The organism is Brevibacterium sp. GP-SGM9 (assembly GCF_047300845.1).
In the GTDB taxonomy this organism is placed as follows: Bacteria; Actinomycetota; Actinomycetes; order Actinomycetales; family Brevibacteriaceae; genus Brevibacterium.
In genome coordinates this window covers 801,469-855,789 of record NZ_CP178563.1, presented here as the reverse complement: position 1 = coordinate 855,789, position 54,321 = coordinate 801,469, and the positions used below count along the sequence as shown (strand labels likewise).

Below are 54,321 nucleotides of genomic sequence, written 5' to 3'. Positions count from 1 at the left end.
GATATGAGCGGTGACGTCTTCGGCAACGGAATGCTGCGCAGCGAGCACATCCGCCTCGTCGCGGCCTTCGACCACCGCGACATCTTCATCGATCCGAACCCGGACGCCGCCCGCAGCTTCATCGAACGCAAACGGCTCTTCGACCTGCCGCGCTCGAGCTGGCAGGACTACGACCGGGAACTCATCTCCGCCGGCGGCGGAGTCTTCCCCCGTTCATCGAAGTCGATCGAGCTGAGCGCCGAAGCCGCCGCGGCCCTGGGCGTCGAGCCGGGTCGCCGCAGCCCTGCGGATCTCATGACCGAGATCCTCAGCGCACCGGTCGACCTCCTCTACAACGGCGGAATCGGCACCTACATCAAGTCCTCGGCCGAGAGCCACGCGGATGTCGGAGACAAGGCCAATGACGCCATTCGCGTCGACGGCAACGATATCCGCTGCCGAGTCATCGGTGAGGGCGGCAACCTCGGCGTGACACAGCTCGGCCGAGTCGAGGCCGCGCTCGGCGGCGTCGCGATCAACACCGATGCCGTCGACAACTCGGCAGGCGTGGACAGCTCGGACCACGAGGTCAACATCAAGCTGCTGCTGCGCACCCTGCTCAACCAGGGGGCCTTCGCCGCCGAGGATCGGGAGAGTGTGCTGCTCTCGTTCACCGATGACGTCGCGGACAGGGTGCTGAGCAACAACTACGCCCAGAACGTCGTCCTCGGCGAAGCTCGCGAGCAGACCGAGTCGATGTCGGGAACCTACTCGCGGATGCTCACCTACCTTGAGAGGAACGCCGATCTCGACCGGAAGGTCGAGTTCCTGCCCGACGCGTTCGAACTGACAAAGCGCGAGTTCAGCGCCTATGTGTCCCCGGAGCTGGCGGTGCTCCTGGCCTATGCCAAGATGCACGCTGCGGACGAGATCCTTGCCAGCGTCGTGCCCGATGAGGAGTGGATGAAGCGGGAGCTCGTGTTCTACTTCCCCGACGCCCTGCAGGAGAAGTACGGCGAGCTCATCCCCGAACATCCCCTGCACAGGGAGATCGCCACGGCGAAGCTCGTCAACCGGATGATCGATCGAGGCGGACTCACGTACGTCTACCGGATGCTCGAGGAGACGCCGGCCTCGGTGCCGCAGATCGCCCGCGTCTTCGTCGTGGTCTCCGAGATCTTCGGTCTCGACGACTACTTCGATGCGGTGTGCGCCCTCGACAACGTGGTGCCCACCCAGGTGCAGGTCAGGCTTCAGCACGACTATGTGCGCCTGCTCGATCGCTCGTCCCGGTGGCTGGTGCAGCAGGCTCCGGACACCCTCGACGTCGACTCCGGAATCGAGATGTACGGGAAGGTCGTCGAGGCGCTCCGGTCTCGGGTGCCCGATCTCGTCGACGGCTTCGATGCGCAGAGCATGCGGGAGAAGGCAGAGGGCTATATCGCCGAGGGCGTACCCAGCGAACTCGCCTGGCGGGCCGCGGCCCTGCTCGACGAGTTCGTGCTCCTCGACATCGCTCAGTTGGCGGCCCGTGCCAACGAATCCGCCGAGGACGTCGCCGAGGTCTACTACGCGGTCAACGAGCAGTTCTCCGGTTCGCAGGTGCTCGAGCTCATCGGCGCCCTCGACCGCAGCGACCGGTGGTCGGCATTGGCCCGCGGTTCCCTGCGCGATGACTTCTACTCGTCGATCCTCTCGGTCGCAGGTTCTGTCCTCTCGGCCACCGATTCGCCGATCTCCGGGACTCCGGACGAGCGGGCCGGCCAGCGCATGCGCGAATGGCTCGAACGCAATGAGACGGCGGCCGGGCGGGTTCTCGAGACCACGGAGACGATCCTCGGTCTCGAGACGGTGACCCAGGCTCCGCTGTCGGTGCTGCTGCGCATGATGCGCGGAGTTGTGAGGTCTTCGGCCTGGGAGAGCGAGCACGGCGTGTGATGTCCGACCCGCCGTGATCGGTGATAGCGTCTGATCATCACCGCATCAGCAGACCTGAGCTTGCCTCGGGTCTGCTGATTTCACCTCTGAGGAAGTGTGCACAGTGCTCAACGAACTTCTGGCCGCCGAAGGCATCACCGACGAGACCGACGTCGAATACCTCCACCTGCTCGTCGGTGACTGGCAGCTCATCGCGGACCTGTCCTTCGCCGATGTGGTGCTGTGGGTTCCCTCCTCCTCGGGCGGCTACACGGTCGTCGCGCATGCTAGACCGACCACCGGTGCGACACTGTTCAATCGGGATCTGCTCGGAGCACGGGCAACCGGCTTCGAACGGGACCTGGTCGACCGCGCGGTGAGAGTCAAGGATCTCGTCGGTCAGGTGGCCGAAGCGAAGTCCCTGGGGGTGAGTGCGGGCACCGATGACACGGAGATCTCCGCCGAGGCGGTCCCTGTGGTTCGCCACGGCGATGCGATCGCGATCATGGTCCGGTACTCCGAGGAGGTGCGTCGCCGCGGATCCTCACGGCTGGAGCGGAACTACCGGCACTCGGCCATGGCGCTGCTGCGGATGGTCGTGCAGGGAACCTTCCCGGACCGCGACGCCCCCAGCGGGGCCCGCCACGGTGAGCCTCGCGTCGGCGACGGGATCTTCATCCTCGATCACGATTCCCGGGTCGACTATGCCTCGCCGAACGCCGTGTCACTGATGCATCGCTTGGGGCATGCGGGAGAGATCGAGAGCTCCTACCTCGCCGAGGTGGTCTCGAGTCTGAGCACCGAGCTCAGACAGGTCGACGAAACCCTTCCGCTCGTGCTCACCGGGCGTGCCCCGTGGCGGACCGAGCTCGAGGTCGGACGCACGAGCGTGTCCCTGCGCGCGATTCCGCTCACCGATGCGGGTTCGCGTGTCGGCGCCATCGTCCTGGCCAGGGACGTCTCCGAGATCCGACGCCGCAAACGTGAGCTGCTCTCCCGGGATGCGATGATCAAGGAGATGCACCACCGGGTGAAGAACAACCTGCAGACCGTCTCGGCTCTGCTGCGCCTGCAGACGCGGCGCATCGACAGCCCCGAGGCCAAGAGCGCGCTGACGGAGGCGATGCGACGGGTCTCGATCATCGCCGTCGTCCACGATGTGCTCAGCCAGGGAGTGGAATCGGAGGTCGACTTCGATGAGGTTGTCGACAAAGGCCTGCGCCTGACTCCCGAGCTGACGAGCCCTCTCGTGCAGGTGAGCCTGCAGCGCAACGGCAGCTTCGGAGCGATCTCCTCGGCCGATGCGACCTCTCTGGCGCTGGCGATCACAGAGCTGATCACCAACGCCATCGAGCACGGCTTCCCGGTCGAAAAGCAGGAGGGCCTGGCCCCGGGGGAGACGCTCAACGGACACGTGTGGGTGACTCCCGAACGCGACGGCGACCACCTGCGGGTGACGATCGCCGATGACGGCGTCGGCTTGGGTGATACGCAGAGTCCCGGCAACGGTCTGGGCACGCAGATCGTGAGGACCCTGGTCTCTGCCGATCTGGCAGGCTCGATCGAGTGGCAGGCACGTGAGGGCGGAGGCACCGTGGCGATCCTCGACGTGCCGCTGCGTCCCGATTCCTACGACTGAGCCGGAGAAGCTGAAGACGACCGGACAGACTTGAGTCCCGTGGTCGGGAGACGAATGCTCATCTCCCGACCACGGGACTCAACTGGTGGTGCTTCGCTGTCGGCTCTGTGCCGTGCCGGTGTTGTCAGCCGGCGCGACGGGCGCGAGCGGCACGGCGCTTGAGTGCGCGGCGCTCATCTTCGCTCAGACCGCCCCAGACTCCGGCATCCTGACCGGACTCGAGTGCCCACTGGAGGCAGGTCTCGGCTACTTCACAGCGGCGACATACGGTCTTCGCTTCCTCAATCTGGAGCAGAGCCGGTCCGGTGTTTCCGATCGGGAAGAACAGTTCCGGATCCTCATTGAGGCATGCTGCACGGTGTCGCCAATCCATGGTGACCTTTCGACGAATTCAGTGAACGCGGTTGACCGCGCCGGAATTCCAGGCGCGCAACTCTCTCAGTCAAGGTTCACATAACCCATTTGGGCACACAAGGGTCCGGCAGTGTGAAATTTCTGACAAATATTTTCCCCATTGTCCTGGTATGGGGCGCGTGACGCAAATTCGTCCACCATGCGACTCTGAGCCCTGCCGAAGACTGCCGGGCTCTAGACTGACAGCCGAAAGGAAAGATCTCGTGAACCAATGGAGGACTCATGACGAACGACAGCCTGAATCACGCCCGCATCATCTCCGTGAATGGGCACACCCCGCAGATCGACCCGGGTGCCTTCATCGCCGCCGGAGCCACACTCGTCGGCGATGTCCATGTGAAGAAGGGCGCCAGCGTCTTCTACGGCTGCGTGCTGCGCGCCGAGGCCGCACCGATCACCATCGGTGAGGACTCCAACGTGCAGGACAACACCGTCATGCACACCGATGCCGGCAAACCCGTGGTCATCGGAGCTCGCGTCTCAATCGGTCACCAGGCACTCGTCCATGGTGCGAGCGTCGATGACGATGTCCTCATCGGGATGCACTCCACCGTGCTCAACGATGCTCACATCGGAACTGAATCCCTCGTCGCCGCGGGCGCAATCGTCCTCGAAGGCACCGAGATCCCACCGCGGTCGCTGGTCGCAGGAGTTCCGGCGAAGGTCCGCCGGGAGATGACGGAGGAAGGGGTCGAGAAGGTGCGTCAGAACGCGCAGTCGTATCTGCAGCTCTCGGCGCTGCATCGGGACACCGCCGAGATCGTGGAGAACTCGGTGGAGAACCCCTGAGTGCAGCGTTCGGCTCATTCGCTCTGCCCCGCTGGATTTGAGAGAATCACTTTGTGAACACTGAATTTGAATCCACTGCAGATCGAGTCGTCATCATCGGAGGCGGCCCCGGCGGCTACGAGGCCGCCCTGGTCGCGGCACAGCTGGGCGCCGACGTCATGCTCATCGAGCGCTACCGCTGCGGCGGATCCGCGGTCGTGACGGATGTGGTGCCGTCGAAGTCGCTCATCGCCACAGCCGAGATGATGGATGAGATCAACCGGTCGGGCGGTCTGGGCATCCGCATCACCGATCACGAAGACGATGTCGCCGACAACATCACGGCCGACCTCAAGGCCGTGAACGAGCGCATCCTCTCACTGGCCGATGCCCAGGCCAACGACATCTACGAAGGCCTCGTTCGTTCCGGGGTCAAGGTGATCCAGGGAACGGGAACTCTGGTCGACCGAGATCACGTCAAGGTCGTCGAGACCGGTGGGACCGAATACACGCTGGAGGCCTCGACGATCCTCCTGTCCGTCGGCGCACACCCGCGCGAGCTGCCTTCGGCGAAGCCGGATGGGGAGAGGATCCTCTCCTGGACCCAGCTCTACCACCTCGACGAGCTTCCCGAACACCTCATCGTGGTCGGCTCCGGTGTCACCGGCGCCGAGTTCGCCTCCGCCTACCGGGCCCTCGGCACCGAGGTCACCCTCGTGTCCTCGCGAGAGAAGGTCCTGCCGGGACAGGATGAGGACGCCGCGGACGTGCTCGAGTTCGTCTTCCGCAACAAGGGGATGAATGTCCTCTCCCGCTCCCGCGCCGACTCGGTCACCCGCACCGAGAACGGAGTGGAGGTGACCCTGGCCGATGGCCGTCGGGTCGAAGGGTCGCACTGCCTCATGGCGGTCGGTTCGATTCCGAATACGGAGGACCTCGGTCTCAAATCGGCCGGCGTCAAGGTCAACGAGGCCGGGCACATCGTCGTCGACGGCGTCTCCCGCACCTCCCGCTCCGGTGTCTATGCCGCCGGTGACTGCACCGGGGTGCTGCCCTTGGCCTCGGTCGCTGCGATGCAGGGACGGATCGCGATGTTCCACGCCCTCGGCGACGCTGTGCAGCCGCTCAAGCTGCGCCATGTGGCTTCGAACGTCTTCACCGCCCCGGAGATCGCCACGGTCGGCTTCACTCAGCAGAACTACCGGGAGAATCCGACCGACATCGACACGGTGATGCTGCCCCTGGACACGAACCCGCGGGCCAAGATGCTCGGCATCAAGGACGGGTTCGTCAAGCTCTTCGCCCGCCGAGGCTCGGGTTCGATCCTCGGGGGAGTCGTCGTCGGTCCCCGTGCCAGTGAGCTGATCCTGCCGATCACCATGGCTGTGGAGAACCGTCTCACCGTCGACCAGCTCTCCGCGTCGTTCGTCGTCTATCCCTCTGTGAGCGGATCCCTGACCGAGGCCTCGCGGAAGCTTCACCGGCACCTGTAGGTCGCGGCTTCCGCCGGGTAATTCCTCCCCGGCGGAAGTTTTTTCTCCCGCAGCTGTCGATATCGGCATGCTCTCTGCGTCATCCTTGTGTCAAGCCACCCGGCCTGACGACACTGAAGGTGAGGAGAGAGAAATGAAGTACGCACTGCTGCTCATGGGAAACGCCGCCGATGCCGACTGCGGCGATGACGGGGGACCGGATCCGAGCGATTTCATGGCCTTCGACCAAGAGATCAATGAGGCCGGAGTCGTCGTCGGCGGATTCGCTCTCGAAGGCCCCGAGCACGGGGTCCGAGTCAGCGAGACCGGTGGAGAGTCGATCGTCACCTCGGGACCTTTCGCCGAGTCCGGCGAGTTCGTGGGCGGAAGCTACGTCATCGAGGTGCCGAGCATCGACGAGGCGATCGCCTGGGCGAAGAAGAGCCCCGGCTCCCGGCTCGGCCATATCGAGATCCGGCCCGTCGCCGACTACTGATGGATTCGGAATCCGCGGCGACCGCCCGTGCTCTCACCGTCTTCGGTGAAGAGGACCACGGGCGGCTGCTCGCGGCCCTGGCGGCGAGGTTCCACGACCTCGATCTCGCAGAAGAGGCCCTGCAGGAAGCTCTGCTGCGGGCGGTCGAGACCTGGCCGGACTCGGGAGTCCCGCGCCACCCCGCCGCCTGGCTGATGAGCGCGGCGAAGAATCGAGCGATCGACCTCATCCGCCTCGATGCCACGCGAACGCGCAATCTGGCCCGACTGCGGATCGAGGACGAACTCCGACCGGGGGACCACCAGGATCATGCGACGCAGCTCGATGAGGACATCGGCACCGCGGAGATCCCTGATGAGCGTCTCGGTCTCTTCTTCACCTGCTCGCATCCGACGCTGAAGGAGGAGGAGCAGACCGCTCTCATCCTGCGTTTCCTCGCCGGGCTGAGCACGGTCGAGGTCGCGGCGGCCTTTCTCACAGAGACCACGACCATGCAGCAGCGGATCGTGCGAGCGAAGAAGCGGATCGCGGTCACGGGTATCCCCTTCGGCAGGCCCGGCAATGAGCAGGTGCGCGAGAGGATGCCGGGCGTCCTCCGGGCCGTCTACCTGATCTTCGCCCAGGGTTTCACGCCGGCGGCCGGAGCATCCCGGCACCGCGTGGACCTTCAGGACGAAGCCGTCCGACTTGCGCGTCTGCTCGTGACCTTGGCACCGCGGGACACCGAGGCGCGCGGCCTGCTGGCGCTGCTTCTGCTGACGCGATCGCGTGCGGAGGCCCGCACCAGCGCGGCGGGTAAGCCGGTCCCTCTCGCCGAGCAGGACAGGCGCGTCTGGGACTCGAGGGACATCGCCGAGGGATTGGCGCTGACGCGGGCCGCGGCAGGGGAGGACGGTGCCGGCATCTACACGGTGCAGGCGACGATCGCCGCCCTGCACGCGGAGGCCTCGGCCTTCGCCGACACCGATTGGGCGCAGATCCTCGTCCTCTACCGGATGCTCTACGATCTCGACCCCACCCCCGTCGTGGCTCTCAACCAGGCGGTGGTCATCGGGAAGGTGAGCGGCCCGGAGGCCGGACTCGCCGCTCTCGAGGCCTTGGCCGAGGACAGGTGGCTGCTGCGCCACCGGCCGTTCCACATCGCCCGTGCCATCACCCTGGAGGAGTGCGGACGGCCCGGTGAGGCAGAGGAGGCGTATCGTGCGGCGCTGGCGTGTCCCGGCAATGACGCCGAATCGGAGTACCTCGAATCCCAGCTGAACGATCTGGGCTCGTAAGCTCGGCCGGTGCCGGTGCCGGTGCCGGTGCCGGTGCCGGTGCCGGCACCGATGCCGATGCCGACGCACGGCGAAGCCCCTGCCATCCACAGGATGACAGGGGCTTGACCGAGCGCGAGGCGCCGGCGGTCGATCAGGCGGCGAAGCGGATGATCGCCTCGCCCGACTTGACCGCACTGCCGGTGTCGACGAGCACCTCGGAGACGGTGCCGGAATGGCCGGCCTTGAGCGGCTGCTCCATCTTCATCGCCTCGATCACGGCCAGGGTGTCTCCGGCCTCGACCGTGTCTCCGGCGGAGACGGCCACGGAGACGATCGTGCCCTGCATCGGGGCGTTGAGCGCATTCGAATCATCGGCCAGCTGTGCACCCTTGCGGCTGAGGCTGCGTTTGCGCCGGGGCACGCTCGGGCTGGGGACATGTCCGAGGTCGGAGATGACGTCCTTGGGCACCGAAACGGTCATCCGGCGACCGTCGACCTCGACCACAACGCTGAAGCTGTCGGTTGCTGTGCTCATGTGATCTCCTGTTTGCGGATTGGCGAGCGGGTTGACGAAGGCAGTTTCGAGCCAGTTGGTCCAGACCCCGAAATCGGCGGCGAAGGCAGGCTCGTCCACCAGCACGCGGTGGAGCGGCAGCAGTGTCGAGACGCCGTCGATCCGGTATTCGGCGAGGGCGCGACGGGCACGCGCCAGAGCCTGCTCTCGGGTAGCCCCGGTGATGACGAGTTTGGCGAGCATCGGGTCGAAGTCCGTCCCGACGACGCTGCCCTCACCGATTCCCGAATCGAGGCGGACACCCGGCCCGGAGGGTGCGCGATAGTTCTTGACCGCCCCGGTGGCCGGGAAGTAGGTGGTCGGGTCTTCGGCATTGATGCGGAACTGGACGGAGTGCCCGCGAACGGCAGGGAACTCGGCGGGCAGCTCCTCGCCCGAGGCGATGCGCAGCTGCCACCCGACGAGATCGACACCGGTGACCTCCTCGGTCACGGTGTGCTCGACCTGGATGCGGGCATTGGCCTCCATGAAGATGATGGTGCCGTCGGTGCCGAGCAGGAATTCGCACGTCGCAGCGCCGACATAGCCGACATGGGCGAGCACCCGGGCCGAGGCCTCGGAGACGATGCGCTCCTGTTCCTCGGACAGGAACGGCGCCGGAGCCTCTTCCACGATCTTCTGGTTCCGTCGCTGCAGGGTGCAGTCGCGGGTGGAGATCACGCGGACGTTGCCATGAGCATCGGCCAGACACTGCGTCTCGATGTGGCGCGGGCGCACGATCTGCTTCTCGATGAGGCATTCCCCGCGACCGAAGGCGCTGAGGGCCTCACGCGTCGCAGCCGTGTAGGCGCCTTCGAGGTCATCGGCGGCGGCACAGGCACGGAATCCGCGCCCGCCGCCGCCGTGGACGGCCTTGATGACGACGGGATAGCCGATGCGTTCGGCCACCTCGGCGGCTTCGGCAAGATCGGCCACCGCACCATCCGATCCGGGAGCGACCGGGGCGGACACGTCCTCGGCGACCTCCCGGGCTCCGGATTTGTCGCCGAGCAGCTCGATGGCTGCCGGGGGAGGGCCGATCCAGGTCAGACCGGCATCGATGACGGCCTGGGCGAAGAGTGCATTCTCCGCGAGGTAGCCGTATCCGGGGTGGATGGCGTCGGCGCCCGAACGCTTGGCCAGGGCCAGGATCTTGTCGATGTCGAGGTAGGTCTCCCCGGGACCGGAGCCGTCGAGCAGCCAGGCATCATCGGCGAGCTGGACGAAGTCTGCGTCCGAATCCGCACGGGTGTAGACGGCGACGGCCTTGACACCCAGGTCATGGGCGGCGCGGATGACGCGCAGGGCGATCTCACCGCGATTGGCGATGAGCACTCGATGCACGGCCGCGGTCGGCACATGAGTGTGCAACGGTGCGGTCGAGGCTTCGGGGAGGACTGTGGTCATTGCGCTCCTTTGTATGATCTCAGATCAATTTAGAGGGCAAAACCAAACGTTTGTAGATCAGCGATAAAAACTGAGAGTGAAAACTTCAAAGCTCTCGGGCGTGTCAGCGCGACAGAGTCGATTCTAGCTCGGGCCCGACCAGAAATCCGGCCAGAACAGGCCCATGTCGCCGGCAAGGCCCCTGACCACGGGCAAACTGAGCCCGAGCACCGTGAGATGGTCGCCGTCGAGCCGTTCGACGAAGGCTCCGCCGTAGCCGTCGATGGTCAGGGCTCCCGCCACGTGGAAGGGCTCCTCGGTGGCGATATAGGCGTCGAGCTCCTCCGGGGTGGGCGTGCCGATGAGCACCGAGGTGGCCGATCGCTGCGAGCGGATGTCGACGAGTTCGAGGGGAGATTCCTCTGCGTCCGGTCCACCGGTCTCGCGGCGGGAGAGGACACCGAGGGTGTGGCCGGTGTGGAGCACGGTCCACGTCCCGGCGATGTCCGCCCAGATCTCGCGTGTGCGTTTCGCGGTGCCCGGTTTGCCGATGGCCCGTCCTGCGGACTCGAGAATGGAGTCACCGGCGATGACGACGACCGTGTCGGCGTCAGAGATCTGCGGGGTGTTCGCAGTGGTGATCCGTTCGATGACGGCGCGGGCCTTCGCCTCGGAGAGCGCTGTGGTGAGATCCCCGACGGAGCCGGTGAAGGAGTCTTCGATGGCTCGTTCGTCGACCTCGGAGACGATGATGATCGGGTCGATGCCGGAGGAGGTGAGGATCTGGCGGCGGGCGGGTGACTGTGAGGCCAGTACGACGCGGATCACCGGGCGGTCTCCGCCACGTCGGCGTCAGCTCTGCGTTCGTCGTCGGACGAGGAGGTCTCGGACGAGGAGCTCTCTGACGAGAAGCTCTCGGATGACGAGTCAGACAAGCCATCTGCGGGGACCGCGGTGTCGTCGGACGGGATGTCCGGATTGTCGAGGAGGTTCTCGGCGCTCTCGGGCGAAGCCTCGGTGGCCTCGGACGGAGCCTGCGTGACCTCGGAAGGATCGACGGTGTCCTCGGACGGATCGGCGGTGTCCTCGGGAACGTCCTGACTGCGATCGACGAGGATGGGGGCGTCGATGCGTTCGGCGATCGCGGCCAGCACCGTCGAGGACAGCTGGGCATAGCCGAGCTCGCTGGGAAATCTCCCCGATTCGTTGAGCAGAGATTTCCGAGTTGTGCCGCTCAGAGAGCCTGTGGCCCGCAAGGGGACCGCGCGAGCGGAGAGTGCGGCAAGCCACTGGGAGCCGGCGAGGACCCGCGAGGTCCTGCGCAGTGACATCTTGAGCGGATCCCGCAGCCCCGGCAGGCCGCCTAGGTTGGGGCAGACGAGAACGAAGACCGTGTACCGTCCCTCGCGCTGCAGTCGATTGATCGCCTGGTTGAGCACGGGTATGCCGATGGTGCCGTGAATGGGATGGATGATGTCGCCGCTGCCGATGGAGATGATCGCGAAGCGTCGGTTCGCGGTCCATGATTCCGAGAGCTGGCGAGAGAGCCAAGCCGAGCGCAGAATCTCGTCGACCTGGCGCGGCAGATCCTCGGACAGGGCGGAGGGGCGTGCGGTGGTCTGCACGCGCACGCTGGTGCCCAGAATTCTGGCGAGACCGCGTCCGATGAGGCTCGGCGGTGCCTGTGCGTCATCGACGTCGATTCCGCACAGCCAGGAATCGCCGATGATCGCCAGGGCCGCAGAATCGTCATCATCGTGATTGTGCGGGGGAGGCACCGCCTCGGCGAAGACAGAGTACTGACGCGAGGCGTCTTCGTCGAATGCCCGGCGCAGCGCTCCGGCCTGATGGCGGAGGAGACCAACGGCCGATGCACCGACGCCCACGGCCGTGCCGGTCATGGTGGCCAGGGCATAGAACATGCGACTTCCCATTAAATTCCCTCCTCCCGCGACATCATTGCACTGAAGAGAGCTCTACAACAACTATTCTTGAGTCATGTCTGAAAACGAGAACAAGCAGTCTGCGAACCGTTTTCGCGGTGCCTGGGAGGCATTCCGCCAAGGTCGCGATGATGCCCGCTCCCAGCAGACCGAGAGCGCTGTCTCTCCGGACGATGTGAGTCCTGAGGAGATCGCGCACAGTCGCATCGAGGCCGAGGCGGTGCCCTATGTGTCCCCGGGGCTCAAGCTGGCCGCCGCCTGGTCGTGGCGTTCGATCGTGGTGCTGGTGGCGATCGGTGTGGCCTTCTGGCTGCTCGCGCAGATCTCGAGCGTGGTGCTGCCGGTGCTCATCGCGCTCCTGCTCACCGCGCTCCTGGCCCCGTTCACCAACTGGATGGTGAAGAAGGGGCTGCCGCGGGTCGCTGCGGCGATCATTGCCTTCCTCGGCTTCATCATCGTCGTCTCGGGGCTCTTCACACTGGTCGGACAGCAGATCTATTCCGGCATGCCGGACCTCGTCGATCAGGTGATCAAGGGAATCTCCGGAATCAGCGACTGGCTGGCGACCAGGCCCTTCGGGTTGGATTCCACGACGATCTCCGGATACATCGATGACTCCATCGATGCGGCAACGAACTTCTTCCAGAGCAACAGCTCCCAACTCCTCGGCGGCGCCTGGCAGGCGACCTCCTCGGTGGGCACATTCCTCACCGGAGCCGCCGTCTGCCTGTTCACGACCTTCTTCTTCCTCTACGACGGGGAGAAGATCTTCCGCTGGGTGATGCGCCTGCTGCCCCTGCCCGCTCAGCCCATCGCCATCGGCGCCTCGCTGCGCGGCTGGACCTCCCTGGTCCAGTACGTGCGAGTGCAGGTGCTCGTGGCCGCTGTCGATGCGATCGGCATCGGCATCGGCGCGGCCATCCTCGGCATCCCGCTGGTGATTCCGATGACCGTGCTGGTGTTCCTGGCCTCCTTCGTTCCGGTCGTGGGTGCGATCGCCTCGGGCGTCATCGCCGTGCTCGTCGCCCTCGTCTCGAACGGCTTGGTCAGCGCCATCATCATGCTCGCAGTGGTCCTCGCCGTGCAGCAGATCGAGAGTCAGGTGCTGCAGCCCTTCCTCATGGGCAAGGCCGTGTCCGTCCACCCGCTGGCAGTGATCCTCGCGGTGACCGCGGGCGGCTTCCTGTTCGGCATCGTCGGTGCGCTGTTCGCGGTGCCGGCGGTCGCCGTGGCCAACACGGTCATCAGCTACATCGCGCGAGCGAAGAATCCACCTGATCCGGACGATCCTGCCGACGGAGTCGATGACGAGGCATCGGCCGTGCTCGAGACCGCGAAGGACAAGCTCGACTCCGCCATCCACGACTCCGCGGTCGAACGCTCCGACGGCGAGACCTCGGAGACGAGCCGGAGCGCGGAGGCTGCTGATGACTCTGTCGAAGGCGACGCCTCGACTGCGACCGGCCGTTCTCGTAAGGGCCGGGCCACGGGCTCTCGCAAGAGTCGGTCCGCGGACTCGGAGGAGACTCCAGGCAAGGACGATCAGCTGGACTGACCGTCGTCGTCCTGGTCCGGGCGTGCTCTGGCGCAGTCCCGGGCGAACGTGCCGACCGGGACGGTGAGCCGCCGGGAACGTGGTGAATGAGCTGTGGGCGGGTGATCGATGATCACCCGCCCACAGGTCTTCGGTCTCATCCCCGTCGGGGAAGCGGCATCAGCCGGAGAAGGGCTCGATGCCCGTGACCTCGACCTTGATCTCTTTGCCGTTGGGAGCTTCGTAGGAGGTCTTTCCGCCGACGGAGACTCCGAGCACTGCGGCGCCCAAGGGGGACTTCTCCGAGAAGACGTCGATATCGGAGTCGCCGGCGATCTCACGGCTGCCCAGAAGGAATCGCATATCGGTTCCGGCGACCTTCGCGGTCACGACGGAACCGGGAGACACCGTCTTCCCGTCACTGTCGGTGGAACCGACCTTCGCGGAACGCAGCAGCAGTTCGAGCTGGCGAATGCGAGCCTCCTGCTTGCCCTGCTCCTCACGCGCTGCGTGGTATCCGCCGTTCTCCTTCAAGTCACCCTCGTCGCGGGCGGCTTCGATCTTCTCAGCAATCTCTGCCCGTCCCGGTCCGGAGAGGTGTTCAAGCTCCTGCGACAGGCGGTCGTAGGCTTCCTGGGTCAACCAGGTCTCTTCCTGAGTGACTTCCTCGGTCATGACATCTCCTTCTTCGGTTCGGTGCACTGACGGGCGCGTCAGGCAACGAAAAACCGGGCGTATGGTCACGCCCGGAAGTTGAATGAACCTATAGTGTAACGCATCAGAGAAGGAAAACGATGGCATGTGTCACGCCGGGGACGTCTTCTGTTGTGGAAAGGTCAGGCTGTGGTCTATTCGAACCGGCTGTGGTCTATTCGAACCAGCAGGAATCCACGTGGCCCGAGGCCGCGAGCTGCGTGGTCGCGAGATCGACGTCGAGCTGCCTCGGCGAATTGGGATCCGCCTGCGCGTCGGCCGGAACCCGCACTTCGGTGAAGCCGACGATCGCCTCGTAATCGTTCGTGGCCTGGACGATGCAGTGCACATCGCGGTCCCGATCAGGAAATATTGCCACGGTGACCTGTGTTGAAGAAGAGTCGACAACCGAATAGTCGAGGGTTCGCGGTGTCGTCGGAGTCGTCTGCGGGCGGAAAGCCACGAAGGCGATTGCGAGGATGACGAGAGCGACGACGATGACGGCGATGATTCGGGCACTGCGTCCGAGTCGGCGTTTCGGCTCACGGACGCGTCCGTAGCGGTCATCGTGCAGTGGTTCGGCCACTGTTACCTCAGTCATTGAATTCCTCTTTAAGAACATCGCGCACTACCCTAGAGTAGTCGATCCATCTCCTGCGATCATGTCAGTCGCCATGCAGGACGCGGACCGCCTCCAGGCTGAATCGAAAGGGACACTACCGACATGACTTCGCTTCCGTACCATGGGCTGCGTCTGCTCGCCGTCCACGCCCACCCCGACGACGAATCCTCCAAGGGCGCCGGCACGAGTGCGAAGTATGCGTCATTGGGCGCGCGGGTCCTCATTGCGACGATGACCGGGGGAGAAGCCGGCGACATCCTCAATCCTGCGCTCCTGCAGAGTCCGAAGGCCAGCCGTGACATCGCTGGTCTGCGCCGCGAGGAGATGGCCGCTGCGGCCTCCGCGCTCGGTGCCGAGCACGTGTGGGTCGGCCACGTCGATTCGGGGCTGCCCGACGGGGATTTCGAGAACCAGACTCCGCCCGGCTGCTTCTACCGCGTCCCCGACGAGGTCGCCATGCTGCCTCTCGTGCACATCATCCGCACGTTCCGTCCTCAGGTGGTGACGACCTATGACGAGCTCGGCGGGTACCCGCATCCCGATCACATCAAGAACCACGCCGTGACGATGGCCGCTGTCGCAGCGGCCGCGGATGGTCAGAGCTATCCCGAACTGGGAGAACCCTGGCAGGTCCAGAAGGTCTACTACAACCAGGACCTGTCGGCGAAGAAGTGGATGACCATCCACGAGAAGATGACCGCGGCGGGTCTCGAGTCCCCGTTCGCCGATCACATCGAGGACTTCAAGAAGCGCGATGCCGAACGCACCAACTGGCTGAGCACGCAGATCGCCTGCCACGAGTTCTTCCCCTCTCGCGACCGGGCATTGCTCTCCCACGCCACGCAGATCGATCCCGAGGGCGGATTCTTCTCCGCCTCCCGCAAGGCCGCCCGCACCTACTGGCCGACCGAGGAGTTCGAGTTGGCCGTCGACAACACCGGACGGGCGCCGCTGACTCCCGGAGTCGACTTCCAGGAGAGCGACCTCTTCGCGTCCGTGACCTTGGATGACGGCAGGAAGGTCCCCGCCGAGGGGATGTTGCCGGACTCTCCGCCGATCGAGGACGAGGACGCCGCGGCCGTCGAGGCCGCGAGCGAAGGACAGATGGCCGCCGAGGCGGTCCGGGAGCAGGGTGAGAGCGCATGATCGTGGTCGCGCAGAGCCCCAACCCCAGTCAGGCGCCCGACCCCGACCTTGTGACGCCGGGGACCATCGGCTTCCTCGCCACCCTGGCGATCGTCATCGTCGTCATCTTCCTCATCCGGGATGCGCTGCGCCGGGTGCGTCGCGTGCGAGCCCGTGCAGAGGCCAGCGACGCCTACCCGATCCCGCTGCGCAAGCACGCTGTGCCGAATCAGTCGAAGCTCTCGGGGCCCGAGCCGCGAGAACAGGATGCTGATTCCACCGACATTGACGCCGAACGCGACGGCGACCCGGAATCTGATCTTCCGCGGTCAGACATCGATCCGACCGAGACGAAGTAGCTGAGCAAACAGCCGCGGTCTGTCTCGTTGCGCCTAGTTGTAGGCGGCGACGGCGGCGACGAGCAGTGCCGCGAGATGGCAGCCGTAGCCGCAGATCGTGAGGATGTGGAAGATCTCGTGGAATCCGAGCCACTTCGGTGAGGGATTCGGCCGCTTGATCCCATAGATCACGGCGCCGATGATGTAGCACAGACCACCGGCGACGACGAGGATGCCGACCGTCGGGATCGACATCCACATCTGCGGAATATAACCGACTCCGGCGACTCCGAAGCCCACATAGATGGGAACGAAGAGCCACCTCGGCGCGGTGGTGAAGATCGTGCGGAAGGCGACGCCGAGCGCGGCCGCTCCCCACAGCACGGACAGCAGCAGGATGGCCTGATCGGTTCTGAGCATGAGCACGGCCAGCGGCGTATAGGTGCCGGCGGTGATGAGGAATATGTTCGCATGGTCCAGGCGTCGCAGGATCAGGCGTGCACGTGTGCGCCAGCGTCCGCGGTGATAGATCGCCGAGGTGCCGAACAGGAGCATTCCGGTGATCGCGAACACCGAGGCGGCCAGGCGCGATTCGATCGTGGGGGAGATGATGACGAGGGCGAAGCCGCCGATCATCGCCAGCGGAAACGCCCCGGCATGGAACCATCCGCGCAGTTTCGGCTTCACCTGTCCGGCGAGCTTGGCGAGCTCACGGCGCAGGGCCGAACGACGGCGGGCGATGCGCAGGGGATATGAGGTGCTGGAGCCGGTCTCGGCGGACGTGCCATCGGCTGCTTTGCCCTCAGGGTCTGTTGGTGGGGGCTGTGTCACCGGTGCGTTCATGGGACAAGTTTATCGGCTCGACCTGTGGCTTCATTCAGCGTCCTGGGATAGTACTCTGGATGGTGTTCGAACCCGGCGGCGATGTGATTGGGAAAGAGGTCAGTGTGGCGCGACCAGTGAGCCTGCTCTACCGGCTCTATGAGCGGAGGCTCCTGCGCGAGCTCGACAAGTCCGTTCCCGTCCCGCGCCACGTCGGTGTCATCACCGACGGCAACCGCCGCTGGGCGAAGGAGTTCGGAGCGACCACGGCCGATGGACACCGGGCCGGGGCTGACAAGATCGTGGAGTTCCTCGGGTGGTGCTTCGAAGTCGATGTCGAGATCGTCACCCTCTACGTCCTGTCCAAGGAGAATCTGGCCAGGTCCGCCGAGGAGGTCGCCGTCCTCATCGAGATCATCTCCGACATGGTCGAGAAGATCGCTGCGCTCGACGATGTGCGCGTCCAGCTCGTCGGTGACCTCGACATCCTGCCCGACGATCTGCGGGCCCGCCTCGAAGCCGTCACCTCGGTGGGCGAATGCAGGATGCGGGTCAACGTGGCCGTCGGATACGGCGGACGGCAGGAGATCGTCAATGCGGTGAAGTCGCTGCTGCGGTCTCGCACCGACGAAGGCACCGACCTCGAGTCGATCATCTCCGAACTCTCCCCGCAGCAGATCGGCGAACACCTCTACACCAAGGGACAGCCGGACCCGGATCTCATCATCCGCTCCTCCGGGGAGCAGCGGCTGTCCGGATTCCTCATGTGGCAGAGCGCCTATTCGGAGTTCTATTTCTGCGAAGCCTATTGGCCGGATTTCCGCCGTACTGACTTCCTCCGTGCCGTCCGCGACTACGGTCTGCGGCAGAGGCGATTCGGCAAGTAGGGATTGCGCTTCGGAGCTGCGAGGCTGCGAGGGATCGCGCTTTGACGCTTCGAGGGTTCGTCCGCCTCGGGTCTGCGGGTGCTGAAGTCGGCCTTCAGTCAGCGCCTGCGGGCGATGAAGACCCATTCTCGTCCGGGTCTGTCGGGGGCATCTCTGACCTCGTCGACCTCGAATCCGGCGGTCTCCAGCGCCGAGGTGATCTCCCCGTATGAGTGGAACCGCAGACGAGATCGTGATCCGATCGAATCCCCTGTTTCGTGGAACCGGTAGAGATGGGTGAATGACACGAACGGCAGGTCGACCTGACCGAGCATGAAGGTCTGGGTGACCTTGCCGATGCCGTCGATGTCGAGTGTGCGTGCCGGTGTCTGCGCCCAGGCCTGCCAGGCCCGTGCTGCGGGGTCGCGGGTCTCGAAGATCAGTCGGCCTCCGGTGCGCAGCCCGCGGGCACAGTCGGCGAACACCGACTCGAGTTCGGCGACGCCGAGGAACACTTGGGCGACGTTGCCGGTCATGGTGACCAGATCGGCATCGCTTGCCGGGATCTGCGCCGAGGTGCCGTGGCGCCATTCGACTGTGGGGGAATCGCTGGGAGTGGCCGTGAGTGATTCGCTCGTTTCAGCCGCCTCGGCGATATCGAGTGAGGCGCGAGCTGGGTCGATGCCGATGACCGTGCAACCGGCGGCGGCGAGAGCACGAGCGAGGACGCCGGTTCCGCATCCGAGGTCGATGACCTGTTCCGCTCCGTACTCCTGCGCCAGGGCCAGATAGTGCTCGAGATCCTCCCGAGGAGCCTCGAAGGCATCGTAGATCGCGGCGAGTCGAGGGTTGTCGAAGATCGCATCCGCCATAGCGCGAAACTAGCACACACCCCATTCATTCGAAGTTCATTGCGACGACTTTCCCGAACGCGCGTGCCGGTACCGGCCCGGGAGTCAAACGGGTTTAGGTTGGCAGTAGTTGGTCGACACCAACCCGAGATCGGGGGATGTCAGAACCGGGTCTCGGCGGTACTCACGCCACAGGGGTCCCCATGGCTGAAAATGTCCATACTTACGTTCTCGACACCTCGGTCCTGCTCTCCGATCCGGGAGCACTGCTGCGCTTTGCAGAGCATCACGTCGTCATTCCGCTCGTCGTGGTCTCCGAGCTCGAGGGCAAACGTAACCATCCCGAACTCGGCTTCACCGCCCGCGAGGCACTGCATATCCTCGATGACTTCCGCTCCGACTACGACCGTCTCGATGAACCGATTCCCGTCGGGGAGGCCGGGGGAACCCTGCATGTCGAACTCAACCACATCGACTCCTCGACGATGCCCGTCGGGTTCGACCGCACCGAGAACGACACCCGCATCCTCGCCGTCGCCCGCAATCTCGCGGCAGAAGGCCACGATGTCGTTGTCGTGACGAAGGATGTGCCGATGCGAGTCAAGGCATCGGCGCTGGGCCTGCATGCCGAAGAGTATCTGGCCGAACTCGCCGTGGACTCCGGCTTCACCGGGATGAGTGAACTGTCATTCGACGACGAGCAGATGTCCCAGTTCTACGACGAGGGATCGGTGACGTCCGAGGATGCTGCGGGGGAGGTCGTCAACACCGGGGTGGTCATCACCTCACCGCGCGGTTCGGCGCTCGGCCGGGTCCATCATGGCGGCAAGGTGTCCCTGGTCCGCGGGGATCGGGATGTGTTCGGAGTCCACGGACGCTCGGCGGAACAGCGAGTCGCCATCGACATGCTCCTCGACGATGCCCTCGGAATCGTGTCGTTGGGAGGGCGAGCCGGAACGGGGAAGTCCGCACTCGCCCTGATGGCAGGCCTGCAGAAGGTGCTCGAGGAGAACAAGCACTCGAAGATCATGGTCTTCCGGCCCATCTATGCCGTCGGCGGTCAGAATCTCGGTTTTCTGCCGGGCAGCGAGGGGGAGAAGATGAACCCCTGGGCCGAGGCGGTGTTCGACACTCTCAGTGCGCTGGTCAGCAAGAACGTCATCGACGAGGTGGTCAATCGGGGCCTGCTCGAGGTCCTGCCGCTCACGCACATCCGCGGTCGGTCCCTCCACGATGCCTTCGTCATCGTCGACGAGGCGCAGTCGCTGGAGCGCAACGTCCTGCTGACGGTGCTCTCGCGCATAGGGATGAACTCGAAGGTGGTGCTCACCCACGATGTCGCTCAGCGCGACAATCTGCGCGTCGGTCGCCATGACGGCATCGCGGCGGTGATCGAGAGGCTCAAAGGCCACGACCTGTTCGCCCATGTGACGCTCACCCGGTCCGAACGCTCGGAGATCGCCGCGCTGGTCACCGACGTGCTCGAGGAGTTCGACCCCTTCCGGTCGTGAGCAGCGTGCGCCGCAGCGTCGAGCGCAGACCGCAGCGTCGAGCGCAGACTGTGTGCGGTCTGCGCTCGACGCTCAGGTCTGCGCTCGACGTGCGAGCGGGGGATAGAAGAGGGGCGGCCCACCGGAGTCCGGTGGGCCGCCCCTCGCGTGTCTGGCAATCAGCTCAACGCAGCCGGGCTCACGGCGGCCCGGCCACTGCCTGTGAAGCTGGGCCTACTTGTAGCTGCCGATCATCGTGGTGACGTCGAGGGCCTTGTCCAGGTCCGCCTCGGTGATGGAGCCGTCGGAGACGAAGCCGAGGTCGATCGTGGCTTCCTTGACGGTCATCTTGTTGGCCACGGCGTGCTTGGCGATCTTCGCCGCCGCCTCGTAGCCGATGACCTTGTTCAGCGGGGTCACGATGGAGGGGCTCGCCTCGGCGAGGAAGCGGGCGCGTTCCTCATTGGCGGTGAGCCCGTCGATCATCTTCTCCGCCATGACGGTCGAAGCGTTGGCGAGCAGACGGATGGATTCGAGCAGATTCGAGGCCATGACGGGGATGCCGACATTGAGCTCGAAGGCGCCGTTCGTCGAAGACAGGGACACGGAGGTGTCATTGCCGATGACCTGGGCGGCCACCTGGATGGTGGCCTCGCAGATGACGGGATTGACCTTGCCCGGCATGATCGACGATCCCGGCTGCAGGTCGGGGATGGCGATCTCGCCGAGGCCGGTGTTCGGGCCTGATCCCATCCACCGCAGGTCGTTGCAGATCTTCATGTAGCCGTAGGCGATGGTCCGCAGCTGACCGGAGGCCTCGACGAGTCCGTCGCGGTTGGCCTGGGCCTCGAAGTGGTTGCGGGCCTCGGTGATCGGCAAGCCCGTCTCCTCGGCGAGGATCGCGACGACCCGGGGGGAGAATCCGTCCGGGGTGTTGATGCCGGTGCCCACGGCGGTGCCGCCCTGGGGGACCTCAGCGACGCGGGGCAGGGAGGCCTCGATGCGCTCGATGCCGTAACGGACCTGGGCGGCGTATCCGCCGAATTCCTGACCGAGGGTCACCGGGGTGGCGTCCATGAGGTGGGTGCGGCCGGACTTGACGATGGAGGAGAACTCCTCGGCCTTCTTCTCCAGCGAGGTCGCCAAAGTCTCCATGGCCGGGATGAGCGTGCCGACGAGGGCCTTCGTCACGGCCAGGTGCACGGAGGTGGGGAAGACGTCGTTGGAGGACTGCGAGGCGTTGACGTGGTCATTCGGGTGCACGCTGATGCCCTCGGACTCGAGCGCCTTCGTGGCCAAGGAGGCGAGGACCTCGTTGGTGTTCATGTTCGATGAGGTGCCCGAGCCGGTCTGGAACACATCGATGGGGAAATGTGCGTCGTATTCGCCGGAGATCACAGCGTCGGCGGCGTTCTGGATGGCTGTGGAGCGGGCCTCGTCGAGGACACCGAGCTCGAGATTGGCCTTGGCCGCGGCCTTCTTCACCTGCGCGAGCGCCGCGATGTGTGCGGACTCGAGGGTCTTGCCGGAGATCGGGAAGTTCTCGACGGCGCGCTGGGTCTGAGCGCTGTAGAGGGCATCCTTGGGAACCTTCACTTCACCCATGGTGTCGTGTTCGATGCGAAATTCTTCGCTCATAGCTGTCCTTTCCGAGTTGCTGGATGGGTTGCGGATGACCACCGAGGCGGTCTGGTTCGGGGAGGTCACCCGGTGCGGACTGCGGCAGTCCGTCTCGGGCGGTGACCGGCCGGTTCAGGAGGAATGGGTGGAGATGGCCGATTCGTCGCCGCCGTGCTGAGCGACGACCGTCGTCCGGCCGTCGTGGAGCTGATAGGTGAGGCCGACGATGATGAGGCGCCCCTCCTCGACCGCGCGGGCGATGATGGCGGAGAGCTGCATGATCTTCTCCACGGTGTCCATCGTGTTCTGGACGACGGTCTCATTGACGCTCGTCCGGTTGTTCTTCCTCGCCCGGGCCACGGTGGGCAGAATGCGGGCGACGACCTCGGAGATGAATCCCGGAGGAGTCTCACCGGAGTCGTAGGCATTGTAGGCGGCCGTGACGGCACCGCAGCTGTCATGGCCGAGGACGACGAGGAGAGGCGTGCCGAGGACCTCGACGCCGTATTCGAGTGAGCCGAGAGTCACCGGATCGACGACCTGGCCGGCATTGCGGACGACGAACATGTCGCCGAGGCCGACATCGAAGATCATCTCCGCGGCCACCCGGGAGTCGGAGCACCCGAAGAGCGTGACGAAGGGCGTCTGATCGTTCGACAGCGCCTCGCGTCGGGCCGTGTCCTGATTGGGGTGCTGCGGGACGTCGTCGACGAAACGCCGGTTACCCTCCAGCAGACGATTCCATGCTTGATTGGGCATCTCTTACGAACCTACTTCCGGGTGCGAGTCGAACTCCGTGCTCGAATCGGGTGACTCGGACCCACTCGCGGGCCCGACGGTTGATGGGGCTGTTCCCTCGTTCTCAGACGAGTCCGCGTCGGGCGGCCTCTTCGGCGGCCTCCACATAGGAATGGGTCTTCGCGGCCTGATGCTCGGCGAAGACCTGACGCACGGTGCCCGACTTCGACCGCATGACCAGCGAATGGGTGGTCACACGACCGCCCTGGAACTTCACACCGTCGAGGAGGTCGCCGTTGGTGATGCCGGTGGCCACGAAGTAGCTGTTGTCGCCGGTGACGAGGTCATCGGTGTTGAGCACCTGGTTGACGTCGAGGCCGGCAGCGGACGCTGCTTCGCGTTCGGAGTCGTCCTGCGGCCACAGGCGTCCCTGGATGACTCCGCCCAGGGCCTTGATGGCGCAGGCAGTGATGATGCCCTCGGGGGTGCCGCCGATGCCCATGAGCATGTCGACTCCGGTACCCGGGCGGCAGGCGGCGATGGCGCCGGCGACGTCACCGTCGGAGATGAGCTGGATGCGAGCACCGGCGGCCCGGATCTCGTCGATCATCTGCTGGTGGCGGGGACGGTCGAGGATCATCACGGTCACGGAGGCGGGATCGTTGGTGCCTTTGCCCTTGGCGACCCGGCGGATGTTCTCGGACACGGGCAGTCGCATATCGACGGCGTCGGCGGCATCGGGTCCGGTGACGAGCTTCTCCATGTAGAAGACGGCGGAAGGATCGTACATTGCCCCGTCCTCGGTGACGGCCATGACCGAGATCGCATTGGGCATTCCCAGGGCGGTCAGGCGAGTTCCGTCGATCGGATCCACTGCGACGTCGCAGTGGGCCCCTCCGCCGTCACCGACCTGCTCGCCGTTGAAGAGCATCGGCGCTTCGTCCTTCTCGCCTTCGCCGATGACGACGGTGCCGGCCATGCGGACGGTGGAGATGACGTTGCGCATCGCAGCCACTGCGGCGCCGTCGGCCTTGTTCTTGTCGCCGCGGCCCACCCAGGGGGCAGCAGCGATGGCGGCCGCCTCGGTGACCCTGACGAGTTCGAGTGCGAGGTTGCGGTCAGGCGCATCGGCTCCGACCTGTGCTTGCTGGGACCACGCATCGGTCACCGCCACCGGCGGCGCTTCGGCATCGACTCGGCCCCGGTCATGATGAGATTTCACGTCAGCAGATTCTAAGGAGTCACTCATGCCTCCAATTGTGCCACCCTCTCAGTTTGGGCGCGGACACCGGGACGAGTCTGTGTCCTTGACCACCTTCTCTGCCCCGAGATTGGCCCTTGATGCCGGACCCGAGGACAATGGCGTTGTGAATGTCCGAACCGATACCGACGAGGCGGGATCGCAGGCGACCGTGACCAGCACGGGCGCCGGTCCCAAGGGAGTCCCCATGGCTGACGAATCCGGAGTGATGCTCCCGGGTTCCCGCGAAGAGATGCGCTTCCTGCGGAAGAACTCGAACTGGGTCAATATGATCATCGCGATCCTCGCCTGCATGGCGGTGGTCGTCGTGCTCCTGCTCATCGCTCCGCAGCCCGAGGTCGACTCCGAACGCGTCGTCGACTATCAGGAGATCGCCGAGCAGTCCCAGGAGAATGCGGACTTCGATCTCATCGTCCCGCAGATTCCCGGCGGCTGGAACTCGAACGAGGCGAGTCTCGAGCGACTCAACGACTCCGAATACACCTCGTGGTACATGTCTTTCGTCGGTACCGAACGCCAGTGGGTGAGCATCGAACAGGCTGAAGCCACGGAGCAGTGGGCGGAGAGGCACACCGGTGAGGCTGTCGCCGCCGAAACCGTCGACGTCGATGGTGCCGAGTTTCAGATCTACCGGACGAACGAAGCCAAGGAATACTGGGTCACCGGCAAGGGCGACATGTACGTCGTCATCACTGCCATTGCGACCCCCGAGACCATCGACTCCTTTGCCCAGCAGGTCGCCGAGCAGCTGAAGTAGCCGAGCGGCTGCAAAAGCGGCGGCCCGGTCAGAACAGCTCGGGGTGCCGCTATTCGCTGTCGTCCGCGGTGTCTTCGCGTGCCTTGTCGAGGCGTTCGCGGGCACCGTCGAGCCAGGCTTGGCAGCGGTCGGCGAGGGATTCGCCTCGCTCCCACAGTCGCAGGGACTCCTCGAGCGGCAGGTTTCCTGCCTCGAGGCGTTTGACGATGGTCACGAGTTCTTCTCGTGCCTGTTCGTAGCTGAGTGTTTGGACGTCGGTCTCGGTCTGCTGTGCTGTCGGTTCCGTCATGGTTTCGTCCTTCGTGTGGGTTCTCTGTCTGGGGCCGTGGTGTCCGGTGATTCAGGAAGATTCGTCGCCGACTTCGGTGACTTCGGCGTCGAAGCGTCCTCTGGCCACGCGCACGTGGACGGAATCTCCGGCAGCCACCTGCTCGGCGTCCCTGATGGCTTGACCGGTCTCAGCCTGGACCACCGCGTAACCGCGTTCGAGCGTTCGCAGTGGTGACAAAGATCGTGCCTGGGAGCGCAGGTGATTGATCTCGTTCTGCCCCTGCAGAACCAAGCCGTTCGTGGCCTGCAGGCTGCGTCGCCGGATCATCTTCAGTTCGTCGGCGTGGGCGTTGATGAGTGTCTGGGGTTCGGCGAGAACGGGACGTGATCGCACTGCGGTGAGCATCTCCTGCTCACGATCGATGATCCGATTGACCGCCGCGTCGAGTTCCGCCCTGGCCCGCAGCAGGTTCATGTTCTCCTCGGCCACATCGGGAACGATTCGCTTCGCGGCATCTGTCGGCGTCGATGCTCGCATGTCGGCGACCTCATCGAGGATCGGCCGGTCGGCCTCGTGCCCGATGGCGGAGACGACGGGGGTGTGCGCATTCGACACCGCTCGGACGAGAGCCTCGTTCGAGAAGGGGAGCAGGTCTTCCATACTGCCGCCGCCGCGGGCGATGACGATGAGATCGATGCCGTCGTCAGCGTCGAGTTCGGCGAGGTTCTTCATCACACCCGGTACGGCGTCTGGTCCCTGCACGGCACAGTTGCGGATCTCGAACTCGGCGGCGGGCCAGCGCAGGTGCACGTTGCGCACGACGTCTTTCTGCGCATCGGAGTCACGGCCGGTGATCAGCCCGATCCGGTTGGGCAGGAAAGGCAGACGTATCTTTCTCGCAGGGTCGAAGAGTCCCTCCGCCGCGAGCTGTCGTTTCAGACGCTCCAGGCGGGCGAGGAGTTCGCCGAGTCCGACCGCGCGGATGTCATTGGCGCGCATGGTCAGGCGGCCGGTCTTGGTCCAGAAGTCGGCTTTGAGGTTGGCCACGACGTGGCTGCCCTCAGCCAGCGGTGCACCCGTGCGATCGAGCACGTTCTTCCAGATCTGGACGGGCAGAGACATCTCGACGTCGGTATCGCGGAGGGTGAGGTAGCTGGCCTTTCCACGATGGTTGAGTTCGACGACCTGCCCTTCGATCCACACGCTCGACATGCGGTCGATGTAGGACTTCATCTTGTTCGAGAGCAGACTCAGCGGCCACGGGTTCTCCGCGGTGGTCTCGCCTGCAGTGGCCGCGAGTTCCTTGGGCTCGACCGATTCGCCGAGTGTGCCGGGTGTTCCGGAGATGCGTTGCGCCATGGTGTGCCCCTTTCGACCTCCACCCTAGCGAACGGCACTGACGCGGAGCACGCCGCGACGCACGCCGGTGAGGCCATCAGAGCTGAGGCGGTGATCTTGCGGCATTGAGTTCCCCGGGTTCCAGGGAACTCACTCGGTTCCGGTGCCGCGCGTCCTCAGATCGGTCGGGCTCTGCTTCCCGAACTCACCGAAGCGCGGCCGGGTGAGCTCCTCGGCGCTGATGCCCCGGGAGCGTGAGTCCAGTTCGGCAACGGCGTCGAGTTCGTCGGCGACAATGCCAGTTGAGGGGAACTTCCGCGCGGTGACGAGGAACCTCGACTCCAATGAGGAGACGAATCGGTTGTAGTCCTCAACGGACCGATCGAGGCTCGAGCCCATCCGGGAGACGTGGGTGACCAGAGTTCCGATGCGTTCGTACAGTTCGGTGCCGAGTTTGAGCACCTCGGCGGCGGAGGTCGACATATCGGCTTGGCGCCAGTTGAGGGCCACCGTCTTGAGCAGCACCAGCAGCGTGGCAGGGGAGGTGAGGACGACGTTCTTGCCCAGGGCGTGGTCGATCATCTTCGGGTAGGTGGATGCCGCCGATGACAGCAGGCCGTCTGTGGGTACGAAGCAGACGACGAAGTCGGGGGAGGTCTCGAACGATTTCCAGTATTCCTTCGAGGCCAGGGAATCGACGTGCCGCAGCAGGGCTCTGGCATGATCCTCATTCATCGCCTCGCCGTTTTCGCCCCCGTTCATGCGCGCCGACATGGGCGTCTTGGCGTCGATGATGATCGTGCCGCCGCCGGGAAGATTGACGACCATATCGGGACGGTGGCGCTGCCCGTCTCTCGATGTGCTGACCTGGGTGTCGAAGTCGACGTGGGGGAGGAGCCCTGCGTATTCGACGATGCGTTTGAGCTGGACCTCGCCCCAATCGCCTCGTTGGGTCGTTGAGTTGAGGGCATTGGCCAGGGAGCCGGTGGACTCCTGGAGGCGCAGATTCTGTTGGCTGAGATGTCCGATCTGCGAATTCAGCCGGGTGATCTGTTCGATCTGTGAGCGGTCCTGGGCGTGCAGGTTCTCCTGCAGATTCTTCACACTCGCGGCCAGGGGGCCGATCGCCGCGGTGATCTCTCCGGCCATTTGGGCATCGGCCTCGAGGTCCTCCGTCCGGTTCGTGAGGATCCGTGACGTGGTCTCGGCACGGGTGAGTCGTTCGATGTAGCGCGAGCGGGTGAGCGCACGACCGAGCAGGAAGCCGAGAAGGGCACTGAGGACGATCGCCAGGACGAAGGCGACGATGACACCTGAAGCGGGGAAAGCATTCATGGTCTCAGCGTGACAGAGGGCACTGACACGAGAATTCTTCGCCCACCTCGGCGCCGGGATAGACTTGACTACCGTGGCTCTGACTATTGGAATCGTGGGACTGCCCAATGTCGGCAAGTCGACCATGTTTAACGCACTGACAAAGAATCAAGTTCTCGCGGCGAACTACCCGTTCGCGACGATCGAACCCAATGTGGGCGTCGTGCCCCTGCCCGATGCGAGGCTGGGCCGATTGGCCGAGATCTTCGGCTCCGAGCGGATCCTCAACGCGACCGTCGACTTCGTCGACATCGCCGGAATCGTCCGAGGCGCCTCGGAGGGGGAGGGGCTGGGCAACCAGTTCCTCGCGAACATCCGCGAAGCCGATGCGATCTGCCAGGTCATCCGCGGATTCGTCGATGACGATGTCGTCCACGTCGACGGCAAGATCAGCCCCGCCGATGACATCGACACGATCAACACCGAGCTCATCCTCGCGGACCTGCAGACCCTCGAGAAGGCTCGCCCACGCATCGAAAAGGACGTCAAAGGCAAGCGGGCTCCGGCCGAACAGCTGACCGCCATCGATGCCGCCACCGAGGTGCTCGAGGGTGGCAAGACCCTCTACCAGGCCATGCAGGCCGACAATTTCGACGTCACCGAACTGCGCGAACTCCAGCTGATGACGGTCAAGCCCTTCCTCTACGTCTTCAACGTCGACGACGATGTGCTCGCCGATGAGGAGAAGAAGGCGGAGATGCGGGCATTGGTCGCACCCGTCGAGGCAATCTTCCTCGATGCGAAGTTCGAGTCCGAGCTGGCCGAACTCGATGAGGAAGAAGCACTGGAGATGCTCGAATCGACGGGGCAGGACGAGGCCGGACTCGATCAGCTCGCTCGCGTCGGCTTCGACACCCTCGGCCTGCAGACCTATCTGACTGCGGGTCCGAAGGAATCACGGGCCTGGACGATCCCGAAGGGGGCCACCGCACCCGAGGCGGCTGGCGTGATCCACACCGACTTCCAGAAGGGCTTCATCAAGGCCGAGGTCGTCTCCTTCTCCGATCTCGACGCCAACGGATCGATGGCTGCCGCCAAGTCCGCCGGCAAGGTCCGCATGGAAGGCAAGGACTACGTCATGGTCGACGGGGACGTCGTGGAATTCCGCTTTAACGTATAGCGTTATTGACGCGGTGCGTTAAGGATGTCATGCTGGTCTCGTGATCAGATCCTTCGCTGACAAGGCGACCGACCGTCTCTGGCGGCGTGAGAAGGTGCCATCGATCGATCCGCGTGTCCAGAAGGTCGCCATCCGGAAGCTGACGCAGATTCATGCGGCCCGATTTCTCGAGTCTCTGCGTGTCCCTCCGGGCAATCGACTGGAGCTGCTGAAGGGGGACCGCGGGGGTCAACACAGTGTTCGTGTGAACGATCGGTGGCGGATCTGCTTCACCTGGACAGAAGGAGGTGCCGACAATGTCGAACTCGTCGACTACCACTGAGAAGTGGGATCCCATCCACCCGGGTGAAGTCCTGATGGAGGACTTCATTGAGGGATTTGGGATCACCCAGAACAAGCTCGCTGTGTCGATTGGTGTTCCGCCACGGCGCATCAACGAGATCGTGCACGGCAAGCGAGCGATCACCGCTGACACTGCACTGCGCTTGGGTCGCTATTTCGGGATCGACCCGCAGTTCTGGCTGAACCTGCAGACTCACTACGAGCTGGAGCTCGCCGAAGACCGAGCTGGGGAGCAGATCTCTGCGATTGCGCCACTGCAGACTGCGTGAGCGACGGATGGTCGAACACACCAAGGACGAGTTAGGGATCGCTCACAGTTGGGGAAGTGGGCCCGAGGTGATCTTCCTTAGCAACCCTCTCGCTGACCCAGCGGTATGGGCTACCGGGGTTTGCGGTGAACTCGTATCACTGGGGTATCAAGTGACTACGTTCGAGCATCGCCCGAGCGCTTTCGACTGGAGAAGCGTAGTCGCCTGCGTATCGGAATTCGTTGGTCGGCGGAGCGAGTCGGTGTCGCTAGTGGGGCGGTCTCAAGGGGCTGCGATCACCCAAGAAGTCGCGCTCGAAACCGGTGACCAGATACAGGCCGCAGCCCTGCTCGCTACGTACGGCCGACAGAACGAGATGGACAAGCTGCTGCAGCAGTCGTGGGACCACCTCGCCCAAGACGGCTCCGACAGCCTCCGGGCAGTGCTGCGATTCCTGACTTCGTTTCCCGCCGAGCAGTTGTCGGACGATGAGTTCATCCGAAGCCTAATGTCACCTCAAATCGGGTGGTCCAGCAGACCCGACCTCGATCTGCGGCTACGGGCAGCGACGTTCATCGAGACTTATCAGGATCGTCTTTCTGCTTTGTCTGGCGTTCTGGTTCCTTGTCTAGTGATGGGGTTCGAGTTAGACACCGACACCTTCGCCGCGCGAGCACGAGAAGTAGCCGAAGCTCTGCCGCGTGGGTGCTATCTGGAACTGGCAGCAATGGGCCACGCTGCGCCGATAAGCGATCCAGAGGCCGTCTGGCCTCCAGTCATCGATTTTTTTAGAGCGGCATTACCTGCCATATTAATCGGTTCTAGGTGTACTTCACCGGCTTGTCGTGATCGCACGCGCAGACTGCCTTGTAAGTGAGCACGCGGTTGGACTTAGTTTCAAAGTTCAAAAAGGGGTCGCCGACTACGGCTTTTAGGTTTCGGTCGACTCGTGCATGTCGTTCCTCGCGTTCCGATCTAGCATCTGTTGCGAAGCTCGCAGGGTGCTGACCTGGGCCAGAAGACGGTTCAAACTATAGTTCAAGACGGTCCAATCCGATTTCAGCCTCGCCCATTCACAGGCGTTCCGATTGTCGGTCCGGTCGGGAAGACTGTCGTCAGCACGAAGGGGTCTGCAGTTGATATCGGAGAGGCGCGCAGATGCGCGACTTAGATGCACTTGTGTGGGTGAGGCTGATTATTCAGGTGCGACTGCGGAGATGGTGCACGCATGACCGGCAAGAAGAGCACAGCGAAGCTACATCACTATGTGCCACAGGGGTACCTTCGTGGTTTCGCTACGAGCCAGGAACGCATCAGAGTCATCCCCCTTGACCGTTCCCGTCAGCCTTTTACGTCGAACGTGAAGAACGTAGCCGCGCAGAACCACTTTTATACCGTCGGTGAGTTCGAGGAGCCGGATGTGTTCGAGAAGGCGCTGAGCGAGGTTGAGGGCAAGGTACTCGCCATCATCAACGGCTTCGCCAACGGCAAGTTCCCTCCCTCCGAGGAGGATAGGTGGGCCTTCTCCCACTACGCGGCGTTGCAGAGCGTGCGTGGGCCGGCTACTCGGAGGACATCTGAGCATGTCCGTGCAACCATGGTCCGGCTGGAGGTGGGGGTCGGTGGCCGCGAAAACGTCGGTGCCTGGATCCGTGACAATCTCGGATTCGACCCGACGTCGGAGCAAGAGGATCGGATTTGGGGCGAGGCCACTCAGTCTGGTGGGCCGCCGATCGGATTCTCCAACCTGGTTCACATCCAGAACGCAGTCGAGACCGCGATCGAGCTGACTCCATACCTCGCCACCCGCCCATGGACGCTCGTTCGCTTCGAACAACGCTCCCTTATTACATCGGATGCTCCGGTCAGTCTGGTGCCCCGACCGGACGGCGAACCGCGGGAGGGAGTCGGCTTCGCGACAGCATGGGGCGTCACCTTCCCACTCACACGCAAGGTGGGGCTCCTAATGAGTGATCCAATGGCGGTGTTGGAGGGCACCGAAGCGGACGATCTGCGTGTCCGGCAGGTTCGAGAGATGGTGCTTTCCGGACGGATCGACCGAATCCAATCCGGGATCACGGCAATTGAGAAAATGTTCAACCTGCAGACTGCGTGGTCGGCTAGAGAGTACGTATTCCACCACCCTGAGGACGAGCAGCACGTTCCTGACAATCTGCCCGACGTTGAGCTGGTCAACATCAAACCGATGGGAGGACTCGTCGACATGGATTTCGACGGTGAGCCACTGTTCGCGCCCCATGGGCGCGATGGTCAGACGTGACATTCGGAACCGACGCGGGCTGATATCTACGGCAGGCGTACCGCCCACGAGCAGACTGCCAGACATGTGGGCATGTGGTGGAGTTCCGGTTCAACGTCTGACCGGCGCTGGGCGGTGCCGTGGTCGTCGCGGGCGCTGGTCTCGGCAGCGAGCCTGATTCGGTACCCGTTAAGCGCGCGATCGACATGGAAGGACACCCCTGTTCGTGGGATACGAAACGCTTCCTCGAAGCCAAGGACTTAGTAGAAGCCCGTGGCGACGGGCGACGGGAGTTGCGTTCAGTCGTCTAAGTTGATGGCGCGGAAGCGTCATTAGTTGTACTGCCCTACGTGTGGGTATGTGGTGGCGTTCTGCTGCACAGTTTGAACCACCCTCTTGGCCATTCCTATATCCGGAAGATATATTCCTGTTTCGTGAAGAGTCTTCCTCCACAGCTGACGCCGTTTGTGCGTTCCGACGCTGTCGGCGCGATCCTTGCTGAGACGCTTGGGCACCCTGACCGCGAGATTTCGCTCGCCGAGTTGGGCCGACAGACCGACGCGAGCAGTCCAGTTGTGCACAGAGGGGTCGGTCGCCTCGTTGACAGCGAAGTCCTCCGTGACCGTCATGATGGGCGTAACCGCCTGGTGAGCGCCAACTCCGAGCACCCTCTGTTCGGACTAATGCGAGATCTGGTTGCGGCTACGTATGGACCGATCCCGGTGCTTCGCGATCTCTTCGAAGACGTTGGTGGAGTTGAGCGATTACTCATCTATGGATCCTGGGCATCGCGACGAACGGGAGAAAGCGGGGCATTCCCGAATGACATAGACGTCCTCGTAGTAGGCGACACCTCGCGGAAGATGCTGACTAGGATCGCCAAAGATGCGAGTAGTCGGCTCGATGTGCCGGTCAACATCACAAGACTTGCGGTCGAGGATTGGGTCGCCGAAGAGGAGTCGCCTTTCGTTGAAACTCTCCGGTCACGCCCCACTGTTGACGTAATGTCTGGTGAAGTTGATGTCTGACGTAATCGAGCAGATGAAAGTCGCCCTACATGTGGGCATGCGGTGGAGTTCCGCTTCAACGTGTGACCGCAATCTGTGAACGACGGGTCTTCTGCCCGGCTTCCTCTCGCACTGGCGGATGAGCGTGTAGTACCCTGGCCGTGGGAGCGAATGCTCCCGACTGCACTTCCAGGCACCGATCGCCTGAATCATTGCGGAGAGACCCGACTCGCTCGGGACATGTCCGGATGGGGTGCGGCGCATATCTGCGCCGACTTCAACCACCGATGCGGAGCATCGGATGACGAGAGGACATGTAATGACATCGAAGGATGAGAAGAACCTCGCTCAGGTGATCGACAAGATTGCGAAGATGGACGAACCGGAGCAGTCACTGATGCGGAGAGTGCATGAGGTCATCGTAGACGCTGCGCCTGCGCTCAAACCGCGAATCTGGTACGGCATGCCCGCCTATGCGCAGTCCGCGAGCACACCCGCACTGGTGACGCTGCGCAACGACGAACGGGTCAATCTTGCGCTCACCGAGAAGGTTACGCTGCGCCCCGCAGGCGGTTCCGATGGGACACTGATGCCCGCTGCATGGTACTTCGAGAGCATCGACGATGCCACGGAAGAACGCATCGGGGAGATCGTCCGGTCGGCGATGTCCTGAGCTGGGCGAGTCTGCTCGACCGGCCTTGAGGCGCGCAGCAGCTGGATAACCTCACCGGAGCGTTGCGGCGCCACATCTTCGTCGACGGAGCTTCGCTCCTGCCGCCGGCGTGTTCGGCCTTGCCATTGTGAGCATGCCGCAAGGCAGGAGGTGCGCCTTGATGGCCGGTGCCGGAACGTGGTGGAGATCCGCTTCAACGTGAAGCAGGTGGCCAGTGCGTCACTGGATGTAGGAATCCTTCAGCTGATCGGTGATGCTGCGGGGTCTGCGCCCCAGGAGGCGCGTGAGCGTGGGATTCGAGGCCGAGAAATACCCGCTCCGCGTCGCCTGGAACATCGACACGGTGAAGCGCGCGACCGCCTCGGGCACACCGCTGGATGTCGCTTCGGCCACCCAGGCCTCGTCGTCGATGACGACGCGATCGATGCGGCGACCGGCGATATCTGAGGCGGAAGCAGCGAAGTCTGCGAGGGTGACCGGCTCAGGCAGCGTCAGATCGATCGGGCCGTCGAAGGGATCATCGGCCGTGAGGATCACCGCGGCGGCCTCTGCGGCATCGCGGCGATCGACCCAGGAGAAGGGGCCGTCGGCGGGCATGGCAATCACGCCGGTCTCCTGCCAAGCGCCGAGCAGCTGAGCGGGATCTCCGTAGAAGCCGTTGCGCAGCGAGGTCCAGTCGACTCCGGATTCTGATAGGTGCTGTTCGGTGGCGGCGTGGATCGCGAGCGGCGGGTAGGGAGAGTCGAACGCCGCCCCGTGGGTGCTCGTGTACAAGATCCGCTGAGCCCCTGCGTCGACGGCGGCATCAATCGCCCTGTGGTGCTGTGCGACGACGTCGGCAGTGAGGTCGCTGGAGGAGACAAGGAGCACCTGTTCGGCGTCAGCGTACGAATGACGCAGAGCCGCGGGATCGTCGTAGCTGCCCTGCCGTACGCGGACTCCTCGATCCGCCAGGTGCGTCGCACTCGTGGGGTCGCGGACGCTGACGCCGATGTGGTGCGGAGGTATTCGTTTCAGGAGGTGGTCGACCGTTGCCCCGTTGAGGGTGCCTGTTGCTCCGGTGACGATGATCATCCGCGTGCCTTTCGTGTGGGCGGTGACTCGACGGGTGCTCTGAGCTCACGTCGGTCAGGTGGCGAATCTGAAGTTGACTCACCGAGTCAATTTCATGATGGCCCCATCTTGCACTAACTTGACTGCTAGGATCAAGTTAATTGTCCATGCGGAAGGAAGCTTCATCGTGTCCGACTCCAGTGGTGCGCCGACCCTCCGTTCGGATGCCCGACGAAACGTCGATCGAATCCGCTCTGCTGCGGTTCAGGTGTTTCGTGAGCAGGGGTTCTCTGCGCCGCTCGAGGATGTCGCCGCGGCCGCCGAGGTGAGCAAGGCGACGATCTTCAATCGGCTCGGCGGGAGGCTCGGGCTGATCGATGCCGTCATCGACGAGGTCGTCGCGGTGGAGCTGCGCAATGTCATCGAGGATGCGCGATCCGTTGTTGATATCCGAGAGCGGATCTGTAGGTACATCGTGGCACTCCGTGACCTGCAGTATCGACTTCCAGCGGTCAACGATGTCCTGTTGCAGGAGTATCGCGACTCCGAGCCGCTGCTCGCCCTGTGTCATGCCGGAACGGCGTTCCATGACAGCCTGGTCGCTGAAGGCCTGGCTGCAGGTGTCCTGACTGCCGACATCACGCCGGCAGACTTTCAGGCACTCGCCCGAGACAACGCCCTGGCTCTCAAGCACGGCGGCCGGCCGCCTCGCGCCGACTACGATCGACGGACCGCATTCGTGCTCAAGGGGATCTGCGCATCGTCATGTGCCTCCGCCTCGTGACATGAGGCGACAATGCTGCTGTGTCGATGCGGTGCCTGTCGGCCCTCAGCCCTTCACCGCAGCCAGCTCCTCCCGAAGCAGCTTCGTCCCCGCACTCAGAGCGCTCATCTTCGACAGCGCGACATCACGTGCGAACGGGGCCATGCCGCAGTTCGTGCTCGGAATGAGCTTATCCGCGTCGACGAATTTCAGCGCCTTCCGCAGAGTGGCCGCGACCTCCTCCGGTGTCTCGATGGTCTCGTTCGCCACGTCGATGGCGCCGAGCATGACCTTCTTGCCGCGGATCAGCTCGATGAGGTCCATCGGGACATGGGAGTTCTGGCATTCGAGTGAGACGATGTCGATGCTCGAACGCTGCAGAAGAGGGAATGACTCCTCGTACTGGCGCCACTCGGACCCGAGGGACGCCTTCCAGTCGTTGTTGGCCTTGATCCCGTATCCGTAGCAGATGTGCACGGCGGTCTCGGCACGCAGACCTTCTGCTGCCCGCTCGAGCGCGGCGACACCCCAGTCCTTCATATCCTCGAAGAAGACATTGAACGCGGGCTCGTCGAACTGGATGATGTCCACCCCAGCCGCTTCCAGATCCTTCGCCTCCTGATTGAGGAGTGTGGCGAATTCCCAGGCGAGTTTCTCGCGGCTCTTGTAGTGGTCGTCATAGAGGGTGTCGATCATCGTCATCGGTCCGGGCAGAGCCCACTTGATCGGCTGATCGGTCTGCTGACGGAGGAACTTCGCATCGTCGACGAACACCGGCTTCTCGCGGCTCACGGCGCTGACCACCGTGGGCACGCTGGCGTCATAGCGGTCGCGGATGCGCACCGTCTCGCGCTTCTCGAAATCAACTCCGCTGAGATGCTCGATGAAGGTCGTGACGAAATGCTGACGGGTCTGCTCTCCGTCGCTGACGATGTCGATGCCGCGGTTGGTCTGCTCATGAGTCGAGATGCGCAGGGCATCGCGCCTGCCCTCGACCAAGGCCTCACCCTGGAGATTCCAGGGCGACCACAGGGCCTCCGGCTGCGCGAGCCAGGACGGCTTCGGCAGACTGCCGACGATCGAGGTGGGCAACAGCGGCTGCGTCATCGATTCTTCTCCTGCGCTCATGCGACTGGAACGGGTTGGTCGGATGCCCACTGCTCGAGCATTTCACGGTGCGGGTTGACGAAGTGCTCCTCGGTGAACTTCCCCTGTTGGATTCCGAGCTGGCTGCGTTCGACGCGGTCGTAGGTGACTGGTGTCTCCGAGAAGTCCTGCCGGTCCAAGGTGGGTCGGTAGATCTCTCCGGCGGCCGCGTTCGCGTTGTAGATCTCGGGGCGATAGATCTTCTGGAAGGTCTCCATCGTGCTGATCGTGCCGATGAGCTGCAGGTCGGAGTAATCGCTGAGGAGGTCGCCGCGGTGATAGAAGGCGAGTGGTGCGACGCTGCCGGGCGGCATGAAGTATCGCACCTGCATCCCCATCTTCGCGAAGTAGTCATCGGTCAGAGAGTAGTCGTCCTGCCGGTACTCGACTCCGAGGATCGGGTGGCGAGCGTCGGTCTGCTGGTACGTCTTGCTTGTCGACACGCTGATGCAGATCACGGGTGCCACCTGGAAGCGTTCCCGGTAGGCGGGGGAGTCGAGGAAGTGCTGGAAGAGTTTGCCATGCAGATCACCGAAGTCATCGGGGACAGTGAACTCGGCCGCGGCCTCATTGGCCGCCGGCAGTCGCACGCTGAAGTCGAAATCGCGGACATAGGACGAGAAATTGTTCCCGACGATCCCAGGATGGCGCTGACCGGTCAGTCGGTCGTTGATCTGAATATCAAGGACCTCGAGAAGCGGGAACTCCTGCTTGCGACTATCCGAGGTGAAATGCAGCCCTCCGGAGACGATGTCGAGATCGAGAGCATAGCGATCCCGATCGGGGTTGTCCCACGATGCGAGCTCATTGAAGCGGCGATTGATGGTGCTCAGGGCGATGCGGAGGTTCTGCTGACGGTTCTCGCCCCTGGCGAGGTTGGCGAAGTTCGTAGTCGCCCGCGAGCTCTCCGCCGGCGAGTAGTCCTCGTCGAATCGAGTCGTGGTGATGCTGAACGTGAATTCAGGTGTCATGAACGTCCGTTTCGCTGGTTGATCGGCCGTTTGTAGCCGCTTGCAAAGCTGTGATCCATCCTGCACGTCCCGAGCGGTCATCGGGTAACTCGGGTGAACTATGGATTCCTATAGTCTTGGTCTATGTCCCGAGGTCTGAAGAACATCACGCTGCTGCAACTCCAGTACTTCATCGAGGTCGCCTCGGAAGGGTCGATCACCGCCGCTGCCGATCTCCTCTATGTCTCCCAGCCGACCATGTCTGCCGCGATGAAGGACCTTGAGACCCGCGTGGATCGCGCTCTGCTCGTCCGCTCCGCCCGCGGGGTGACGCTGACCGACGACGGTGTGGAGTTCCTCGGCTATGCCCGACAGGTCGTCGAGCAGGTGGAACTCCTCGAGCAGCACTACCTCGGTCGCCCGCCGTCACGGCGTCTGCTCGGGGTGTCGGCGCAGCACTACTCCTTCGTCGTCGATGCCTTCGTCCGGATGGTCAAGGCCAGCGATGCGGCCGAATACGAATTCTCACTCCGAGAGACGCGCACATGGGACATCATCGAAGACGTCCGCACACTCCGCAGCGAGCTCGGCATCCTCTACCGAAACGACTTCAACAGGAAGGTCATCGACAAGCTGCTGCGGGATTCCGGGCTGGTGTTCCACCCGCTCTTCCGTGCCGCTCCGCATATCTTCATCTCTCGGACGAACCCGCTTGCCGCGCGGGATCGCGTGACTCTCGACGACCTCGCCGAACTGCCGCGACTCACCTTCGATCAGGGCGCGAACAACTCGTTCTCCTTCGCCGAGGAGATCCTCTCCACGCTGTCGAGCAGACAGGAGATTAGGGTCTCTGACCGTGCGACCATCTTCAACCTGATGATCGGACTCGACGGTTACACCATCTCGACGGGCATCATCAGCGACGACCTCGATCCGGCGATCGTCGCGATTCCGCTCGAGGTCGACGAACGCATCGAGATCGGCTGGATCGATCATTCGGGGATCCCCCTGACCGACCAGGCGCGGCGCTACCTCGACGAAGTCCGGGCCGTCGTCGCCGGATTCGGCATCGCGCTGCTCGACCAGCCATAACCGCTGACAGCGCCGAGGCGGTTCCCAGTTCCGTCGAGGTCGTCAGTTCGTCACTGCTCCCGCCGCATAGGCCGCCTGACCGACGTGCTGGATCGCGTCGTCGATGATCGAGATGAGACGAACTCCGCGAGTGACTGCGGGAGTCCAGTTCTCGTCGATGACCTCATCGAGGTCGGATTCGCTGAGCCCGCCGACATACCGGCCCAGAGCGGAGAGCGTGGCGTGGAGGTAGTCGCCCAGCAGTCCCTGATCGTCGACGACGACCTGTGTCGCCTGTTCTCGGGTGTGCCCGTAGCCGACGGAATCGCCGATCTCGCCGAGATCGAACCGGTCCCGGAAGTCCTCCCACACCTCGGTGCCGCCGGTGAGGTCGGCCAGCTGCACATCGGCTTCGCGCCCGCTGTGCCACAGCAGCCAGGCAACGGAATTGGGATGCCCGTCGGAATGGGCGTTGAGCTGCTCCGAGGTGAGCTCGGGCAGAGCTCTGGCCGCATCCACTGGGCGCTGGGCAAGGTCGGTGAGAATCTCGATGCTGTTCATAGGGCCATTGTGCTCCGCACAGGCCCACCTGTCATCCGAACGGTCTCAATCGGGCAGAAGATCTCAGTCGGTGCCGGGGCGGCGTCGATTGCGTTTGATCTCCGATCGCCGCTGCTCGCTGCGCGCCCGTCTGCGTCGTGAATTCCGGGACGGTTTGGTGGCACGCCTAAGGACGGGCGGAGCCAGTGCCTCACGAATCAGTTCGGCCAGTCGCTGCCGCGCCGCCTGACGGTTCTGCAGCTGGGACCGTTGATCTTCGACGGTGACGGTGAGCACCGTCCCGGCCAATCGCGAGGCCAGAGCGGACAGCAGCCGTGCCCGCTGGACCTCATCGAAGGCCCCGCAGGACCCGAGGTCGAGGCTGAGCTGGACCCGCGTGTCAGAGGTGTTCACGTGTTGACCGCCCGGGCCCGAAGAGCGAGAGAACTGCTCGACGAGTTCGGCGGCCGGGATCACCAACCCCTGGGGAGCACCCGGGCCGGAGGTGATGCGCAGATCTTCGGCCACGACTCAGTCCGCCTCGGTCCCTTCGGCGTCGCTGCCGTCACCCGTGCGGCTCTGGCCGTCACGCTTGTCCGGATCCTCCTCGCGCAGCCTCGGGACAACCTGCTGATCGGGCCTGATGCCTACCTTGTCGGCATAGAAGGCGCGAATCCGGTCCATGTCCCCGCCGATGTCTCCGCTCATCTCAATGGTCGGCCCCAAGCCGGTCGTACCCGTCGCCGAATCGACGAACCCGAGGGTGACCGGCATGCCGGTGGCCATCGCGATCCGGTGGAAACCGGACTTCCAGTGAGTGTGCCCGCCGCGCGTGCCGTCGGGGGTGACGACGAGGCCGAAGACCTCACCGGCATGGACACGGTCGACCACCTCGGCGACGATCTTGCTGGGATCAGTTCGATCCACAGGAATCCCACCGAGGCCGCGCATGATCGGACCCCGCCACCCGGTGAACAGACTCTTCTTGCCCAGCCAATGGACCTCGACGCCCAGGGTCCAGGCGATGGAGAGCATGATGGGAAAGTCCCAGTTCGAGGTGTGCGGTGCGCCGATGAGGATCGTGGGCCGCTTGGGGGCGGGCTCGGTGACGAGCTTCCATCGGCTGAAGGTCCAGAAGGCGCGGGCGGCGAGGCGACGAAGCATGCTCACTACGGTAGAGCACGGAGGTCGGCGAACCTATCGGAAATCGTGGAGGCGTCCCGAATAGCGGGCATGAGCCGCCACGAGGAGAGAGAAGAGACGGCGGTGGTTGAGGGCGAATCTGTATCTGAGGTAGAGCTCGCGCCTGTTCGGGTCCTTCAGCCCGCAGCGGAGAGCCCCCTCGGGCGTGAGGACGTATCTCAGGGTTCGGGGCAGTGCCCAGGACCTCGGAGAGTCGGGCTTCGAGTAGACGAAACCTTCGATCTCCCGCCAAGGCAGAAACGTCTGCGGCAGGGCGATCCCACGTCGGGTTTCGACGATTCCGTCCCGGGTGAGCACCAGGGCAGGTGAGCGAACCCTCCCGATGGCCACGGCGATGGGGGCGAGCACCAGGCAGCCGAGGATGCCCACCACAAAGGCCCAGACTCGGAGATTGAACACGTAGAGGGCCCAACTTGTGCCCTCTTCGATCCCACCCCTGACCATGAGGAAGAAGATCCCGAGTAGGAACAGCCCTGTGACGAGGGCGAGGACGAGGGTGCCGTATCTCTTCGATGCCGGAATGGTGATGCTGCCACCGTGGTCGAGCCGGTGGATGACTGCAGCGGGGGTGAGATCTCTCGACATGAACTCGAGTTTAGTCAGCGGCGGGAGTCTTCTGTGCAGACGCCGAATTCCCTCATCTCGTGGCCACGTCTCGGTAGGGTCGGTCGCATGGGACTCAACGCCAATATCCTCATTGCGGACTCTCGACTTCGCGACGACCACCTGATGGCCCTCGGCTTGAAGCCGCTGGACCGGCAGATCCGGGCCGAGGAGGTGCTGCTGACGCCCGCGGACGAGCGGGCGTGCGTTGTTCGTGCGGAATCGAGCACGATCATCATCGATGGGGGAGAGGCCCTCGCCGAGGCGGTCGATGCGGAATCGCTCGCAGTGCCCGGGAGGGTCCATTTCGCCGCCTCGGTCTCGAGTGTGGGCTTCGTCGACTTCTGCGTCTTCGCCGATGGGAAGACCGTTCGTCATCTCCGGGAGGAAGACGGGGAGACGAGTATCGACGAAGGTCGCCCGGTACCGGGTGAGGAGTTGGTCCGAGTTCCCGCCGACGACGGTGATGCCGAGCAGGCTGCCGACGGACGAGCGAACCCCGAGGTGGTGGCTGACGCCGAGGCGGTGGCGGAGGGCGAGACGGAACTCGACGGGGACCTCCTCATCGAGAAGCTGACCGTGATCGCCGGTCTGCCAGAGTCGTTCGATCTGTTCGCGCTCACGGGTGAGGGCTTCGGCGCTGCCGCGGTCGCCCCCGAGCCGGAGTTCGAGACCGGAGTCGATGGCGATGCGGCGCGAACCAGCGGGGGAAGGAAGCCCGGTTTCCTCTCCCGTCTGCTCGGTCGCTGAGACTTCGGGGAATAAAGTCGAGCTCGTCTCGGCTGTGGTGAGAAGCAAGAGCTGTCGTCAACGAAGGAGAATCACATGTCTGATGCCGATCGCGTAGTCATTCTCGGAGGGCACGGCAAGATCGCCCTGCTGGCCGCTCCCAAGCTCAAGAACGCCGGATATGCCGTGGACGCGGTCATCCGCAAGCCCGAGCAGTCGAACGATGTCGAAGCCGCCGGCGCCAACCCCGTCGTCCTCGACATCGAATCCGCCGACACCCAGGCGCTCGCCGACCTCTTCACAGGAGCCAAGGCCGTGGTCTTCTCCGCCGGTGCAGGAGGCGGAAACCCAGAGCGGACCAAGGCAGTCGATTTCGAGGCCGCCACCCGCTCCATCGATGCCGCGGCCCAGGCCGGCGTCAACAGGTACGTCATCGTCTCCTATGCGACGGCGGGCATCGACCTCGACCGCGTCGATCCGGAGAACTCGTTCTACCCCTACGTCGAAGCCAAGCACGGTGCCGACGAATACCTGCGGGCCAGCTCGCTGGACTACACGATTCTCGGACCCGGTGGACTCACGCTCGAGCCTTCTCCGGGCACCCTCACCCTCGCCGATGCCCGCGGAGATGTCGACGGCCAGGCACCGGCCGAAGGCACCAACACCACCTCCCGCGATCTCGTCGCCGATGTCATCACTTATGTCGTCGACACCGGTGCGGGCGTGCGGGAGACCGTGAACTTCTACGACGGGAACACCCCCATCGCCGAGGCGGTCAGGTAACCGGTTGCCGATACCGGCAGCGATACCGACTCCGGCCTCAGCGCCGGAAGATCGGGCGGACACCGAGTGGTGTCCGCCCGATCTGCGCATTCAGCCGATCCGGTGCACGACCGCGGTCAGCCCTTCCGGTTCCACAGCTGGTGCGTGAGACCGCTTGCCGTGCTGAGCGATTCGATGGTGAAGTCCTCCTCGAGCCCGGCGATACCCTCCCACAGCGATACTCCCTGTCCCAGGGTGATCGGGACGATCATGAGGTGCATGAAATCGATGAGGCCGGCCTGCAGGAACTGCTTGACCGTCGAAGGTCCGCCGCCGATGCGCACTCCCAGCCCGTTCGCGGCAGCCTGAGCCTGTGCTAGCGCGTCCTCAGGAGAGGTGTCGATGAAGTGGAAGCTCGTGCCGTTGTCGAATTCCACCGGCTCATGAGGATGATGAGTGAGCACGAAGCAGGGGGTCTTGAATGGCGGTTCCTTGCCCCACCAGCCGCGCCAGCCGTCATCCGGCCAGGGGCCCGACTGCGGGCCGAATTTGCGTCGGCCCATGATCTCGGCCCCGATGCCCTGGCCCCACAGGGCGAACAGCGCCCGATCGACTGTCACCGGAGCATCCACCTTATCGACGCCGTCGATGCCCCGCCCGTCGAACCAGCCGAAGAGCGACTGTGCATCCCCGATCGGCTTGTCGAAGGTGACATGATCTCCGGCGGCGAAGCCGTCGAGCGAGACGAATAGACTGCTGACACACGTTCTGGCCATGATCACTCCGATGTGATGGTGGATGAGAATTGTCCCTAGCGTAAGATGAAGTACTTGTAAATTGCAATCACTTGGAGGAATCGGTGCGAAGCGAACCGCGATCGGGATGCGCCATCAACGCGGCCGTCGAGGTCCTCGGCGACTCCTGGTCGCTCATCGTCCTCCGCGATATCGTCTTCGGAGATCGTCGGTATTTCCGCGAGCTGTTCAGCCTCAATGACGAGTCGATCGCGTCGAACATGCTCGCCTCCCGGCTCCGCCGACTCACTGACGACGGCTTGCTGACACGAGAAGATGCGGCCAGGGGGCAGCGTGCGCGCTACTCTCTCACCGAGGCCGGAATCCAGACAGTGCCGGTCATGGTCGCCCTCGGCACCTGGGGAATGAATCACCGCAGGACCTCACCGGAACTGACAGTGCGGGCGCGCATCCTCGCGGAGCATCCCGAACTCGTCAGCGCCCTGATGGACGAGCTGCGGGAGACTCACCTCGGCGTGAGCCTGCCCGACCCGGAGGGGCCACGTGCCTCCGAGCGGCTCCAGGCGGCCTTCGAGGCCGAGCTGGGCGGGTCCTGACCCTCGCTGTCGACGTCAAAGAACCGAGATTCGTGTGACTCGAGCCCTTGCTAAGGCTCGGTAGTCTGTGCTTCGATTGAATAGTGATTGCAACTCGCAATCACTTTGCCGAAGGCGCCAGGATTGATGAAGGCACCAGGAGAGGAACGATGATGTTCACTGGACTTATGGCCAATATCAGCGTCAGCGACGAAGCCGGCGCGATCGAGTGGTACTCGACCCTGTTCGACCGCGGGCCCGACACCAGTCCGATGCCGGGTCTGAGCGAATGGCGATTCGCCGCCGAATTCGGCATTCAGGTCTGGGTCGATGCCGATCGTGCAGGGAGTTCGACGGTGGTTCTCGCCGCATCCGATCTCGACTCACTTGCCGAACGGCTGAGCGCCTCGGGGATCGACCATGATGGGCCGCAGCCCGGCGGAGGACAGCGGATCCTGCCGGTCGACGACTCCGACGGCAACCGGATCGTGTTCTCCGGTGAGTGAGAGCCCACCGCTGTCAGAGACCGTGCGGATCGGGGCCGAAATCGCCCACCCCGTCGCCGAGGTGTGGGCCGCGTTCGCCGATACCGCAGCCCGAGCGACATGGGGAGTCCCCGACGGTGAGGCAATGGTCTACGACCACGATGACTTCCGCGCCGGCGGATCGACGGCCTTCCGCTGCGGCACCCCGGGAGTCCTGGAGTTCCACGCCAGCGGAGACTACCCGCGCATCGAACCCGAGGCCTATGCCGTCAGCACCGAAACGCTCCGATCAGGCGACCAGATACTCTCGACCGCGATCGTGACATGGACCTTCACCGCGACACCCGCGGGAACGCACGTCGAGATCACGGACCAACTCGTGTCCTTCGTCGGGGAGGGCATGGTCGACGGGCACCGCAACGGTCATACGATTGCGCTGCGCCAGCTCGGCGATTTCCTCGACGCCGGCGGGCAACACTGAGACGCGGCACCCCCTGATGCCGACTGCACTCGGCACTCGATGCTCGGTTCCGGCCGTCCGTACGACCGGAGAACGTGGCCGCTCAGTCGCGCCGACCAAAGATCACAACTCGCTGCTCCACGGCAGATCCGCGCCCGTGCGGGCGACCGTGACGGCCGCCAGATGCGCCGCGTTCCCTCCGATTTCGGTCAGCTGGTCTGCGTGGAGGTCGGCGATCGGTGTCGGCAGTCGATGCAGATCGTGGACGAGGGAGACCATGAAGGAATCTCCGGCCCCGATCGTATCCGTGACCTCCGCGGTCTCAGCGGCGATGCGGCTGCGCGCTGAAGCCGTGGACAGCAGCGCACTGTCGCCCCCTCGGGTCATGGCGACGAGTCCGGCTCCGAGGCCGAGGATCCGATCGAGCTGAGTCTCGGCCGACTCGCCCGGATAGAGCCAATCGGCGTCGACATCGCTGAGTTTGACCACATCGACGCGGGCCGCGAGTGCTTCGAACCGCGCCCGTGACTCCGCGTGCGATCCGATGATGCTCGGCCGGATGTTCGGATCGAATGTCGTCAACGGGGTGGTTCCCGAGGAGGAATTCGGCGCCGAGGCGGTGTCCAGCAGCGTGTCCACGACCGCTGATCCCGGGGCCAGGAAGGCAGCGATCGACCCGATGTGCAGCGCCGAGAACGACCGATCGGCTACGAGACTGCCATCCGGACTCCAGCGCAGCCGGAAGTCATAGTCGGCGGATCCGTCATCGGCCAGGGTGGCCCGGGCTGTCGAGGTCGCACCTTTCGGCGTCGCATGCACCTGAACGTTCGAGGCCCGCAGGTGGGCGAGCAGGAAACCGCCGTGGAAGTCATCGCCAACGTCGGTGAGCAGCTCCACCTCCTCGCCGAGGCGGCCGAGCCCGAGAGCCACATTCGCCGGGGCACCGCCAGGGGCGTATCGATCGGGTGCGCCGGGAGTGGTCACGATGTCGATGAGGGCCTCACCGATGACAAGAATGCTCATTCTCCCGATTCTATGTGCTCCCTGCCTCACCCGGTGTGATCTGCATCAATAGTACTAGTGTCGGTCACAGAGGCGGTTTGCCGTGTTTTCATGTCAGTGGCGACTCGCAGGGTGTGGTCATGGATAAGAAGATCATGCAACCAGAATTCGAAACGATCATCGATGAAGCCTCTGCGCGCATCCTCACCCCCAGGGCAGGTGAATGCCTGGCCTGCTATGTGTTCCGCCAACTCGGTGAATTCGGATGCAATGGCACCCACCGGTTCGCCGTGACCTTCCGGGACCGGACCGCTCCTCGGGCCACAGCCCTGCTGGAGAGACTCGGCAGCATGGGAGCGTGCTGCTGCGACTGCGAGCTGTTCAACAACGCCTATTGGCTCGCCCCGAAACCGTGGTTCACCGGGTACTGGTTCGGTGAGATGCTCGGGACACGGTTCGAATCCGCAGAGCCGATCGATCTCCGAAAGGCCTTCGGAATCAACGAACCGCCGGCGAAGACCATCTACCTCTGCTGTCGATCCGTGCGGAGAGGATCGACGCAGCCATGCAGCAACTGGGCCCGCCTGCCGCGCCGATGACGGAGACGGCCTGCAGGCTGTGGCCGCTTGCGGGCCGAAGCGGCTTGCGGGCTGTGGCCGCTTGCGAGCTGAAACAGCCTACGGGCTGAAGCGGTGTGACGTCGGGCAGAATGGAGTCCATGCCGAACACAATCCCTCTGTTCCTCGACTGCGACCCGGGCATCGACGATGCCGTCGCCCTCGGATATCTGCTGTGTCAGGACGACATCGACACCGTCGGCATCGCCGCATCGGGCGGCAATGTTCCCACCGCACAGGTGGCCCGCAACACCCGCGGGTGGCTCGAACTCGCCGGACAAGGAGACATTCCCGTCCACGCAGGCCACCCTCTGCCCCTGGCCTGGCAGTCCCGCCGAGCCGCCTCAGAAGCAGGACCAGAAGCAGAAGCAGCGACAGGCCCTCATCGCGGGGAACCCGCGGGACGTGACTCTGGGGAACCGGCCGGACCGGAGTATGCGGATCTCACCCACGGGACCAGCGGAACCGGTCATGCGCAGGTTCCCGAACCGGCAGGAACCCCCAATTCGACCTCGGCGGCGCAGGCCTGGGTCGACGCCGCCCGAGCCCATCCGGGCGAGCTCATCGGCGTCGTCATCGGGCCTGCAACGAATCTCGCGCTCGCAATCGACCTCGACCCCGAACTGCCCGGCCTCCTCAAACGCCTGTTCATCATGGGCGGGGCCTTCAACTACCGCGGCAACACCCACCCGACCACCGAATGGAACGTCACCTTCGACCCCGAATCCACGTCCTCCGTTCTCGCCGCCTTCGGTCGCGCTCATACCTCCGGGACTGTTCGCCATCTGCCCGTCATCGCTCCGATCGAAGCCACCGAGGCGGTCGAGATGACTCCCGGCCGTCTGCAGGCGATCCTCTCCGGTGCCGCAGCCGGTCCCTGGTCGCAATGGCTGACTCAGTTGGCCGAAGCCCTGCGGTTCTACTTCGAATTCCACGAATCCGACGGACTCGGCTACATCGCGCACATCCACGATCCCTTCGTCCTCGCCTGCGCTCTCGCCTGGGCGCGCGGCGAGACCGCTGCGAACACCTCGGTTGCAGAAGCCACGGGGTCGCCCAACGACGACAGCCCCTCGATCCCCAACGGAACTCCCGGGGCGCTGCCCTGGGCGACGAGCATCAGTGCGCCGGTCGACGTGGAACTGACGGGTACACTCACACGTGGCGAAACCGTCGCCGATTGGCTGGGACGGTGGGGAAAGCCGGTCAACGCCGAGATCATCCGCTCGATCGACGCGCAGACCTTCCTCGACCACCTCGGCGCCACCCTGATGAAAGGACCATCCCGATGACCGCAGATTCACGACAGCCTGGGCAGGGGCCGACCGCACCGGTCGGTCCCGGACAAACCCGCACCCCGAAGCTTCCCCTCACCCTCACCCTGCTCGGCACCCTCGTCATCCTCGGCACCTATGTCGCCGTGCTGCTGACCCAACCGGCCAACCTCGGCATCGACCTCGGCCACACCACCCTGTGGGTCATCCTCGGCTACCTCATCGGCGGCATCCTCCTCGCGGCAGGCACCCTCCCGCTCATCCCACGCAGCATCATCGCCCTCATCCCCGTGGCCATCGCCCTCAACATCGTCATCGGGCAGATCATCGGCAATGTCACGCCGGTTCCCCTCTACCTCGACTCCATCGGCACCGTGATGATCGGCGTCCTCGCCGGTCCCGCCGCGGGAGCCTTCACCGGCATCGTCTCGAACCTCATCTGGGGCGTGACCCTGAGCCCCAGCGTCATCGCCTTCAGTTCCGGCGCGGCCTTCATCGGTGCCGCCGCCGGCTGGGCGGCCCGCCTCGGCGCCTTCCGCACACCCTGGTTCGCCGTCATCGCGGGAGCTATTGCCGGAGTTCCGGCCGGAGCGCTCGGAGCTCCCGTGGCCGCCTACGTCTTCGGCGGAGGCCTGGGCTCGGGCACCGGGGGAGTCGTCGCCATCCTCCAGGCCGCCGGCCTCGAGATGTTCAACGCCACCTTCGCCCAGAGCATGTTCTCCGACATCATCGACAAGGCGCTGATCTTCGCCCTCGCCTATGTCGTGCTCCGCACCCTGCCGCGACGCATCCTCGACCGGTACCCATTCACCGATCACAGTCTGCCGCGAAGAGCCGCGGAACCGGTTCCGGTCGGCTGAATGAGCGATGCCGTTCTCGAGCGGGAACGGACACGGAGGCGTTGGCACCCGGCCACCGAGATCATCATTCTCGTGTGCGCCCTCCTGCTCGTCTTCGGCGTCCCCTCTCCGCTCGTGCCCCTCGTGATCATCGCCCTCGCCCTCGGGGCCGCAGTCGTCTCACCGGCCGTGAGGTTCTCGAGCTGGATGATCGGCGTGGGAGTGCTGTGCCTGCCGACGCTCATCGTCGTCGGTGTCGTGCAGGGACTGTTCTACCCCGGCGCCGAGGCGCATGTGCTGTGGGAGCTCGGTCCCGCCCGGCTCACGGTCGAAGGTCTGAGCATTGCCGTGCAGATCTGGCTGCGGGTCAGCGCGCTCGTCTCCCTCTGCGCGCTCTTCGGCCTCGGCGCCGATTCCGCACGCATGTTCGACGGGCTCAGGGCACTGCGAATGCCTGTCAGCGTGGCCTATGTGTGTGCCTCGGCGATCGGCCTCATCCCCTTGCTGCGCACCCGCACCAGGCAGGCTATCGAGTCCCGGGCGGCCTGCGGCTGGCCCGTCGATCGCTGGTCGGTGCGGATCCGACTGCTGCCTGCTATCGTCGCTGGCCTCTTCACCTCGGTGCTCATCGAGGTCGAACAACGTCACGAGGTTCTCCAGCAGCGCGGTCTCGAAGATTCGGGTCCGCGGGTGTCGCTTCAGGACCACAATGATGACGGAGTGCAGAAGATCATTCGCCGAGGCGCTCCCGTGCTCACCCTTCTGCTCATCGCGGCCTCCGTGGCAGGGGTTCTCCCGCTGCCCGATGCCGCCGGGCTGATCGGAGGTGAGTGAGATCGCCGTCCTCTCACTGCGTGGAGTCGGATTCACCTATCGAAGGAAGACTGCCGCCGCCCTGACCGACATCGACCTCGAAATCGAGCCGGGCAGCCTTCATGCGGTGCTCGGCCCCCTCGAATCGGGAACCTCGACCTTGGCCCGCCTCGTCGTCGGACTCCTCAGCGACCGAGGGGAGATGACCGGCCACCTCGAGGTTCACGGCACCGCAGTCATGCTCGGCGATGATCCGGAGGCCCAACTGAGCGGGATGACCAGTCGCGTGGCCGATGAGGTGCAGCTGCCCAGGCGACTCCACGGCGCCGATTCCGCCACCGCTCGGAGTTGCGCCGAGGCGGCGCTGCGGAGTCTCGGCATCGAGGACCTATGGCCGCGTCGACTGGACACCCTTTCGGGAGGGCAGCGCCAACTGGTCGCCCTGGCGAGCCTGCTGACTCTCGGCCCGGAACTCCTCGTCCTCGACCAGCCGTCCCTGTCCCTGGACCCCGCAGCGCGCACGCGCTTGGCGGATGCATTGAGTGACTACCGTGAGCGCGGGGGAGCGGTGCTCATCACCGGCCACCAGTCCGATGAGCTCACCGCAGTCTGCGACGAGCTCAGCCTCCTCGACCGCGGCAGACTCTTGCGGGTGTCCGAGCAGGAGCAATCATGGACACCGGCCGCGACACAGAGAGCGGCATCGACTGCGGCACTGACAGCCGGAGGGGTCTGGGCGACGGCATACACCGAAACCACTGAGCTCGCCTCGGACTCGGACACCACGCCAGAGGCCGAGAACTTGAGAACAGACGTCCCACCGCTGCTCGTTGTCGATCGTCTGCGCGTCGTCCGCGGAGAGTCTGCGGTGCTCGACTCCATCGACCTCAAGCTGCGGCGCGGCGAATCGGTGACCATCATGGGCCCTAATGGAGCCGGAAAATCGACGTTGCTGCGGGGTCTGCTCGGTCTGCTCGAACCCACGGCGGAGTGCACCGGCACGATCACGGTCGGCCACCTCGGCGCGGATCTGCGCATCGACGGCTTGCCGAGTCATGAACGGGCGGCCCACTTGGGATGGGTGGGCCAGGATCCCGGGATCCAGCTCTCGGCACGGACCGTGGCCGCCGAGCTGACGACCGCCATCCCACTGCCTACTCATCGTCGACGGGACCGCGAATCCGTGAGGGCGAAGCGTCAGGCACAGGTCGACGAGGCGATGGCGGCGGTGGAACTGACCGGGCTTGCCGAGGTCCATCCCTTCGACCTCGACATCGCCCGGCGCAAGGATCTCGTGGCGGCAACGGCGCTGCTGTCGGGAGCGACGATCCTGCTCCTCGACGAACCGACACTGGGCCGGGATCAGCGCGCCATCGACCGACTGAACTTGTTCATCGCCGATTTTCTCCACCGTGGCGGGGCCGTCCTCTCGACCACCCACGACCGCCGATGGGCGTACGAGAACGCACACCGGGTGCTCCATCTGCAGAAGGGGCGGCTCGAGACGATTGACGCATCCGTGGAATGAGCCCACCTGCTGTCCTCGCTCGCGCTGCGCCGCTACACGGCCGGGGTGGCCACCGCGGTGCCGATCATGTGGCCCGGTGCCGCCTACGCGCGGAAGGAACTGGAACGGTCAGGCATCGGACTGCGCCGCCGGGAGTGGCTCTGTGGTGCGGCCACGATGGCGGTCGCGGCCCTGGCCGCTCAGACCGCTGTGCGCGTCGTCTCTGCTCAGAAGTCGTAGGAGGCATCTCCGAGGGAGGGACTCTGCCCGCGGAAACGCTGCAGGTGCAGATGCCGGAACAGGCGGATGACCGGACGGATGAGCATTTCGATGCTGCCGATGACGAAGAGGCAGGTTCCTGCGAACATCAGGGAATCGGAGAAGAACATGAAGCTTCCGATGAGGAACCAGACGCCGATGAGCACATCGTTGACGATGCTCACGACCTGATAGCGCTGACGGATGACCAGCTCCTCGCGGCCGATGTGAAGCGTGATGTCGTGGCTTTTGTCCATTGCGGTCTCCTTCTGTAGTCGGGACTGATTAGCCTCGATGTTGGCGATGATTCTGCCTCGATGGTAGACGTCATTAGGCTGGTCGGCGTCGACGTCGCACCGGGATCCTCGTGCCGGCGAGCATCCATGTCAGTGCCTCGCCGTACCGTGAGGTCATGGATAGAAACGTGAACTCGTTCGACGCCCTCTACACCGAAGCCGGCGATCATCGGCCGCTCATGCCCTGGGACGAATTGCTCGCCTTCGTCCGCCGCTTCCCCCAGCTGGCCGCCTTCAACGCGGCACTGATCGCCCAGCAGCGCGGTTCCGCTCGATTCGTCGAAACCGAAGAGGCCTGGCTGCACCGCTTCGAACGTCGACTCAAGGACGACGCCGAAGCGCTTGTCATCCTCCATCCGTTCGCTCCGGTGAAATTCGTCTACGACATCGCCGATACGTTCGGACCTGAGGTCCCCGCCGAGGCGATCGGTCCCTTCGGCGGCGCCCCGGCTCCGACCTGGGACGGCCTGCGAACGGTGCTCAGCCGGCTGCGCCATAAGCACCTGGGCATGGTCGATCTGCCGAAGACGCAGAGTCCGACCGTCATGCTTAGTCACCTGCTGCGCGAACTCGCCGAGGTGTTCGCCGGCCATCGTGGCCCCCGCCCAGAACTCGGAATTGCTGCCGCGGGCAGCGACATCGACGGCAGTCAGGTTCGTTTCGAGATCGAGTGCATCACCTGGCTGCTCGCCGGACGGCTGGGGCTGAAGATCGCCGCGCGAGGATCTCTCAGGGGATACCTCAAGGACGGGGACCTTATGCCTCCGGTCTCCCGCGACAGGGTGCTGCACACGGTCAACGCGATCGAGAAGCTCTTCGGTGGGGCGCTGGCCTTCGGTGAAACGATCCGCGAAGACGTTCCGAGTCTCTTCTCCTCGTCGACTCAGCTGGCGATCTGAGCTCGACGAGCGCTCGGGCAGGTCCGGTCGACGATCGCTCGGGCAGGTCCGGTCGCCGAATGCCCGGGCAGGTCCGTTCAGCGGTGGCATGCCGCTGCCGGCTCGGCATAGGCTGATCCGATGACGAGTTCACCGCCCCGCCGAATCTGCGTCCTCGGCAGCTCCGGGGCGGGCAAGTCCACGCTCGCCCTGCGCATCGCCGAGACTCTTAAGTTGCCTCGCATCGAACTCGACGAACTCCATTGGGGTGAGGACTGGACTCCCGCAGATCCCGAGACCTTCGTGGCCCGGGTCGATGAGGCGATCGCCGGCGACTCATGGGTGGTTGACGGAAACTATCAGAGCAAACTGGGCACTCGGATCCTCGAACGCGCCGACGCCATCGTCTGGGTCGATCCCGGACGGGTGACGATCATGCGGCAGGTCATCGCGCGCACGATCCGTCGGGCCGGGACGCGGCAGGTGCTGTGGAACGGCAATCGCGAGACCTGGGACGGGTTCAAGATCTGGAAGCGAGAAGAATCGATCTTCTGGTGGGCGTGGCACTCCTCCGGGCAGGCCCGCACCAAGTTCGGTGCGATCATGGGCGACCCGGCGTTTTCGCACGCTCAGCGTCGTCGGCTGCGGACGAGATCGGAGATCGCTGACTTCCTCGAAGACCTGTCGGCGAAGAGCAGATCGACCTGAGCTCTGGTGAACGGGACCGAGCTGGCGGAGAATGGGGTCATGTCCGACATCCCGAATCGCTGGACGAAAGCCACCGTCTACCCTGACATGTGGGTTGACCCTGCCGAGGACCCGCGCAATACCGACGGGACGAGCCCCGACGGAGAAGCGGAAACCCAACTCGACTACATCCACGACTACCGCATTACTCTGCGGATGAAATGCGAAGGCCTCGAGCCCGATCAGCTGGCCGAGCGTTCGGTCCCACCATCGACCATGTCGTTGTTGGGCCTGCTCCGACATATGGCCGAGGTCGAACTCGATTGGTGCAACTGGATCACCGACGACACACCCCGACCGTCACTCTACGGCGGCTTGGACGCGGCCTTCGACATCGAGACCGCCGATGCCCAGACGGTGGCGGCCGTGATCGCCGATCTCGAACGGGAGCAGGCCCGCACCGATGCGGAGGTCGCCAGATACGAAGATCTGGGGACCCGCCTCGGCGACTCCCAGATCGCGGTGAGAGAACTCCAGATCCACCGCATCGAGGAATACGCCAGGCATTGCGGCCACGCCGACCTGCTGCGCGAATGCCTCGACGGCAGAACCGGGCAATGAGGGAGAGACGATGAGCCGCGCAGTCCAGATCACCTTCGATTGTCACGATCCGATCGGCCAAGCCAGGTTCTGGGCCGAAGCGCTCGGCTATGTCATCCCCGGACCGCCCGGCGTCCCGCTCGAAGACGGAGCCGACCCGTTCGAAGCCTGGAACCGCTTCATCTCCGGACTCGGCATCGAACTGAAGCCTGAGGACATGCGGGCCGCAATCGAAGACCCCGAGGGCCACGGTCCGCGCCTGTTCTTCCAGATCGTGCCGGAGGGCAAGACCGTGAAAAACCGAGTCCATCTCGATGTGCGAACCGCACCCGGGCTGGAGGGCCAGGAACGGATGGAGGCACTCGAGGTCGAATGCCGCCGACTCCTGACTCACGGTGCGACGCGACTCAACTGCGTCGATCCGGAGCCGCCGATGGAAGCCGGCTTCATCGTCATGGCCGACCCCGAGGGAAACGAATTCTGCCTCGACTGAATGAGGTCCTCATCTGCATGAGAATCCTCTTAGGCAGGTAGGTCGTCAGCCCGCGCGTTGCTACCGTTGACACCATGAAGACGAAGATTACGGCAACGACCGCAGCCGCCGGCGCACTGGCCGTGGCATTCGCCCTGGCCGGCTGCTCCGGCACGGACGAAGAGCAGAACCAGGGCGGCGGTGAGCAGTCGCAGGCAGCTGAGACCACAGCACCGGCAGAAGAATCCTCCGACGACGACTCAGGCGACGACACAGACGACGATCCCGGTGAGCAGTCGAGCGCACCTGCGGAGGGCTCCGGAGGGCTGGCCCCCGACGCGGATCTCAGCAGCGAATCCCCGTCGGTGTCTCCCGAGGATGCGATCTCCGCGGCGCAGAAGGAAGCCGGGAACGGCACTGTCCATGCCATCGAACTCGACTACGACCGACGCGATGCCGCCTGGCAGTACGAGGTGAAGATCCTCAAGGACTCGACCGACCACGACATCTCCGTCGACGCGGAAACGGGCGAGGTCGTCGACACCGAGAAGGACTCCACCGATGACAAGGAAGGGTCCATCGACCTCACGGATCCACTGAGCTTCGACGACGCCCTCAAACTCGCTGCAGACAAGAGCGACGGCCAACTCACCAGTTGGAAGCTCGAACACGATGACGGTCGGGCGGAATACCAGTTCGACTTCGATGACAACGGTGAGGGCACCGAGGTCACCGTCGACGTCGACAGCAAGAAGGTCACCGTCGACGACGACTGATCTCACGATCCCCGGCGTAGGCTGAGCCCAT

62 protein-coding genes (2 of these 62 cut by a window edge) are annotated in these 54,321 nt (G+C 64.4%); 38 read left to right on the top strand and 24 right to left on the bottom strand.

The window, feature by feature from the left end; translation table 11 throughout:
- Together ACH82I_RS03920 and ACH82I_RS03915 are read left to right on the top strand one after the other, a co-directional pair.
- On the top strand, positions 1-1,917 hold the final stretch of the coding sequence (locus ACH82I_RS03920) for an NAD-glutamate dehydrogenase (protein ID WP_413335614.1). 2,973 nt of this gene lie to the left of the window's left edge; 1,917 of the gene's 4,890 nt are visible here — the last part of the coding sequence; its start codon lies beyond the left edge, outside the window; the stop codon is at positions 1,915-1,917.
- A gap of 103 nt (positions 1,918-2,020) precedes the next feature.
- Positions 2,021-3,535, top strand: a complete 1,515-nt coding sequence (locus tag ACH82I_RS03915; protein WP_413335612.1) for a sensor histidine kinase — start codon at positions 2,021-2,023, stop codon at positions 3,533-3,535.
- Positions 3,536-3,659: 124 nt separating this feature from the next.
- On the opposite strand, the gene ACH82I_RS03910 is transcribed toward ACH82I_RS03915, so the two are convergent.
- Positions 3,660-3,908: a WhiB family transcriptional regulator gene (locus tag ACH82I_RS03910; RefSeq protein WP_009374875.1), complete on the bottom strand. Its 249-nt coding sequence runs from the start codon at positions 3,906-3,908 to the stop codon at positions 3,660-3,662.
- A gap of 263 nt (positions 3,909-4,171) precedes the next feature.
- Between ACH82I_RS03910 and ACH82I_RS03905 the strand changes: the two genes are divergently transcribed.
- The 4 genes from ACH82I_RS03905 (at position 4,172) to ACH82I_RS03890 (ending at position 7,962) form a co-directional block, all read left to right on the top strand.
- The gene (locus tag ACH82I_RS03905; RefSeq protein WP_413335609.1) at positions 4,172-4,738 is read left to right on the top strand and encodes a gamma carbonic anhydrase family protein; all 567 of its coding nucleotides are present in this window, start codon (positions 4,172-4,174) and stop codon (positions 4,736-4,738) included.
- Between the two features lie 53 nt (positions 4,739-4,791).
- On the top strand, positions 4,792-6,210 hold the full coding sequence (locus ACH82I_RS03900; RefSeq protein ID WP_413335607.1) for an NAD(P)H-quinone dehydrogenase: 1,419 nt from the start codon (positions 4,792-4,794) through the stop codon (positions 6,208-6,210).
- Positions 6,211-6,343: 133 nt separating this feature from the next.
- Positions 6,344-6,685 carry a YciI family protein gene (locus ACH82I_RS03895; protein ID WP_230743640.1) on the top strand — a complete coding sequence of 114 codons (342 nt, stop codon included), beginning with the start codon at positions 6,344-6,346 and terminating at the stop codon, positions 6,683-6,685.
- On the top strand, positions 6,685-7,962 hold the full coding sequence (locus ACH82I_RS03890; RefSeq protein ID WP_413335605.1) for an RNA polymerase sigma factor: 1,278 nt from the start codon (positions 6,685-6,687) through the stop codon (positions 7,960-7,962). Before ACH82I_RS03895 ends, ACH82I_RS03890 begins: the two co-directional genes overlap by 1 nt.
- A 133-nt stretch (positions 7,963-8,095) precedes the next feature.
- Here the strand turns inward: ACH82I_RS03890 and ACH82I_RS03885 are convergent, their stop codons facing one another.
- From ACH82I_RS03885 to ACH82I_RS03875, 3 genes are all read right to left on the bottom strand, one after another.
- Positions 8,096-9,904 (bottom strand): acetyl/propionyl/methylcrotonyl-CoA carboxylase subunit alpha, encoded by a 1,809-nt coding sequence (locus ACH82I_RS03885; protein WP_413335604.1) that lies wholly within the window; start codon positions 9,902-9,904, stop codon positions 8,096-8,098.
- Positions 9,905-10,027: 123 nt separating this feature from the next.
- Positions 10,028-10,711: a Maf family protein gene (locus ACH82I_RS03880; protein ID WP_413335602.1), complete on the bottom strand. Its 684-nt coding sequence runs from the start codon at positions 10,709-10,711 to the stop codon at positions 10,028-10,030.
- Positions 10,708-11,817: an SGNH/GDSL hydrolase family protein gene (locus ACH82I_RS03875; RefSeq protein ID WP_413335600.1), complete on the bottom strand. Its 1,110-nt coding sequence runs from the start codon at positions 11,815-11,817 to the stop codon at positions 10,708-10,710. The genes ACH82I_RS03880 and ACH82I_RS03875 overlap by 4 nt, the downstream gene beginning before the upstream one ends.
- 64 nt (positions 11,818-11,881) lie before the next feature.
- On the opposite strand from ACH82I_RS03875, the gene ACH82I_RS03870 reads away from it, so the two are divergent.
- Positions 11,882-13,381, top strand: a complete 1,500-nt coding sequence (locus ACH82I_RS03870; RefSeq protein ID WP_413335598.1) for an AI-2E family transporter — start codon at positions 11,882-11,884, stop codon at positions 13,379-13,381.
- Positions 13,382-13,540: 159 nt separating this feature from the next.
- On the opposite strand, the gene greA is transcribed toward ACH82I_RS03870, so the two are convergent.
- Positions 13,541-14,035 carry a transcription elongation factor GreA gene (greA, locus tag ACH82I_RS03865; protein ID WP_413335596.1) on the bottom strand — a complete coding sequence of 165 codons (495 nt, stop codon included), beginning with the start codon at positions 14,033-14,035 and terminating at the stop codon, positions 13,541-13,543.
- 193 nt (positions 14,036-14,228) lie between these two features.
- Positions 14,229-14,654: a DUF4307 domain-containing protein gene (locus tag ACH82I_RS03860; RefSeq protein WP_413335595.1), complete on the bottom strand. Its 426-nt coding sequence runs from the start codon at positions 14,652-14,654 to the stop codon at positions 14,229-14,231.
- Positions 14,655-14,777: 123 nt separating this feature from the next.
- On the opposite strand from ACH82I_RS03860, the gene mca reads away from it, so the two are divergent.
- Positions 14,778-15,821, top strand: coding sequence for a mycothiol conjugate amidase Mca (gene mca / locus ACH82I_RS03855; protein WP_413335593.1), 1,044 nt, complete (start codon positions 14,778-14,780; stop codon positions 15,819-15,821).
- Positions 15,818-16,159: a hypothetical protein gene (locus ACH82I_RS03850; RefSeq protein WP_230743648.1), complete on the top strand. Its 342-nt coding sequence runs from the start codon at positions 15,818-15,820 to the stop codon at positions 16,157-16,159. The genes mca and ACH82I_RS03850 overlap by 4 nt, the downstream gene beginning before the upstream one ends.
- 33 nt (positions 16,160-16,192) lie before the next feature.
- Here ACH82I_RS03850 and trhA read toward each other — a convergent pair whose 3' ends face one another.
- Positions 16,193-16,981 carry a PAQR family membrane homeostasis protein TrhA gene (trhA, locus tag ACH82I_RS03845; protein WP_413335591.1) on the bottom strand — a complete coding sequence of 263 codons (789 nt, stop codon included), beginning with the start codon at positions 16,979-16,981 and terminating at the stop codon, positions 16,193-16,195.
- A gap of 59 nt (positions 16,982-17,040) precedes the next feature.
- Here trhA and ACH82I_RS03840 point away from each other — a divergent pair, with 59 nt between their 5' ends.
- A complete protein-coding gene (locus tag ACH82I_RS03840; RefSeq protein ID WP_269067014.1) occupies positions 17,041-17,847 on the top strand; it encodes an isoprenyl transferase in 807 nt (268 codons plus the stop codon).
- 98 nt (positions 17,848-17,945) lie between these two features.
- Here the strand turns inward: ACH82I_RS03840 and ACH82I_RS03835 are convergent, their stop codons facing one another.
- Complete coding sequence (locus tag ACH82I_RS03835) at positions 17,946-18,698, bottom strand: class I SAM-dependent methyltransferase (RefSeq protein WP_413335589.1); 753 nt, start codon at positions 18,696-18,698, stop codon at positions 17,946-17,948.
- 182 nt (positions 18,699-18,880) lie between these two features.
- Between ACH82I_RS03835 and ACH82I_RS03830 the strand changes: the two genes are divergently transcribed.
- A complete protein-coding gene (locus tag ACH82I_RS03830; protein WP_413335587.1) occupies positions 18,881-20,188 on the top strand; it encodes a PhoH family protein in 1,308 nt (435 codons plus the stop codon).
- 213 nt (positions 20,189-20,401) lie between these two features.
- Here ACH82I_RS03830 and ACH82I_RS03825 read toward each other — a convergent pair whose 3' ends face one another.
- From ACH82I_RS03825 to glpX, 3 genes are all read right to left on the bottom strand, one after another.
- Positions 20,402-21,805, bottom strand: a complete 1,404-nt coding sequence (locus tag ACH82I_RS03825; RefSeq protein WP_230743652.1) for a class II fumarate hydratase — start codon at positions 21,803-21,805, stop codon at positions 20,402-20,404.
- Between the two features lie 114 nt (positions 21,806-21,919).
- Positions 21,920-22,546, bottom strand: coding sequence for a carbonic anhydrase (locus ACH82I_RS03820; protein ID WP_230743653.1), 627 nt, complete (start codon positions 22,544-22,546; stop codon positions 21,920-21,922).
- 103 nt (positions 22,547-22,649) lie between these two features.
- Complete coding sequence (gene glpX / locus ACH82I_RS03815) at positions 22,650-23,774, bottom strand: class II fructose-bisphosphatase (protein ID WP_413335585.1); 1,125 nt, start codon at positions 23,772-23,774, stop codon at positions 22,650-22,652.
- A gap of 118 nt (positions 23,775-23,892) precedes the next feature.
- Between glpX and ACH82I_RS03810 the strand changes: the two genes are divergently transcribed.
- Positions 23,893-24,543, top strand: coding sequence for a DUF4245 family protein (locus tag ACH82I_RS03810; RefSeq protein ID WP_230743655.1), 651 nt, complete (start codon positions 23,893-23,895; stop codon positions 24,541-24,543).
- Between the two features lie 49 nt (positions 24,544-24,592).
- Here ACH82I_RS03810 and ACH82I_RS03805 read toward each other — a convergent pair whose 3' ends face one another.
- The 3 genes from ACH82I_RS03805 to ACH82I_RS03795 all read right to left on the bottom strand — a co-directional run bounded on the left by ACH82I_RS03805 (position 24,593) and on the right by ACH82I_RS03795 (position 27,487).
- Positions 24,593-24,832 carry an exodeoxyribonuclease VII small subunit gene (locus ACH82I_RS03805; protein ID WP_230743656.1) on the bottom strand — a complete coding sequence of 80 codons (240 nt, stop codon included), beginning with the start codon at positions 24,830-24,832 and terminating at the stop codon, positions 24,593-24,595.
- Positions 24,833-24,883: 51 nt separating this feature from the next.
- Positions 24,884-26,173: an exodeoxyribonuclease VII large subunit gene (gene xseA / locus ACH82I_RS03800; RefSeq protein WP_230743657.1), complete on the bottom strand. Its 1,290-nt coding sequence runs from the start codon at positions 26,171-26,173 to the stop codon at positions 24,884-24,886.
- Positions 26,174-26,302: 129 nt separating this feature from the next.
- The gene (locus tag ACH82I_RS03795; RefSeq protein WP_230743658.1) at positions 26,303-27,487 is read right to left on the bottom strand and encodes a DNA recombination protein RmuC; all 1,185 of its coding nucleotides are present in this window, start codon (positions 27,485-27,487) and stop codon (positions 26,303-26,305) included.
- Positions 27,488-27,560: 73 nt separating this feature from the next.
- On the opposite strand from ACH82I_RS03795, the gene ychF reads away from it, so the two are divergent.
- The 7 genes from ychF to ACH82I_RS03760 all read left to right on the top strand — a co-directional run bounded on the left by ychF (position 27,561) and on the right by ACH82I_RS03760 (position 33,176).
- Positions 27,561-28,646, top strand: coding sequence for a redox-regulated ATPase YchF (gene ychF / locus ACH82I_RS03790; protein WP_230743659.1), 1,086 nt, complete (start codon positions 27,561-27,563; stop codon positions 28,644-28,646).
- A gap of 40 nt (positions 28,647-28,686) precedes the next feature.
- Positions 28,687-28,968, top strand: a complete 282-nt coding sequence (locus ACH82I_RS03785) for a type II toxin-antitoxin system RelE/ParE family toxin (RefSeq protein WP_230743660.1) — start codon at positions 28,687-28,689, stop codon at positions 28,966-28,968.
- Positions 28,943-29,257, top strand: a complete 315-nt coding sequence (locus ACH82I_RS03780) for a HigA family addiction module antitoxin (protein WP_230743661.1) — start codon at positions 28,943-28,945, stop codon at positions 29,255-29,257. Before ACH82I_RS03785 ends, ACH82I_RS03780 begins: the two co-directional genes overlap by 26 nt.
- Before the next feature lie 7 nt (positions 29,258-29,264).
- Positions 29,265-30,113: an alpha/beta hydrolase gene (locus tag ACH82I_RS03775; RefSeq protein WP_350309924.1), complete on the top strand. Its 849-nt coding sequence runs from the start codon at positions 29,265-29,267 to the stop codon at positions 30,111-30,113.
- A gap of 351 nt (positions 30,114-30,464) precedes the next feature.
- Entirely contained in the window at positions 30,465-31,517 is a 1,053-nt protein-coding gene (locus tag ACH82I_RS03770; protein WP_230743662.1) for a DUF4238 domain-containing protein, read from the top strand.
- 413 nt (positions 31,518-31,930) lie between these two features.
- Entirely contained in the window at positions 31,931-32,524 is a 594-nt protein-coding gene (locus ACH82I_RS03765) for a hypothetical protein (protein WP_413335581.1), read from the top strand.
- Positions 32,525-32,822: 298 nt separating this feature from the next.
- Positions 32,823-33,176: a DUF1801 domain-containing protein gene (locus tag ACH82I_RS03760; protein WP_230743664.1), complete on the top strand. Its 354-nt coding sequence runs from the start codon at positions 32,823-32,825 to the stop codon at positions 33,174-33,176.
- Between the two features lie 219 nt (positions 33,177-33,395).
- On the opposite strand, the gene ACH82I_RS03755 is transcribed toward ACH82I_RS03760, so the two are convergent.
- Entirely contained in the window at positions 33,396-34,250 is an 855-nt protein-coding gene (locus tag ACH82I_RS03755; RefSeq protein WP_230743665.1) for an NAD(P)H-binding protein, read from the bottom strand.
- 58 nt (positions 34,251-34,308) lie between these two features.
- On the opposite strand from ACH82I_RS03755, the gene ACH82I_RS03750 reads away from it, so the two are divergent.
- Positions 34,309-35,013 (top strand): TetR/AcrR family transcriptional regulator, encoded by a 705-nt coding sequence (locus ACH82I_RS03750; protein ID WP_230743666.1) that lies wholly within the window; start codon positions 34,309-34,311, stop codon positions 35,011-35,013.
- A 45-nt stretch (positions 35,014-35,058) separates the two neighbouring features.
- On the opposite strand, the gene ACH82I_RS03745 is transcribed toward ACH82I_RS03750, so the two are convergent.
- Entirely contained in the window at positions 35,059-36,099 is a 1,041-nt protein-coding gene (locus tag ACH82I_RS03745) for a methionine synthase (RefSeq protein ID WP_230743667.1), read from the bottom strand.
- A 17-nt stretch (positions 36,100-36,116) separates the two neighbouring features.
- Positions 36,117-37,109: a putative oxygenase MesX gene (locus tag ACH82I_RS03740; protein ID WP_413335577.1), complete on the bottom strand. Its 993-nt coding sequence runs from the start codon at positions 37,107-37,109 to the stop codon at positions 36,117-36,119.
- Positions 37,110-37,232: 123 nt separating this feature from the next.
- On the opposite strand from ACH82I_RS03740, the gene ACH82I_RS03735 reads away from it, so the two are divergent.
- Positions 37,233-38,180, top strand: a complete 948-nt coding sequence (locus ACH82I_RS03735) for a LysR family transcriptional regulator (protein ID WP_230743669.1) — start codon at positions 37,233-37,235, stop codon at positions 38,178-38,180.
- A gap of 42 nt (positions 38,181-38,222) precedes the next feature.
- Here ACH82I_RS03735 and ACH82I_RS03730 read toward each other — a convergent pair whose 3' ends face one another.
- The 4 genes from ACH82I_RS03730 to ACH82I_RS03715 form a co-directional block, all read right to left on the bottom strand.
- Positions 38,223-38,720 (bottom strand): mycothiol transferase, encoded by a 498-nt coding sequence (locus ACH82I_RS03730; RefSeq protein ID WP_230743670.1) that lies wholly within the window; start codon positions 38,718-38,720, stop codon positions 38,223-38,225.
- 63 nt (positions 38,721-38,783) lie between these two features.
- A complete protein-coding gene (gene arfB / locus ACH82I_RS03725) occupies positions 38,784-39,227 on the bottom strand; it encodes an alternative ribosome rescue aminoacyl-tRNA hydrolase ArfB (RefSeq protein ID WP_230743671.1) in 444 nt (147 codons plus the stop codon).
- A 3-nt stretch (positions 39,228-39,230) separates the two neighbouring features.
- Complete coding sequence (locus tag ACH82I_RS03720) at positions 39,231-39,863, bottom strand: 1-acyl-sn-glycerol-3-phosphate acyltransferase (RefSeq protein WP_230743672.1); 633 nt, start codon at positions 39,861-39,863, stop codon at positions 39,231-39,233.
- A gap of 33 nt (positions 39,864-39,896) precedes the next feature.
- Positions 39,897-40,487: a hypothetical protein gene (locus tag ACH82I_RS03715; protein ID WP_413335574.1), complete on the bottom strand. Its 591-nt coding sequence runs from the start codon at positions 40,485-40,487 to the stop codon at positions 39,897-39,899.
- A gap of 87 nt (positions 40,488-40,574) precedes the next feature.
- Between ACH82I_RS03715 and ACH82I_RS03710 the strand changes: the two genes are divergently transcribed.
- Both ACH82I_RS03710 and ACH82I_RS03705 read left to right on the top strand, forming a co-directional pair.
- Positions 40,575-41,255: a hypothetical protein gene (locus tag ACH82I_RS03710; protein WP_413335572.1), complete on the top strand. Its 681-nt coding sequence runs from the start codon at positions 40,575-40,577 to the stop codon at positions 41,253-41,255.
- 75 nt (positions 41,256-41,330) lie between these two features.
- Positions 41,331-42,017: an SDR family oxidoreductase gene (locus ACH82I_RS03705; protein ID WP_413335571.1), complete on the top strand. Its 687-nt coding sequence runs from the start codon at positions 41,331-41,333 to the stop codon at positions 42,015-42,017.
- 116 nt (positions 42,018-42,133) lie between these two features.
- Here the strand turns inward: ACH82I_RS03705 and ACH82I_RS03700 are convergent, their stop codons facing one another.
- Positions 42,134-42,772: a dihydrofolate reductase family protein gene (locus ACH82I_RS03700; RefSeq protein WP_413335569.1), complete on the bottom strand. Its 639-nt coding sequence runs from the start codon at positions 42,770-42,772 to the stop codon at positions 42,134-42,136.
- Between the two features lie 83 nt (positions 42,773-42,855).
- Between ACH82I_RS03700 and ACH82I_RS03695 the strand changes: the two genes are divergently transcribed.
- From ACH82I_RS03695 to ACH82I_RS03685, 3 genes are all read left to right on the top strand, one after another.
- Complete coding sequence (locus ACH82I_RS03695; RefSeq protein WP_413335567.1) at positions 42,856-43,347, top strand: winged helix-turn-helix transcriptional regulator; 492 nt, start codon at positions 42,856-42,858, stop codon at positions 43,345-43,347.
- A gap of 167 nt (positions 43,348-43,514) precedes the next feature.
- Positions 43,515-43,832, top strand: coding sequence for a VOC family protein (locus tag ACH82I_RS03690; RefSeq protein WP_413335565.1), 318 nt, complete (start codon positions 43,515-43,517; stop codon positions 43,830-43,832).
- Positions 43,825-44,292 (top strand): SRPBCC domain-containing protein, encoded by a 468-nt coding sequence (locus tag ACH82I_RS03685; RefSeq protein WP_230743679.1) that lies wholly within the window; start codon positions 43,825-43,827, stop codon positions 44,290-44,292. Before ACH82I_RS03690 ends, ACH82I_RS03685 begins: the two co-directional genes overlap by 8 nt.
- A 102-nt stretch (positions 44,293-44,394) precedes the next feature.
- Here ACH82I_RS03685 and ACH82I_RS03680 read toward each other — a convergent pair whose 3' ends face one another.
- The gene (locus tag ACH82I_RS03680) at positions 44,395-45,294 is read right to left on the bottom strand and encodes a carbohydrate kinase family protein (RefSeq protein ID WP_230743680.1); all 900 of its coding nucleotides are present in this window, start codon (positions 45,292-45,294) and stop codon (positions 44,395-44,397) included.
- Positions 45,295-45,413: 119 nt separating this feature from the next.
- Here ACH82I_RS03680 and ACH82I_RS03675 point away from each other — a divergent pair, with 119 nt between their 5' ends.
- The 6 genes from ACH82I_RS03675 (at position 45,414) to ACH82I_RS03650 (ending at position 50,563) form a co-directional block, all read left to right on the top strand.
- Positions 45,414-45,872 carry a DUF2695 domain-containing protein gene (locus tag ACH82I_RS03675; protein WP_413335562.1) on the top strand — a complete coding sequence of 153 codons (459 nt, stop codon included), beginning with the start codon at positions 45,414-45,416 and terminating at the stop codon, positions 45,870-45,872.
- A gap of 119 nt (positions 45,873-45,991) precedes the next feature.
- Positions 45,992-47,182 (top strand): nucleoside hydrolase, encoded by a 1,191-nt coding sequence (locus ACH82I_RS03670; RefSeq protein ID WP_230743682.1) that lies wholly within the window; start codon positions 45,992-45,994, stop codon positions 47,180-47,182.
- The gene (locus ACH82I_RS03665) at positions 47,179-48,024 is read left to right on the top strand and encodes a histidine kinase (protein ID WP_230743683.1); all 846 of its coding nucleotides are present in this window, start codon (positions 47,179-47,181) and stop codon (positions 48,022-48,024) included. Before ACH82I_RS03670 ends, ACH82I_RS03665 begins: the two co-directional genes overlap by 4 nt.
- Positions 48,025-48,837, top strand: coding sequence for an energy-coupling factor transporter transmembrane component T family protein (locus ACH82I_RS03660; RefSeq protein ID WP_413335560.1), 813 nt, complete (start codon positions 48,025-48,027; stop codon positions 48,835-48,837).
- Positions 48,830-50,344 carry an ATP-binding cassette domain-containing protein gene (locus ACH82I_RS03655; protein WP_413335558.1) on the top strand — a complete coding sequence of 505 codons (1,515 nt, stop codon included), beginning with the start codon at positions 48,830-48,832 and terminating at the stop codon, positions 50,342-50,344. The genes ACH82I_RS03660 and ACH82I_RS03655 overlap by 8 nt, the downstream gene beginning before the upstream one ends.
- A 45-nt stretch (positions 50,345-50,389) precedes the next feature.
- The gene (locus ACH82I_RS03650) at positions 50,390-50,563 is read left to right on the top strand and encodes a hypothetical protein (protein ID WP_413335556.1); all 174 of its coding nucleotides are present in this window, start codon (positions 50,390-50,392) and stop codon (positions 50,561-50,563) included.
- Here ACH82I_RS03650 and ACH82I_RS03645 read toward each other — a convergent pair.
- Positions 50,551-50,838 (bottom strand): YrhK family protein, encoded by a 288-nt coding sequence (locus ACH82I_RS03645; protein WP_413335554.1) that lies wholly within the window; start codon positions 50,836-50,838, stop codon positions 50,551-50,553. The two genes, ACH82I_RS03650 and ACH82I_RS03645, sit on opposite strands and share 13 nt — an antisense overlap.
- 155 nt (positions 50,839-50,993) lie before the next feature.
- Here ACH82I_RS03645 and ACH82I_RS03640 point away from each other — a divergent pair, with 155 nt between their 5' ends.
- The 6 genes from ACH82I_RS03640 to ACH82I_RS03615 all read left to right on the top strand — a co-directional run.
- The gene (locus ACH82I_RS03640) at positions 50,994-51,776 is read left to right on the top strand and encodes a hypothetical protein (protein WP_413335552.1); all 783 of its coding nucleotides are present in this window, start codon (positions 50,994-50,996) and stop codon (positions 51,774-51,776) included.
- 120 nt (positions 51,777-51,896) lie between these two features.
- A complete protein-coding gene (locus ACH82I_RS03635) occupies positions 51,897-52,463 on the top strand; it encodes an AAA family ATPase (protein WP_413335551.1) in 567 nt (188 codons plus the stop codon).
- A gap of 39 nt (positions 52,464-52,502) precedes the next feature.
- Complete coding sequence (locus ACH82I_RS03630) at positions 52,503-53,063, top strand: DUF664 domain-containing protein (RefSeq protein ID WP_413335549.1); 561 nt, start codon at positions 52,503-52,505, stop codon at positions 53,061-53,063.
- Positions 53,064-53,073: 10 nt separating this feature from the next.
- Positions 53,074-53,535 (top strand): VOC family protein, encoded by a 462-nt coding sequence (locus ACH82I_RS03625; protein WP_413335547.1) that lies wholly within the window; start codon positions 53,074-53,076, stop codon positions 53,533-53,535.
- A 74-nt stretch (positions 53,536-53,609) separates the two neighbouring features.
- Complete coding sequence (locus ACH82I_RS03620; protein ID WP_413335546.1) at positions 53,610-54,290, top strand: PepSY domain-containing protein; 681 nt, start codon at positions 53,610-53,612, stop codon at positions 54,288-54,290.
- A gap of 29 nt (positions 54,291-54,319) precedes the next feature.
- On the top strand, positions 54,320-54,321 hold a 2-nt sliver of the coding sequence (locus ACH82I_RS03615) for a thymidine kinase (protein WP_413335544.1). The gene runs 643 nt beyond the window's last position; just 2 of its 645 coding nucleotides fall inside the window; only part of the start codon is in view: it crosses the right edge, with 2 bases visible at positions 54,320-54,321; its stop codon lies beyond the right edge, outside the window.

What these genes read in the sequence shown, in the direction of transcription:
- ACH82I_RS03735 (WP_230743669.1), top strand. Translation starts at nt 37,233, where the DNA reads ATGTCCCGAGGTCTGAAGAACATCACGCTGCTGCAACTCCAGTACTTC.
- ACH82I_RS03690 (WP_413335565.1), top strand. Translation starts at nt 43,515, where the DNA reads ATGGCCAATATCAGCGTCAGCGACGAAGCCGGCGCGATCGAGTGGTAC.
- ACH82I_RS03710 (WP_413335572.1), top strand. Translation starts at nt 40,575, where the DNA reads ATGGGACTCAACGCCAATATCCTCATTGCGGACTCTCGACTTCGCGAC.
- ACH82I_RS03700 (WP_413335569.1), bottom strand. Translation starts at nt 42,772, where the DNA reads ATGGCCAGAACGTGTGTCAGCAGTCTATTCGTCTCGCTCGACGGCTTC.
- trhA (WP_413335591.1), bottom strand. Translation starts at nt 16,981, where the DNA reads ATGAACGCACCGGTGACACAGCCCCCACCAACAGACCCTGAGGGCAAA.
- ACH82I_RS03860 (WP_413335595.1), bottom strand. Translation starts at nt 14,654, where the DNA reads ATGACTGAGGTAACAGTGGCCGAACCACTGCACGATGACCGCTACGGA.
- ACH82I_RS03745 (WP_230743667.1), bottom strand. Translation starts at nt 36,099, where the DNA reads ATGACGCAGCCGCTGTTGCCCACCTCGATCGTCGGCAGTCTGCCGAAG.
- ACH82I_RS03870 (WP_413335598.1), top strand. Translation starts at nt 11,882, where the DNA reads ATGTCTGAAAACGAGAACAAGCAGTCTGCGAACCGTTTTCGCGGTGCC.
- ACH82I_RS03850 (WP_230743648.1), top strand. Translation starts at nt 15,818, where the DNA reads ATGATCGTGGTCGCGCAGAGCCCCAACCCCAGTCAGGCGCCCGACCCC.
- ACH82I_RS03760 (WP_230743664.1), top strand. Translation starts at nt 32,823, where the DNA reads ATGACATCGAAGGATGAGAAGAACCTCGCTCAGGTGATCGACAAGATT.
- ACH82I_RS03640 (WP_413335552.1), top strand. Translation starts at nt 50,994, where the DNA reads ATGGATAGAAACGTGAACTCGTTCGACGCCCTCTACACCGAAGCCGGC.
- ACH82I_RS03795 (WP_230743658.1), bottom strand. Translation starts at nt 27,487, where the DNA reads ATGAATGCTTTCCCCGCTTCAGGTGTCATCGTCGCCTTCGTCCTGGCG.
- ACH82I_RS03895 (WP_230743640.1), top strand. Translation starts at nt 6,344, where the DNA reads ATGAAGTACGCACTGCTGCTCATGGGAAACGCCGCCGATGCCGACTGC.
- ACH82I_RS03830 (WP_413335587.1), top strand. Translation starts at nt 18,881, where the DNA reads ATGGCTGAAAATGTCCATACTTACGTTCTCGACACCTCGGTCCTGCTC.
- ACH82I_RS03730 (WP_230743670.1), bottom strand. Translation starts at nt 38,720, where the DNA reads ATGAACAGCATCGAGATTCTCACCGACCTTGCCCAGCGCCCAGTGGAT.
- ACH82I_RS03715 (WP_413335574.1), bottom strand. Translation starts at nt 40,487, where the DNA reads ATGTCGAGAGATCTCACCCCCGCTGCAGTCATCCACCGGCTCGACCAC.
- ACH82I_RS03770 (WP_230743662.1), top strand. Translation starts at nt 30,465, where the DNA reads ATGACCGGCAAGAAGAGCACAGCGAAGCTACATCACTATGTGCCACAG.
- ACH82I_RS03835 (WP_413335589.1), bottom strand. Translation starts at nt 18,698, where the DNA reads ATGGCGGATGCGATCTTCGACAACCCTCGACTCGCCGCGATCTACGAT.
- ACH82I_RS03775 (WP_350309924.1), top strand. Translation starts at nt 29,265, where the DNA reads ATGGTCGAACACACCAAGGACGAGTTAGGGATCGCTCACAGTTGGGGA.
- ACH82I_RS03625 (WP_413335547.1), top strand. Translation starts at nt 53,074, where the DNA reads ATGAGCCGCGCAGTCCAGATCACCTTCGATTGTCACGATCCGATCGGC.
- ACH82I_RS03645 (WP_413335554.1), bottom strand. Translation starts at nt 50,838, where the DNA reads ATGGACAAAAGCCACGACATCACGCTTCACATCGGCCGCGAGGAGCTG.
- glpX (WP_413335585.1), bottom strand. Translation starts at nt 23,774, where the DNA reads ATGAGTGACTCCTTAGAATCTGCTGACGTGAAATCTCATCATGACCGG.
- ACH82I_RS03885 (WP_413335604.1), bottom strand. Translation starts at nt 9,904, where the DNA reads ATGACCACAGTCCTCCCCGAAGCCTCGACCGCACCGTTGCACACTCAT.
- ACH82I_RS03665 (WP_230743683.1), top strand. Translation starts at nt 47,179, where the DNA reads ATGACCGCAGATTCACGACAGCCTGGGCAGGGGCCGACCGCACCGGTC.
- ACH82I_RS03805 (WP_230743656.1), bottom strand. Translation starts at nt 24,832, where the DNA reads ATGACGGAACCGACAGCACAGCAGACCGAGACCGACGTCCAAACACTC.
- ACH82I_RS03660 (WP_413335560.1), top strand. Translation starts at nt 48,025, where the DNA reads ATGAGCGATGCCGTTCTCGAGCGGGAACGGACACGGAGGCGTTGGCAC.
- ACH82I_RS03840 (WP_269067014.1), top strand. Translation starts at nt 17,041, where the DNA reads ATGGTGTTCGAACCCGGCGGCGATGTGATTGGGAAAGAGGTCAGTGTG.
- ACH82I_RS03720 (WP_230743672.1), bottom strand. Translation starts at nt 39,863, where the DNA reads ATGCTTCGTCGCCTCGCCGCCCGCGCCTTCTGGACCTTCAGCCGATGG.
- ACH82I_RS03820 (WP_230743653.1), bottom strand. Translation starts at nt 22,546, where the DNA reads ATGCCCAATCAAGCATGGAATCGTCTGCTGGAGGGTAACCGGCGTTTC.
- ACH82I_RS03875 (WP_413335600.1), bottom strand. Translation starts at nt 11,817, where the DNA reads ATGGGAAGTCGCATGTTCTATGCCCTGGCCACCATGACCGGCACGGCC.
- ACH82I_RS03675 (WP_413335562.1), top strand. Translation starts at nt 45,414, where the DNA reads ATGGATAAGAAGATCATGCAACCAGAATTCGAAACGATCATCGATGAA.
- ACH82I_RS03905 (WP_413335609.1), top strand. Translation starts at nt 4,172, where the DNA reads ATGACGAACGACAGCCTGAATCACGCCCGCATCATCTCCGTGAATGGG.
- greA (WP_413335596.1), bottom strand. Translation starts at nt 14,035, where the DNA reads ATGACCGAGGAAGTCACTCAGGAAGAGACCTGGTTGACCCAGGAAGCC.
- ACH82I_RS03740 (WP_413335577.1), bottom strand. Translation starts at nt 37,109, where the DNA reads ATGACACCTGAATTCACGTTCAGCATCACCACGACTCGATTCGACGAG.
- ACH82I_RS03705 (WP_413335571.1), top strand. Translation starts at nt 41,331, where the DNA reads ATGTCTGATGCCGATCGCGTAGTCATTCTCGGAGGGCACGGCAAGATC.
- ACH82I_RS03890 (WP_413335605.1), top strand. Translation starts at nt 6,685, where the DNA reads ATGGATTCGGAATCCGCGGCGACCGCCCGTGCTCTCACCGTCTTCGGT.
- ACH82I_RS03620 (WP_413335546.1), top strand. Translation starts at nt 53,610, where the DNA reads ATGAAGACGAAGATTACGGCAACGACCGCAGCCGCCGGCGCACTGGCC.
- xseA (WP_230743657.1), bottom strand. Translation starts at nt 26,173, where the DNA reads ATGGCGCAACGCATCTCCGGAACACCCGGCACACTCGGCGAATCGGTC.
- mca (WP_413335593.1), top strand. Translation starts at nt 14,778, where the DNA reads ATGACTTCGCTTCCGTACCATGGGCTGCGTCTGCTCGCCGTCCACGCC.
- ACH82I_RS03780 (WP_230743661.1), top strand. Translation starts at nt 28,943, where the DNA reads ATGTCGAACTCGTCGACTACCACTGAGAAGTGGGATCCCATCCACCCG.
- ACH82I_RS03635 (WP_413335551.1), top strand. Translation starts at nt 51,897, where the DNA reads ATGACGAGTTCACCGCCCCGCCGAATCTGCGTCCTCGGCAGCTCCGGG.
- ACH82I_RS03680 (WP_230743680.1), bottom strand. Translation starts at nt 45,294, where the DNA reads ATGAGCATTCTTGTCATCGGTGAGGCCCTCATCGACATCGTGACCACT.
- ACH82I_RS03825 (WP_230743652.1), bottom strand. Translation starts at nt 21,805, where the DNA reads ATGAGCGAAGAATTTCGCATCGAACACGACACCATGGGTGAAGTGAAG.
- ACH82I_RS03670 (WP_230743682.1), top strand. Translation starts at nt 45,992, where the DNA reads ATGCCGAACACAATCCCTCTGTTCCTCGACTGCGACCCGGGCATCGAC.
- ACH82I_RS03755 (WP_230743665.1), bottom strand. Translation starts at nt 34,250, where the DNA reads ATGATCATCGTCACCGGAGCAACAGGCACCCTCAACGGGGCAACGGTC.
- ACH82I_RS03630 (WP_413335549.1), top strand. Translation starts at nt 52,503, where the DNA reads ATGTCCGACATCCCGAATCGCTGGACGAAAGCCACCGTCTACCCTGAC.
- ACH82I_RS03910 (WP_009374875.1), bottom strand. Translation starts at nt 3,908, where the DNA reads ATGGATTGGCGACACCGTGCAGCATGCCTCAATGAGGATCCGGAACTG.